Raw genomic sequence first — 57,671 nt, 5'->3', positions numbered from 1 at the left:
GCCGCTCGGGCGCGAACTCGACGAGCGCCCGCGCGAGCGCGACGAGCGTGAAGTAGCCGCTCGCCTGGACCTGCGCGAAGGAGGCGGGGACGTCCGACGTCAGGCTCCAGAGATGCAACACGGTGTCGGGGAGCCTGCCCGCATCCCGCAGCGCACCGAGGAGCGCGCGCAGGTCCGGAAGCGAGCCCGGCGCCACGGTGTAGTCCCACTCTCCCGTTCGACTGAAGCCGGAACCTGGCCGCACGCGGAGCACCATCCGCTCCTCGCCGGGCTCCGGTGTCAGCAGGGCCTCGGTGGGAGAGGACTCGTCCTCGAGCACCAGCCAGACGCGCGGGTGTGTCGCCTTCGCGGTGCGCCCGGGAGCAAGCGGCGTGCGCTTCCACGACGGGGCATGGAACCAGCGCTCCATTGGCGCCTGGGCGAGCGGGACCCCGAGCGTCTCGGTCGTGACGGGCGCGGCCTCGGCGTGCGGCTTCGTGTCGGGCTCCACCCAGAAGCGCTGTCGCTCGAAGGGGTAGGTCGGCAGCGGAAGGCGATGGCGACGCTCCTCGCCGTGGAAGCCTCGCCAATCCACGGTGACGCCGGCCTGCCAGAGTCCGCCCAGCGTCGTGTACGCGAGCGGCGGCGCGTCCGTGGCCACGGTGTCCTGCGGCGTGGGCATGGAGGCGAGCACCGGGCGTCCCGGGGTGGTGTCGGGATACCGCCGCGTGAGCCGGCTGAGCACCTGTCCGGGTCCCACCTCCAGCACGACGCGCTTCGGGTCGGAGAGGAGCGCGTGCAGTCCATCCGCGAAGCGCACCGCGCCACGCAGGTGCTGGGCCCAATACTTCGGGCTCGTCGCCTGCTCCGTGGTGATCCACGTCCCGGTGACATTGGAGACGAAGGGCAGGGTGGGGGGCCGCAGCGTCACAGCCGCCGCGCGCGCGGTGAAGGCCTCCAGGATGGGGTCCATCATCGCCGAGTGGAAGGCATGAGACGTGACGAGCACGTGGCTGCGTACGCCCGCCTCATCCAACTGGCGCTTCAACTTCTCCACGGCCTCCGTCGGCCCGGAGGCGACGCACTGCATGGGTGCGTTCACCGCGGCGAGGCTCAGCTCGGTGCCGAGATAGGGACGGACCTCGTCCTCGCTCAGCGGCACCGCCAGCATGGAGCCGGACGGCAGCGACTGCATCAGCCGGCCGCGTGCGGCGACCAGTTGAAGCGCGTGCTCCAGGGTGAAGACACCCGCGAGGCATGCGGCCACGTACTCGCCAATGCTGTGACCGAGCATCGCCGCGGGCTTCACGCCCCAGGACATCCAGAGCCGCGCGGTGGCGTACTCGAGGGTGAACAACGCGGGCTGTGTGAACTCCGTGCGCGCCAGCGTCTTCTCGTGCTCCGCGGGCTCTCCCGACTTCGGGTACAGCACCTCGCGCAGGTCGCGCCCGGTCAGATGCGCCTTGAGCAGCTCGGCGCAGCGGTCCACTTCGGCGCGGAAGACGGGCTCCGCATCATACAGCGCGCGCCCCATGCCCACGTGCTGCGAGCCCTGGCCCGGGAAGAGGAACGCCACCGGGCGCTCCACCGCGTCCTGCGTCTCCGTGTGGACGCGTGCATCCCCTGTCGTGGAGAGCACCTCCACCGCGTCACCCACGCTTCGCGCGAGGACGAAGCGTCGCTGCGAGAAGCGCTGGCGTCCCGCCTGGAGCGTCCAGGCCACGTCCGCGAGCTTCGCGTCGGGCTGGGACTTCAGGGCCTCGGCCAGTCGCTTCGTGCTGGCCTCCAGCGCGGAGGGCGTGCGCGCGGACAGCGGCAACAACTGCCACGCGCGACGCGAGGCCGCGCTGTCGGGCGACCGAGGCGCCTGCTCCAGCACCACATGCGCGTTGGTGCCACCCACGCCGAACGAACTCACGCCGCCGCGCCGGGGCAGTGCGCCGGCGGGCCAGGGCTTGAGCGTCGCATTGACGTAGAAGGGACTGCCGTCGAAGTCGATGGCCGGGTTGGGCCGCTCGTAGTGGAGGCTGGGCGGCAGCTCTCCGTGCTTCACGGCCAGGGCTGTCTTGATGAGGCCGGTGATGCCGGCGGCGGCGTCCAGGTGGCCGACGTTGCCCTTCACCGAGCCCAGCGCGCAGAAGCGCCGCCGCTGCGTGGAGGAGCGGAATGCGCGCGTAAGGGCCTCCACCTCGATGGGGTCTCCCAGGGGCGTCGCGGTGCCGTGGGCTTCCACATAGCCGATGGAGTCCGCATCCAGTCCGGAGGCCGCGAGCGCCTCCGCCACCACCTGGGACTGCCCTTCGATGCCCGGGGCGGTGTAGCCCGCCTTGAGCGCGCCATCGTTGTTGATGGCCGAGCCCTTGATGACGGCGTGCACCGTGTCGCCATCTCGCACGGCGTTGCGCAGCTTCTTCAGCAGCACGACGCCCGCGCCGCTGCCGAACAGCGTGCCCCGGGCCTTCGCGTCGAAGGGACGGCAGCGGCCATCCGGCGACGCCATTCCACCCTCGGCGTGTCGGTAGCCATGGAGGAAGCTGACGTTGACGGACGCTCCGCCCGCGAGTGCCATGTCGCACTCGCCATTGAGCAGGCTCTGGCAGGCCAGGTGCACGGCCACCAGGGACGTCGAGCACGCGCTCTGCACCGCGTGGCTCGCGCCCCGGAGGTTCAGCTTGTACGAGACGCGGGTGGCCAGGAAGTCGGTGCCGTTGCCGATGTTGACCTGCACCGGCTCGACGGACTCCAGCACGCGGGGATTCCGCGCCAGGTTCATCAGCAGATACGTGTTGAGCGTGGCCCCGCCGTACACGGAGATGGCGCCCGGGTAGTCGCGCGGCGAATAGCCCGCGTGCTCCATCGCCTCCCAGCAGACCTCCAGGAAGACGCGGTGCTGCGGGTCCGTCAGCTCCGCCTCACGCGGTGGCATGTCGAAGAAGGCGGCATCGAACGACTCGGGCTCTGGCAGCACCGCCGCCGCGCGCACGAAGTCGGGGTCCTCCACCAGCTCCGGAGCAACTCCCGCCGCGAGACACTCCTCGGGCGTGAAGAAGCGGATGGACTCCACGCCGCCGCGCACGTTCGCCCAGAACTCCGCCGTGTCGCGGGCGCCAGGAAAGCGCCCGGACATGCCGATGATGGCAAGGTCCGCGTCGTCGATGTCTGCTGGCTGCTTCACGTCCACGTCATCCACTCCTTGACTGCTTCACTCACGGCGACTGCGCCGCTCCCTGCGCTGGGCTCCCCGGTTCTGACTCGTCTCGAAGCTGGGGGACTCCTCCGGGGCGGGCAGTCCTCCCAGTCGCTTCGCCAGCGCGGCCACGGTGGGAGCCTCGAAGACGGAGGTGAGGGGGACTTCGCGCCCCAGCTCCCGCTTCAGGCGGCCGACAATCTTGAGCCACAGCAGCGAGTTGCCACCAAGGTCGAAGAAGTTGTCGTGGATGCCCAGCCGCGCCAGTCCGAGCTGCTCCTGCCACACCTTCGTCAGCGCCAGCTCCACGTCATCCGTGGGCGCCACGTACTCGGTGCCGAGCTGGGGCCGCTCGTGCGTCGCGCCACCCGCCGCGTCCGCGTGCTTCCCCGTGCCCTCGCGCCGCACCCACCGCGCGACGCGCGCGACCAGGTCGCCGGTGGACACCACCACCTGTCCACTCAGGGGAGACTCCACCACGCGGCGGAAGGCCTCCACCGCTTCGGTGGGCGACATGGCGAACACGTCGATGCTCGTGCGGACCTCGCGAGTCACCTCGTCCACGCCGGGCCAGCCGTCCCAGTTGGTGCTCAGCCACCGGGTCAGCCCCTCGCGCGAGCGGGAGATGGCGAAGGCATCCAGGAAGGCGTTCGCCGCGCCGTACGCCGCGAGCCCCAGTCCTCCGAGCACCGCGGCGTTGGAGGACACGAGCAGCACGAAGTCCAGGGGCCGGCCCGTCAGCGCGCGCTCCAGCGCGTAGGTGCCATGGACCTTGGCCCGGAAGTGGGGCGCGCAGGCCGCCGCGTCCAGTCCGGAGAGCAGTGCCACCGCGCCTTCACCCGCGAGTCCCGCCGCGTGAATCACTCCGTCCACCGTGCCGAAGCGAACGTCCGCCTCCGCGAGCGCCATGCGCAGCCGCGACTCGTCCGCCACGTCCGCGCGGACCACCAGCACCTCCGCGCCCGCTGCCTCCAGGTCCTTCACCGCGCGCTGCTTGTGCCCGCCCGGGTCCACTTCCAACCCCGCGCGGCTCACCAGGATGAGCCGGGCCTGATGGGCGCTCGCCAGATGCCGCGCGAGCAGCAGGCCCACGCCACCCAGGCCACCGGTGATGAGGTACACGCCGCGGGCCTTGAAGGGCTGCGCCGCCACGCCATCCTGTTCGAGCCGCAGCGACTCATGCGTCTGCGCCAGCCGGTGTGTCCCTCGCCAGGCGACCACGGGGTCCGGGGTGTCGGAGGTGAGCTCGCGCAGAAGGGCGCTCGAGGTCATCGCCACGCCGCCAGGGCCCAGGTCCACGTAGCGGCAAGCCAGGGTGTCGTGCTCCTGGGGAATCACCTTGCACAGCGCGGGCAGGGTGGCGTGCTCGGGATTGACCGCGTCCGTGCTCTCCACGTCGAACGCTCCGCGCCCCACCACCGTCAGCTCCACGGGGCCGGGAAGGGACCCCTCCGCCAGCGCGCGCGTCAGCCGCAGCAGGGGATGGAACCCGCGCTCCTGAAGTTGGTCGAAGCGGGCCTCGGCCGACTCGTGCTCCGCGCCGTCGAGTCCATCCAGGCTCCACAGGTGGACGATGCGCTCCACCTTGAAGTCCTTCGCCTTCAGGGCCAGCAGAAGGAACGTGGGCTCCTCCGCGTCCATCGGGTCCAGGCTGAAGTGGTGCCCGCCCAGTTCCTGGAGTCGAGCACCGCGTGACACGCGCGCCACGCGGTGACCCGCGCTCTCCAGTCGCGCGGCCAGCGCCTCGCCCACTCCACCCGCATCCACGAACACGACCCAGTCGCGCACCGTGCTGGCGCCCGCACGAGGCAGGGGCAGCGGCGCGCGACGCCACGAGGGCAGGTAGAACCAGCCGCCGACGTCCGACGTCTTGCGCGCCTCGCCTCGCCGCTGAGCGGACGGGGCCTCCGGTGCGAGCCAGTAGTCCTGTCCCTCGAAGGGATAGGTGGGCAGGGGCACGCGCAGGCGCCGCTTGTCGCCGCGCACCGCGTTCCAGTCGACGCCGATTCCCGCCGCCCAGAGCTTGCCGAGCGTGGCGGTGAGCAGTTCCTCGTCGGGCACCGGGTCCTGTGGATGGCGCAGCGAGGGAAGGACAGGCGGCGCCTGGGGTCCCGTGAGCTGGAGGCGCGCGAGCGTGCTCAGCGTGCGGCCGGGGCCGACCTCCAGGTAGACGCGGTGGGGCAGCTCCGCCAGCGTGCGGATGCCATCGCCAAAGCGCACGGTCTGCCGCAGGTGACGCGTCCAGTAGACCGGGTCCGTGGCCTCCTCGGGCGTCATCCATGTGCCGGTGACGTTGGACATCAACGGCAGCGTGGGCGCGTTGCGCTGGAGCGTCCCGATGAACTCCTGGAAGCGTGCGAGAATCGGCCCAACCAGGTGCGAGTGCGCCGCCACGTCGATGGGGATGTGACGGAACTCCACCTCACGTCGCGTCAGCTCGGCCGCCAGGGTCTCCACGGCTTCCACCGTGCCGGCCACCACGCACTGAGAGGGGCCGTTCACCGCCGCCAGGGACAGCGTCTCCCCCAGCAGGGGCCGCACTTCCGACTCGGGCAGCGGCACACTGAGCATTCCGCCACCCGGCAGTTCCTCGAAGAGCTTGCCGCGCAGCACCACCAGCGCCAGCGCGTCCTCCAGCGAGAAGACGCCCGCGAGACAGGCCGCCGTGTACTCGCCCAGGCTGTGGCCGATGACGGCCTCGGGCTTCACGCCCCAGGACTCCCAGAGTCGGGCCAGGGCGTACTCGATGGTGAACAGCGCGGGCAGCGCCAGCGAGGTCCGCTTGAGCCGCTGGCTCGCGCTCGCCGCGGAGTCCGCGTCCGGGTACATGACGGGCTTCAGGTCGAAGCCGAGTCGGGGACGCAGCAGCGTGCAGCACTGGTCCACCGCTTCGCGGAAGGCGGGCTCGGCGGCGTAGAGACCCCGGCCCATGTCCGGGTACTGCGCGCCGCCGCCCGGGAACATGAAGACGGCCGAGGGCGTGGCGGAGCCGGGCGCGAGCGTGAAGAGGCGCTGCGGATCTCTCGTCTCCAGCACACGCACGGCATCGTCCCTGTCGCGGCACACCAGCACGCGACGGAGGTCCAGCGCCTTGCGCCCCGACTGCAGCGTCCACGCCACGTCCGCGAGCTGCTGCTCGGGATGCACCTTCAGGTGCGCCAGCAGGGCGGTGGTTTGTTTCTCCAGCGCCGTCTGCGTCCGGGCGGAGAGCACCAGGAGCTGCCAGTCGCGAGGCGCATCGCCCGGCCGGACGAGCGGGGACTCTTCCAGGATGAGGTGCGCGTTGGTGCCACCGATACCGAACGAGCTCACCCCCGCGCGGCGCGGCGTGGCGCCTTCGGGCCAGGGCGTGAGCGCGGTGTTGACGTAGAAGGGGCTGTTGGCGAAGTCGATGCGCGGATTGGGCGTCTCGTAGTTCAGGCTGGGAGGCAGCTCCGCGTGCTCCAGGGAGAGCACCGTCTTCACCAGTCCGGTGACTCCCGCCGCGGCGTCCAGGTGGCCCACGTTCGTCTTCACCGAGCCCAGCCCGCAGAAGGCGCGCTTGTCGGTGCCGGCGCGGAACACGGTGTCGAGCGCCTGCACCTCGATGGGGTCTCCGAGCGGCGTCGCGGTGCCGTGGGCCTCCACGTAGCTGATGGACTCCGGCGTCACCTCCGCGATGGCCTGGGCCCGGGCGATGACCTCCACCTGGCCCTCCACGCCCGGCGCGGTGAAGCCCACCTTCATCGCGCCGTCGTTGTTGATGGCCGAGGCGCGGATGACGGCGTGGATGGTGTCGCCGTCGTTGAGTGCATCCTCCAGGCGCTTGAGCACCACCACGCCCGCGCCGCTGCCGAAGAGCGTGCCCTGGCCCTTCGCGTCGAACGCGCGGCAGTGGCCATCCGGAGACGTGATGCCGCCCTCCTGATAGTGGTAGCCGGTGCGCTGCGGGACGTGCACGGACACGCCGCCCGCGAGCGCCACGTCGCACTGGTAGCCCAGCAGCGACTGGCAGGCGAGGTGCGTGGCGACGAGCGACGTGGAGCAGCCCGTCTGCACCGTCAGGGCCGGACCCTTGAGGTCCAGGTGATAGGCCACGCGCGTGGCGAGGAAGTCCTTGTCGTTGGCCACCATGGCCGGGAAGGTGTCCTCGGCCTGCTGGAACTCCGCGCGCGAGAGCAGGTTGAAGAGCAGGTAGCTGCTCAGGCTGGAGCCCGCGTAGATGCCCGTCGTCCCCGGGATGCGCCCCGGCGCGTAGCCCGCGTGCTCCAGCGCCGTCCAGACGCACTCCAGGAAGATACGGTGCTGCGGGTCCAGCAGCTCCGCCTCACGCGGGGCGTAGCCGAAGAAGCCCGCGTCGAAGCGGCCCGGCCGCTCCAGCACCGGCGCCGCGCGGACGAAGTGGGGGTTGGCCAGGAAGGCCGGGTCCACACCCAGGGATTTCAGCGCGTCGTCGGAGAAGAAGGTGATGCCCTCTACTCCGTCGCGCAACAGGCGCCAGAAGGCGGCCACGTCCTCCGCGCCGGGCACGCGCACGGCCATGCCAACGATGGCCACCGCCAGCCCCAACTCCCCCTGGTACTCCGTGTGACGCCCCATGAAAGTCCTACCCCTGTTTCCTGGCCCGTTGCTGCTGTCGTTTCAGGCTTTCGAGCTGGCGCTTCGCCCGGTCCTGCGCCGTCTCCACCGATGAGGCACCCGCCGGAGTCCCCTGCCGCAGGAAACGCGCGAGCGCGCTGACGGTGGGGTGCTCCAGCAGCTTGAGCAGCGGCAGCTCGCCCCCGAGCGCCGCCTTGAGTCGTGCGTGCACCTGGACCATGAGCAGCGAGTGCCCACCCAGGTCGAAGAAGTTGTCGTTCACGCCCACCTGCTCGACCTTGAGCACTTCCTTCCAGATTTCGGAGATCTGCTGCTCGAGCTGGCTCTGCGGCGCCACGTAGGCCGCGCGTGAGGAGCGCGCCGCGGTGGGCGCGGGCAGGGCCTTGCGGTCCACCTTGCCGTTGGGCGTGAGGGGCAGCGCCGGCAGGTCCACCACCAGCGACGGCACCATGTGCTCGGGCAGCCGCTGCGCCACTGCGTCGCGCAGCGCCGCCGCGTCGACGGCGTGTCCGTCACGCGCCACCACGTAGGCGACCAGTCGCACGTCGCCCGGGGTGTCCTCGCGGGCCACAACCACCGCCTCGCGGACCTCGGGGCGCGCGCTGAGGACCGCCTCGATTTCACCCGCCTCGATGCGGAAGCCGCGCACCTTGAGCTGGTGGTCCACGCGGCCCAGGAACTCCACCGTGCCGTCCTCGCGCCAGCGAGCCCGGTCTCCGGTGCGGTACAGCCGCGCGCCCGGCTCGCGAGCGAACGGGTCCGGCAGGAAGCGGTCCGCCGTCAGCTCCGGACGTGCCAGGTAGCCGCGCACCACGCCCGCGCCGCCGATGAAGAGCTCTCCGGGAACGCCCACCGGCACCGGGCGCAGCCGCGCGTCAAGCAGGTAGAACTGCGTGCGCAGGAACGGCGTGCCGATGGAGACCACCGGCCCGGCCTCGCTCTTCACGTCGTGCGTGGACGACCAGATGGTCGTCTCCGTGGGGCCGTACATGTTGAGCAGCCCGGAGCCCTCGCCCAGGACCTGGCGCAGCGACGCACCCAGGGAGGAGGGGAGGGCCTCGCCGCCGACCATCAGCCGGCGCAGCCCGCCCACCGCTTCGGAGGACTCGGGCTCGGCCAGCAGTGCGCGCGCCAGTGACGGCGTGCATTGCAGGTGCGTGACGGCGTGCTCGCGCAGGTTGAGTGGGATGGAGCGCGCGGTGCCTGAGCGACGGCCATCGCGGTCCGCCTGGAGCTTCACCTCGAGGAGCAGGGGGAGGCTGGCCAGCACCGTGTCCGCCGGGATTCCGAAGTCGATGAGGCACCCCACCTCGTCCACGCCCAGGGCCCGCAACCGCTCCATCTGCTCGCGCACGGAGCGCGGAGTGCCGAACAGACCGCTCGTCTCGAAGTAACGCTCGAACGCCTGCGCCGCCAGCCGATCCAGATCCGCCTCGGTGGCCGTGTTCAGGTCCACGCCCAGCGTCTGCCCCAGGCCTCGCATCAGGTCCGCGGAGCTGCGCAGGTAGTCGCGGAAGGGCTTCTCCACCACCGAGCGCACCTTGGCGGCGTCCTCGCCGATGAAGGTGTGCAGCATCAGCGTGACGTGGCCGTCACCCGCGTGGCCCGCCGCGCGCCAGGCATCGCGGTAGAGGACCAGCTTCTTCTCCAGGTCCTCCCACGTCTGTCCCAGCAGGTGGGTGAGGACATGGCAGCCCAGTCGTCCCGCCGTGAGGAACGTTTCGGGGTTGCCCGCCGCCGTGAGCCACACCGGCAGCTCCTTCTGCACCGGACGGGGCCGCAGCGTGACGTCCACCTGCGCGCCCGCGCCGCCCGTCATGCGCAGCGTGTCACCGCGCCAGAGACGGCGCACCGTGTCCAGCCCCTCCAGCATCAGCTCGCGCCGCTTCTCGTAGCGCTCGGGCGCGAAGACGAAGTCATTCGCGTGCCAGCCGGAGGCGACGGAGATGCCCACGCGGCCCCGGGACAGGTTGTCGACGAGGGCCCACTCCTCGGCCACGCGGACCGGGTGGTGCAGGGGCAGCACGACGCTGCCGGCGCGGATGGCCACGCGCTCCGTCACGGCGGCGATGGCGGCGCCCGCCACGGAGGGACTGGGGTACAGCCCGCCGAAGGCGTGGAAGTGGCGCTCCGGCGTCCACACCGCCGCGAAGCCATGGCGGTCCGCGAACTTCGCGCCCTCCAGCAGCAGCCGATAGCGGTCTCCCGACGACGCCTCCGCGTCATCCGCGAAGTAGAAGAGGCTCAGCTCCATCGACTTGCGCTTCGCGGCCGAGGCCCGGGCGGGCGCCTTGATGGACGCGCCCTCGCCCTGCACCACGACCTTGAAGCCGCGCGTGAGCGTCCACAGCAGCTCCAGCACGGAGATGTCGAAGGAGATGCTGGTGACGGCCAGCCACGAGCCCACGGGCTGGTGGCCGATGCGCGCGTCCATCGCGGTGAAGAAGTTGGCCACGCCGCCGTGGGGCGCCATCACGCCCTTGGGCCGCCCCGTGGAACCCGACGTGTAGATGACGTACGCCAGGTGGGCCGGGCTCATGCCGAACGGAGGCGGGCTGTCGCGCCGCTCACCGTTGGCCAGGGCCACGCTCTCCAACGTCACGACGCGCGCCTTCCCCGGGGGCACGGTGCCTTCCAGGTGCGTCTCGGTGAGCAGCACGGCCGCGCCGGAGTCCTCCAGCATGTATGCCAGCCGCTCGCGGGGATAGTCCGGGTCCAGGGGCACGTACGCGCCGCCCGCCTTGAGCACCCCCATCATCGCGACAACCATCGCGGCCGAGCGCTCCACGCACAGGCCCACGCGCACCTCGGGCCCGACACCCATCAGCCGCAGGTGCCACGCCAGCGCGTTGGAGCGCGCGTCCAGCTCCGCGTACGTGAGCGTCGCGTCGTCACCCACCACGGCCACCGCGTCGGGCGTCTTCGCCGCCTGGGTGCGGAACTGCGCGTGGATGCACGCGTTGTCGTCCTCCGACTCCGAGGGCGTCAGGTCATTCCAGTCCACCAGCAGCCGCCGCGTCTCCTCGGCGTCGAGCAGGGGCAGGTCCTCCACCCGCGTCTCGGAGGAGTCCACCGCCGCGCGCAGCAGCGTCTCCAGGTGCTTGGCCAGGCGCGCCACGGTGGCGGACGAGAAGAGGTCCGTGCGGTACTCGAGCGCACCCGTCAGGCCGTCCGGCGTCTCCGCGAGCGACAGCTGGAGGTCGAACTTCGACGTGCCCTCTACCGCTCCGTCCGGCACGGGCAGCACCGGCTGCCACTGCATGCCCGGCACCGTCAGGTCCGTGGGAGGCAGCGCCTCCAGCAAGAGCGCCGTCTGGAACAGCGGGTTGTCCGCGCCACCCCGAGGGGCTCGCGCCGCGCCGACGACTTCCTCGAAGGGAAGGTCCGCGTGGGACAGCGCCTCGTGGAAGGTCTGCCGCGTCCGGGACAGCAGCTCGCGGAAGCTCGGCTGGCCCGCGAGGTTCGCGCGCAGCACGAGCGTGTGCGCGAAGAAGCCCACCACGTCACGCAGCTCGGGGCGCTCGCGGTTGGCCACCACGGTGCCCACGGCGAAGTCCTCCTGCCCGCTGTAGCGGTGCAGCAGCGCCGCCCAGGCCGCCGACAGGGTGACGAAGAGCGTGCAGCCCTCGCGACGTCCCAGCGCGCGCAGCGACTCCACCAGCGGACGCTCCAGCGTGAGCCGGTGCAGCGCGCCCTGGAAGCCCGGCTCCCGGGGGCGAGGGAAGTCGGTGGGCAGCTCCAGGCGTGACAGGCCCGCGAGCTGCTTCGCCCAGTACGCGCGCTGTCCGTCCAGCAGCGCGCCCAGACCCTGCTGCCAGCGCGAGAAGTCCGTGTACTGGAAGGCGGGCAGCGGCAGCTCGGCGGTGGCCCCGGAGACCTGGGCCCGGTACAGCGCCGCCAGCTCACGCGCCAGCACGCCGATGGACCAGCCATCCGTGGAGATGTGGTGCTGCGTCATCAGCAGCACGTGCTCGTGCTCACCCAGGGCCACCAGCGACGCGCGCACGGAGGGACCCTCGGCCAGCCGGAAGGGCTCTCGCGACTGCTCCAGCGACAGCCGTCGCAGCTCTCCTTCGCGCACCTCGGGCTCCAGCGTGCGCAGGTCGAACCGGGGGAGCGCCAGCGGGGCGGGGGCTCGAGTCACCAGGCGCGGCTGTCCCTCCACCTCGGGGAAGGCCGCGCTCAGCATGGGGTGCCGCGCCAGCAGCGCGTCCAGGCTTCGGCGCAGGGCCTCCGCGTCCAGGGGGCCCGTGAGCCGCAGCTGGAAGTGGAGGTTGTAGAGCGCGCTGTCCGGGACCAGCCGGTCCAGGAACCACAGCCGCAGCTGGCCCGACGACATGGGCAGCTCACCCTCGCGAGGCCCCGAGGTCAGCGGCGGCGCGACGAGCGAGGCCACGGGCCGGATGCCCTGCCACGCCTCCAACAGCCGCGCGGCGGCCGACTCCAACGTCGGGCTGGTCCAGAGGAAGGCCGCGGGCAGGGCCACGCCCAGCTCGGACTCCAGCAGGCCGTGCAGCTCCAGCACCATCAGCGAGTCCAGGCCCAGGCTCGCCAGCTCCGTGTGGGCCTGGAGCTTCGCGGCGTCCAGGCGCAGCGTGCGCGCCACGGCGTACCGCAGGAAGTCCGCGACATGCGCGGGGCGCTCGGCCTCGGACGCGGAGGCCAGCAGCTCCTTGAGGGGCAGGGACGGCGTCGCGGGTGCTTCGATGACCTCGGGCTCCGTCACGGAGGCCTCGACGATCTCCAGCTCACCCGCGAGGTATGCGGCCTTCGTCGCGCGCCGCTGGATCTTCCCGCTCGACGTCTTCGGGATGCTGCGCGCCTGGAGCAGCACCACGCCATGCGCGTGGACGGAGTGCTGCTCCGCGAGCACGCGGCGCACCGAGGCCACGACGGCCGAGGCATCGAAGCCGTCGCGCACGTCCACCTCCGCCGCGAGCACCAGCCGCTCCTCGCCCTCCACGTCCACGCTGAAGGCCGCGCAGCAACCGGCGCGGATGGCGCGGTGGGCGCGCTCCGCCTCCAGCTCCAGGTCCTGGGGATACAGGTTGCGGCCCCGGATGATGAGCAGGTCCTTGAGCCGTCCGGTGACGAAGAGCTGCCCTTCGGGCGACAGGAACGCCAGGTCACCGGTGCGCAGGAACGGGCCCTCGCCCGAGGCCAGCCGCGCCTCGAAGGCGTGTGCCGTCTCCTCGGGCCTTGCCCAGTAGCCTTGCGCCACGCTCGGACCCGACACCCAGACCTCGCCCACGGCGTTCGCCGCGAGCGGCTCACGCGTCTCCGGATGGACGATGAGAACCCGCTGATCCGGCGCGCTGATTCCCGCGCCCACGAGCGTGCGCACGCGCGCGCCCTCCACATCCGAAGCCGGCGCCTCCGCGCGACCCTGCTCCAGCGACTCCGCGGTGAAGCGTCCGTGGACGAAGGCTTCGCCCTGCGTGCCACCCGTGACGATGAGCGTCGCTTCGGCCAGGCCGTAACAGGGGTAGAAGGACGTGCTGCGGAAACCACAGGGCGCGAAGGTGTCCGCGAAGCGCTCCAGCGTCTCGCGCCGCACCGGCTCCGCGCCGTTGAACGCCAGGTCCCAGCTGCCCAGCTTCAGCTTGGCCCGGTCCTCCTCCGTCGCCTTCCGCACGCACAAGTCGTAGGCGAAGTTGGGGCCGCCGCTGCACGTCGCCTGGAAGTGGGAGATGGCCTCCAGCCACCGCAGCGGGCGCTGCAGGAAGGAGATGGGCGACATCAGCGTGCAGGGGAAGCCGAGATACATCGGCTGAAGCACTTTTCCGATGAGCCCCATGTCGTGGAACATGGGCAGCCAGCCCATCCCCGACGAGCGCGACGCATCCAGCCCGAACCCTCGGGAGATGAGCGCTTCGTTGTGGAGGATGTTGGCATGGCTCACCATCACCCCCTTGGGATTGCCCGTGGAGCCGGACGTGTACTGGAGGAACGCCAGCGTGCCGCCCTCCAATTCCGGGCGCCGCCATTCGGCCGCTTGAGACTCCGGCACCGCGTCGCTGGCCAGCCACGGCAGCTCTGCCAGCTCCGGCGCCTGCGGCTTGAACAGCTCCGACATCTCCAGGATGAAGCTCGTGGTGAGCACGTAGCGCGCGCCGCTGTCCTGGGCGATGGCGCGCAGGCGGGGCAGGGTGCGCTCCAGGCGTGTCGGGTCCGGCGGATAACAAGGCACCGCCACCACGCCGCCGTAGAGACAGCCCATGAAGCCCGCGACGAACTCCATGCCGGGCGGATACAGCAGCAGCGCACGCTGTCCCTGCGCCCCGGAAGCCCGCAAGAGCGCGCCCAGCGCGCGCGCCCGCGTGTCCAGCCGTGCGTAGCTCCACTCCTCGATAGGGCCGTCGACGTCTCCCGATTCGAGAAAGCGATACAGCAGCGAATCACCCTGTGTCTGCGCGCGATGGCACAGCAGATCCACGAGGTGGAGAAAGTCACCCGGTGACGGCTCGTTGCGCTGTTTCATCCCTGCTCCCAGGCGGACGGCTCGCGAAGTTGGTTCCGCGGGCCCGAGGAGTAGGCCGCTCCTGGGACCGCTTCAGTCCAGTTGGCTGCTGGTGAAGACCTCGCCCCTCAACAGCGGGCGGATTCGACAATCCGCCTCGCGGGAGGTACGGCCATGGAGCTCCCCCCGATCTGCCGCGAGAGGCCCGCTACCGCGCGGTGGCACGGCACCGTTGCTGGGAGCCGTGAACGAGGAAAATTAGGTCGGAGGTGAAGCATGCCCTCTGCCTTCATCCCTTGTTTTATCTGGAATGTCTAGTCAGCCTCGAACCGCGCTAACTCCTTGGTTTGTCAGGGGGTCAGGCACTTCTGATAAACTGGTGGGATTCGCTCCCGAGACCGCATGGCTTCGACTCCAGCTTCGCCTTACCCCCCGGGTCCCCGGGGTCTCCCCATCTGGGGCAACCTCCTGAGCCACGAGAAAGACCCGTTGGGTCTCTTCGTCGAGAGTTTCCGAGCGCATGGTGACGTGGTCCGCTTCAAGTTGGACGCCAAGCCCACCTACATGTTGAGTCATCCGGACCACGTCCGGTACTTCCTCACCGAGAACGCCCCCAACTACGCGAAGCCGGAGCTGGTGGACGACCCGTTCCTGGGCAACGGGCTCTTCGTGAGCGAGGGGAACTACTGGCGGCGGCAGCGGCGGCTCGTCCAGCCCGCCTTCCACCGGGAGCGGCTGGCCGGCCTGCTGACGGGCATGGTGGACCTCATCCAGCGCAAGCTGGCGCAGTGGGAGGCCGTGCGGGAGCCGGGGCGGCGGTTCGACATCGCGGAGGAGATGGGGGTGCTCTCGCTGCGGATGACGACGCGGGCGCTGTACTCGGATGAGCCCGACGAGCCGACGGCGGAGGCCATGCGCCGGATGATGTGGATGCTGAACGACCGTGGCTCGTTCCTGTACCGGCTCCTGAAGTTGGAGCGGCTGCCCATCTACAAGAAGAAGTGGGCGGACTTCTTCGCCACGTTGCGGCTGCTCAATGGCAAGGCCAAGGAGGTCATCGTCCAGCGCAAGCAAGGCGGTCCCGAGGACGACATCATGGCCCTGCTGCTGGCGGCGAAGGACCGCGACACCGGCGAGGGCATGACGGACAAGGAGCTGCGCGACGAGTTCATGAACCTCTTCTCCGCGAACGAAGGCGCGGGGGCCGCGCTGGCCTGGGCCTGGCATCTGTTGTCGACCCACCCGGAAATCGCCGACCGGCTGGCAGCCGAGAGCGCGGCGGTGCTCGGTGGCGGGGCGCCGACCCTGGAGTCCCTGCCGCGCCTGCGCTACGCCATGCAGGTGTTCGAGGAGACGCTCCGGCTCTATCCCACGGCCTGGAAGCTGGTGCGCGTGGCCAAGGAGGAGGACACCGTGGGTGGCTACCGCGTGGAGCCGGGCACGGTTGTCGTCGCCATCACCTACGTGCTGCACCGGCACCCGGAGTTCTGGTCGTCACCGGAGACCTTCGATCCGGACCGCTTCGCCCCCGAGTCGCGCGGGGCGCGCCACAAGTTCGCCTACATTCCGTTCGGCGCGGGCCAGCACATCTGCATCGGCAACAACCTGTCGCTGATGTTCGGCGCGCTGGTGCTGGCGATGGTCTCCCAGCGCTTCCGCCTGCGCGCCATTCCCGGGCGGAAGGTGGACATCTATCCGGGCATCTCGCTGCTCCCCCGGGGCGGACTGCCGCTGACGCTGGAGCCCCGGAAGTGATGTGACGTGCGTGGCCGCGGGCTCGTCTCAGCCCGCGGCGCGCGTGGCCTCCTGCTCCTTGGCCGCGTAGAGCGCCTGGATGTTGGCGCCACCGAAGCCTCGGGCCTGCTGCCGCTGGATGACCTCGAAGAAGAGGGTGCGCCGCGCGTGCTGGGAGCGGGTGAAGACCTGCAGCAGCACGCCCCAGGCGTCCCGGTCCATCAGGATGTTGCGCGCCTGGAGCAGCTCCCGGCGGAACGGGCCCAGGGTGCCGAGCCTCGCCTCCAGGTCCTCGTAGTACCCCCGGGGCGCGTCGAGCAGGCCCACGCCCCGCTGGGTCAGCGCATCCACCGCGCGGGTGATGTCGTCCGCGAGGAACGCCAGGTGCTGCACGCCCGAGCCACCATGGGCGTCGACGAAGTCCTCGAGCTGTCCCCTCCGCGCACCGGAGACGGGCTCCTGCAGCGGGAAGCACACCTGTCCCCCCGCGGCCTGCACCACCCGCGAGCTCATCCCGCTGTACTCGGTGCGCACGTCTTCCTGGTGCGTCTGCGCGAAGCCGAGCACGTCCACGTAGAACCCCACCGTGTCCAGCAGCCGGCCCCGCTCCAGGGCGAAGGCGAAGTGGTCCACCCCGGAGAACAGCGTCGCGCCGCCCGAGGGCCCCGCGTCCACCGGCAGGTATGCGCCCGGGAGGTACGCACCCGACGGCGTGTCGCGCTGGATGAACGAATGCACCCAGTTGCCTGGCCCCGCGATGGTGGCCTTCACCACGCGCTGGCCATCGGCTTCGTAGGTGAAGGGCTCGGCCACCGCCCGGGCGCCCCGGCTCACCGCCTCGCGAAAGGCCGTGTGCGCATCCGGCGTCCCCAGCGCGATGTCTCGCACGCCATCGCCGTGGGCCCGCACGTACGCGGCGACTTCACCCTCGGAGCCCAGCGCGGACGTGACGACGAGCCGCGCGGCTCCTTGCTCGAGCACGAAGGAGCGACGGCCGGGCAGCCCCGTCTCCGGTCCACCGCTGGCCACCATCCGGAAGCCGAGCGCGTGGCAGAAGTAATAGGCGGAGAGCGCCGCGTCGCCCACGAACAGCTCGGCATGCTCCACCCGCGTGAGCTCCACTCGGAGAACCTCGATTCAAGTGGGCGAGACCATTCCAGGCCAGCCCGATGGGAGCGCGAGACGGTGATTGCGTTGCAATAAGTCTTATCACGGATTGCCGCCGTAAACCTCTCAGCATGTCATCCGCGAAAGGTGTCGGACGCTGTATCACCCGGTGCTCACGCCGAGACATCACGTGGGGCGATGTATCACCCGCGGCTCACGCCGAGACGGCGGTGGGGGCGGTGTCTGGCATGGAGACGAGCTGTCCTGACTCGAGCTTGAGCAGACGGTCGGCCAGGTGGAAGTAACGGTCGTCGTGGCTGATGACGAAGACGAGCTTCCCCTGGTTCTTCAGCGCGGGGAGCATCTCCCGGTAGAACAGCTCGCGGAAGAGGGGGTCCTGGTCCGCGGCCCACTCGTCGAAGACGTAGATGGGGCGGTCCTCCAGGAACGACGTGAGCAGGGCCAGGCGCTTGCGCTGTCCCTGGGAGAGCGACACCGTGGACAGCTTGCCGTCCTCCACGCGCACCTTGTGCTGCAACTGGAGCCGGGACAGGAAACCTTTCGCCTTCTCCTCGAGCCCGGGTTGGTCCAGGCCGAGCATGCGCTCGAAGAGGTGGAAGTCGAAGAACACGGAGGAGAAGAGCTGGCGGTAGGAGCGGCGGTTGGCGGCGGTGATGGGCACGCCGTCCACTCGCAGCTCCCCCTTCTCCGGCGAGTACAGTCCGGTGAGCAGCTTGGCCAGCGTCGTCTTGCCGCTGCCGTTGCCGCCCACGAGGAAGACCAGCTCGCCCCGGCGCATCATCGTGTTGATGGGGCCCAGGGTGAAGGTCGCGCCGTCCTGCTCGCGGTAGTAGGTGTGGGTGATGTCCACGAGTTCGACTCGCTCGAACTTCGTCGGCACGGCGCCGTCGGCGGGAGGCTCCGGGTCCGCCAGCGACAGGCCCAGTTTCTCCAACTTCTTCATCGCCACGTGGCTGCGAGACAGGGCGGGCCACTGGTTCATCAGGCCGTCGAGCGGCTGTTGCAGGTACAGCACCACCAGCGCGTACGCGGCCAGCGTGGACATCTCCACCGTCTGGAACCGGGGCACGCCGAAGAGGATGACGGCGATGACGGCCATCACCATGAAGCCGCCCCAGCTCCCGGTGATGATGAAGAGGTTGTTGGTCGTCAGCGAGACACGTGAGACCTCCTCGGCCGTCGGCTTGAGCTCCTTGTTGAAGAAGTCCTCGCTGCGCGCGTGGTGGAGCTGCAGCTCCTTGGCGCCGTCGATGAGCGTCCTGAAGTTGGAGTACAGGGCGTCCTGGCTCTCGCGCCGCTTGTAGAACTGCGAATACGCGTAGCGGTTGGGGATGGCCACGCTCGCCATCACCACGGCGATGACCGCGAGGATCATCATCAGGAGCGGCCCGGACAGCCACGCCAGGTAGACGAGGCAGCCCGCGAGCGTCGCCAGGCAGATGATGACGCCGGGGATGACGGAGATGGTGCTGTTGATGACGGCGATGTCCTCCGTCAGCGCGGCCAACAGCTTGTGCGGCCCGGCGCTCTCCAGCTTGCTCAGCGGGGCCTCCAGCATGCGCCGACACAGCGACAGCCGGAGGTCCAGCAGGGCCACCTGCTGCATGGAGCTGAGCTGCATCTGAGACACGATGCGCAGCACCAGCACCGCCACCGCGAAGCCGAGGAACGCGGGCATCAGCGTCAGCGCGTCCGCCACCGTCCGGGACGTCAGCGCCTGGTTCATCACCGCGACGAGCGCCGCGCTGCATGCACCCGTGAGGATGCCCAGGAGCGCCGCGAGAATGATGGGGAGTTTGGACTTCTGGAAGAGCAGGGCGAGCAATGACACGACGGCTCCCGGAGACCCGGAGGGACCTGAGAATCGGGCCCTCGCCGCTCTCATACGTCATTGCCGCGCGAAGTGATACCCGGGGACAGGCTGCTTATCGGGTTATCATGGTGCCAGGCGGGACGGGGTTGCGCCGCCCTTGGCGAGCGGCCCGGGGGCGCGGAATACTGGGCGGATATGCGACTGCCCGCCCTCGTCCCCAACGTCCTGACCGCCCTGGTGCTTTTCGGGGGGACCGCCTGGGTCGGGCTCGCGCTCGCCTTGACAGGGGCGGGGCCCGAAGGGGCGCACCTCCTCAGGGCATTGGGTGCCCTGGTCGTGGCGGGCCTGGCCCTCGTCGTGTGGCGGCGGTTCGGCTCGCGGTCGGGCGCGGTGGCGGTGGTTCTCGCGGCGTGTGGGGGGCTTCACGTCTGGGCCTGGTCCCAGGCGCCGTCGACCGAGCGCGACTGGGCGCCGGACCTGGCACGGATGGCTCGCGCGGACGTGGAGGGCTCGCGGGTGACGATTCACGACGTGCGCGACTTCCGCTACCGGAGCACGACGGACTGGGATGCGTCCTGGTACTCGGCCACGTATGACGCGCGCGAGCTGACGGGGGCGTGGTTCATCGTGGAGCCGTTCTCCGGCTTCTTCGGCGCCGCGCACACCATGGTGAGCTTCGGCTTCTCGGATGGGCGCTACCTCGTCTTCTCCGTGGAGATTCGTCGCGAGAAGGGGGAGACGTTCTCCGCCGTGGGAGGGCTGTTCCGCCAGTTCGAGCTCGTCTACGTCGTGGGGGACGAGCGGGACCTGGTGCAACTGCGCTCCAACCACCGGCATGACGACGTGTACCTCTACCCGGTGAACGCGTCGAAGGAGCGCATCTCCGACTTCTTCCTGGACATGGTGGCCCGGATGAACGCGCTGCACGCGAAGCCGGAGTTCTACAACTCGCTCTCCAACAACTGCACCACCAACCTGGTGCACCACTTCGAGAAGGTGAGCGCGGTGAAGGTGCCCTATGACCACCGCACGCTGCTGCCGGCCTTCTCCGACGCGCTGGCGTACGAGCTGGGGCTCATCGAGACGGACGCGCCGCTGGAAGTGGTGCGCGCGCGGCACCTCATCAACCCGCGCGCGCTGGCGGCGGCGAACCAGCCGGACTTCTCGCGGCGCATCCGTGAGACGCAAGCGCGCGCGGCCGACTCAGCTCCCTGACGTCGCGCTCAAGACGGGGGCCGGCCCGGCCTCCAGGTGGCGGACGTAGTGCGCCTCCAGCGTGGAGAAGTAGCCGCGCTCCTCCCACAGCAGGGCGAGCAGGCGGTCCGCCAGCGACTTCACCTCCGCGCTCTCGCCCGGCTCGGGCGCGCGGGGGCCCACGTTCCTGGGGTTGAGGAACACGCGCGTGGCCTCCGCCACCAGCAGCCGGCTGCTCGCGAAGAGGCGCCGCAGGGCCTGATTGACGGGCCTGGCATCCACCTCCGCGCAGGCCGCGACGATGGCCGCGTGGATGGCTTGAGGCTTGTCGCCCTGCAGGCTCAGCGCGTCCAGGTCTCCGCGCTCCAGCGCGTGGTGGAGCAGGTAGCCGTGGTGCAGGGACACGGAGGCCACGTCCACGCAGTCCTTCACCCACAGGACGAAGAAGACCTTCCGGAAGAGCTTCTTCACCGGAAGCAGCATCATCCCCTTGAGGTAGCTGGCCAACCGCCCGCCCAGCGTGCGGCCCAAACTGGAGCCCGCGAGCGCCTCCACGGCCTGGTTCGGCGCGCGCAGCCCGCGCTCCTCCAACAGCGAGCGGACCAGCTGCTCGCGCACCTGGAAGAGGGCGTAGTCATCCAGGAAGGGGACGGGGATGAGGGGCGTCAGCCCGGAGGCGACGGCATGGAGCGCCACGCGCCCCAGGGGCGGAGACGACGGAGGGCTCGGCGTGGGGCGGGGGCTCGGCTCGCTCATCACTCATCTCTATGCGAAATCCGGCGGACGATTGCGTCAGGCCATCGGCCCGCTCGGTAGGTGGACGGACAGGCTCAGCCCTGACGCGCGCCGCGCACGTGGGGCATCAGCACGGAGTACAGGGTGCTCATGACGGGCGTGGGGACGCCGAGCGCATGGCCGCGCCGGGCCACCGTGCCCTGGAGGTATTCGACCTCCAGCGGCTTGCCCGCGTCGAAGTCCACCATCATCGACGGGCGGATCTCCGGGGCCATCGCCTCCATGAAGCGCATCACGTCGTCGGGACGCGTGGTGGTGGAGACGCCCTCCGCGGCGGCGACGCGGAGCACCTCGGCGGCGGCCTCGCGGAACATCTCCCGGAAGAAGGGGACCTCTCTCAAGGGGCCAATCGAGGAGCGCGCGGCGGTACAGAAGCCGGACATCGCGGCGAGGAAGGCGAGCTTCTCCCAGAGGGGCGCGCGGATGTCGGCCACCGCCTCCGCGTTGAGGCCCGCCTGGGCGAGCACGTCCCGCAGCGCCTGGACGCGCGGGGAGACGCGCGAGATGTCACCGAACGCCTCGCCCAGCACCACCCGGTGCAGCGTGCCCGCCTGACGGATGACGCCCGGCTCGGTGATGGCGGTGGAGATGTACGTCGTCCCTCCGATGACCGCGGCCTCGCCCACGGCGGCGGCCACCTCGGAGGGGCTGTCCACGCCGTTCTGGAGCGTGACGACCACCGTGCCGGGAGCGCCGTGCGAGGGCTGCTCCTTCGAGGCGAGCAGCGTCTTCACCTGGGCGAGCACGCTGGCGACGTCGTAGTTCTTCACCGCGAGCACCACCACGTCCACCGGCCCCAGCCGCGCGGCGTCCTCTTCGGCGCGGACGGGGACGGTGAAGTCCCCCTCCTGACTGAGGATGGTGAGGCCCCGCTCCCGCATGGCGCGCAGATGCGAGCCTCGGGCAAGGAAGCCCACGTCGTGCCCCGCGCGCACCAACCTCGCGCCGTAATAGCCGCCCACTCCACCCGAACCGACGATGCCAAATCGCATGGCTCGCGAGGATAGCGAAGCGCCGCCGCTCCCGCAGGAGCGTTTCGACGGCGCCTCGCCCGGACTTCGAGTCTCAGCCGGCGAGAGGCCGGATTCTGGCTCCGGTGTCCCAGCCCATGGCTCCGGACGCGGCCAGCACGTCCGCGCTCGGCGTTCCCGCGTGGGCGATGAACTCCGCGGAGGCCTCGGGCGAGGCACAGGCGGAGAGGATGCGCTCGGGAATCATGAAGGCGCTGACGATGGCGTCGGCCACCCGGTTGTCCCGGCTGCCGGCGACCAGCAGGTCGACGACGTGCGGCGGAGGCGGTTGGAGCAGCGCGTTCGTCCAGTCGGTCGCCGGGGCGACGGCGGTCCACATCCGCGCCTCCGTGTCGCGGCAGAACGTCTCGTCGAAGGGGCGCTCGGACAGGAGCGCGTCCTGGATGGCGATGGCCAGCGTGAAGGCGGAGGCCGACGCGGCGTTGGCGCCCTGGCCCGCGACGGGGTCGTTCGTCACGTGGGTGTCGCCCACCGCCATGACGAAGCGGCCCTCGCCCACCTGGGCCCAGGCGCGGCGCACCACGGGCGTGAAGCCTCCCTGGAGGAAGTCCAGCGGACCTCGGACGCCGAACTCCGTCGGGTCGATGCGCTCGTAGGTGGCGGGCGCGTGGCGGCGCATGAGGTCCAGCAGCATCGCGTCGAAGGCGGCCGGGTCGTCGTCGCGCTTGAGGGAAATCATCGACGCCAGCTCGCTTCCGGGCACCGCCTCGATGAGCGTGCTGGGGACGCGGCCGTGGCGGGTGATCATCTGCGATTCGAAGACCTCACCCTGGCCCGGCACCAGGTTGACGTGCATGCCGAAGGGCTCCGGCATCCGCAGGCCCTTGAGGATCGCCGCGAACAGCACGCGAGGAGGCCGGGTATGCGGCGACAGCTCCGGCACGCGCGGAAACAGCGCGTTGAGCCCATTGCGCCCGGAGGCCACCACCACCAGCGCATGGCGCCGCGTCAGGCCCTCCAGCGCGACGTTGTCCACCGGCGCGACCTCCAGCCGCCCTCCGCGCTCCACGAAGGCCTCCGCGAGCCGGGGCTGATAGAGGCGATAGTCCACGCAGAGGCTCGGCTCGAGGACGCGCCCCTTCACGCTGAACGGATGCGGCCCGTGGACGTGGATGGCGCAGCGGTTCATCGCCAGCTCCGGCGCGCCCCAGAAGTCCACCCACAGCTCCCGCTCCCGTGCGCGAGTGGGCGCATGGTGAGTCACCGTGTTCAGAAGTCGGCCTGCGCGAAGGGCGTCTGGCTCCTGCTCCGCGTAGAGCGTGACGGGAATGCCCTGCGAGAGAAGCTTCAGACCCAGGTGCAGTCCGGCAGTGCCGGCGCCGACGATACCGATGCTCGCCATCTGTCTCTCCTTCACTTTTCCCGACTTGAAAGACTTTGCGTCGGGACGGCCCCTCAGGGGATGTGGGGTTCCCCGGGTGTTCCGGGGTGCGCAGGGCTCCATATCACAATGTGAATGGAGTTCTTTAGACTGGTCATACCCCGAGTCTCAGGAACATGGGGGTCCCCGGGCACCCGTTCGCGAGTGGACCGTTGGGTTCCAGGTTGGGGCCAGACAGTCAGCGGCCCTACAGTCGAGGGATGAGCGCGGCCCTCGACGTGGTGCTGGAAGTGGGCGACGTCACCGAGATGACGGCGGATGTCGCCTTGTTCAAATATGCACAAAAGCTGTACGGCGCGGCTGGCGAGGCGTCACGGCGGCTGGAGGCCGTGGGCGTGCCGCCGGTGCAGGTCGCGGTGCAGCCGGGCGAATTCCGCTTCGTGGAGACGCTGGGCGCGCTGGCCGCGCCGCTGGCGCTCTTCATGGGCACGGTGCGGCTGGGCGAGTTCGGCTACCACGAGATTCGCCAGTTCGCGTTGCGCGCGCTGAAGGCGCTGGAGGCGCACGCCTCGGTGAAACACGTGGCGGGCACGGTGCACGGCCCCAACTACGGGCTCGACGAGGATGAGGCGGTGCTGGCCTTCGTGGGCGGACTCATCGAGGCCTTCCAGCGCGGCACGGGCCCCAAGGGGTTGGAGCGCTTCACGGTGGTGGAGCTGGACATGCGCCGTGCCCTGCGGCTGCGCAAGGCCCTGGAGCGGGGCCTGGGTGGAACGCCGGGCGTGGAGACGCTGCCAGGGGGAGGTTTCCGGGTGCGGCGCAGCAGCGCGTTCGTGCAGGCGCCGTCCATGGCCAGCGCGGGCACGGTGTCCATGGGAAAGCCTCACGCCTTCGTGGCGATGCCCTTCACGCCCGAGTTGGAGGACACGTACCACTACGGCATCCAGGGGCCCGTGAAGGCGGCGGGTCTGCTGTGCGAGCGCGTGGACCAGGCCGTGTTCGACGGGCCCATCATCCAGCGAATCAAGGAGCGCATCGACACGGCGAAGGTCGTCATCGCCGACCTGTCGCTGGCCAACCCCAACGTGTACCTGGAGGTCGGCTACGCGTGGGGCAAGGGGCGGCCCACGCTGCTCCTGGTCCGCGACGTGAAGGAGCTGCGCTTCGACGTCGCGTCCTACCGGTGCATCGTCTATCGCAACATCCGCGAGCTGGAGTCGGTGCTCTCGCGCGAGCTGGAGCGGCTCGACAAGCTGGTGTGAGCGGGAGCTACCAGCCGCGCGCGGCGACGGCCCACGTGGCCGTCACGGTGTCGCCGCGCAGCACGTGGAGCCGCTCGTGCAGGTTGACGGCGGCGCAGACGTGGTTGGGGACGACGCGCAGGCGGTCCCCCACGCGGGGGCGCCAGGACGTGCCCGAGACGTCGAGCAGGCCGTGTTCCTCGGAGACGCTCCGGACGACGAGCTCGGGCCTGTCCAGCAGCGCGCCATAGCCACCCGTCGGGGCGAGCCCTTCCTCCTTGGCCAGGGCCTTGGAGCCCGCGTCGACCACCACCTGGCCGGGGACGGCGGTGCTCACCACGGTGGTCAGGACGGAGAACGCGCACTCGTTCCAGGCACAGGCGTTGAGCGCGGCGGTGTTGCGGTCATTCAGCACGTTGATGCCGGGGCGAATCTCCGTCAGGCCTTCCACTTCGTGCGAGCGCCACAGCATGGGCGTGGAGCCTCCGCTGACGACGTCGGGGCGGAGTCCCTCGGAGGCGAGCGCGTCCACGAATTCGCGCACGCGTGCTCCCTGGTTCTTCAACGCGGCCTCCTGCTGCTCCACCGGCACGCGCACGTGGCCTGGATAGAAGATGATGCCTCGGTACGTCGCGCCGGACGTGGCGGCGACCTCGCGGGCCAGGGCCACGGCATCGGCCGGGGTCTGCACGCCCACGCGGCGCATGCCCAGGTCCAGCTCCACCAGCACCCCGACGGTTCGCCCCGCGTCCCGGGCCGCGTGGCCCAGTCCCTCCAGCGCCTCCACCGAGTCGAGCGCCACCGTGAGCCGCGTGCGCCGGGGCAGGGCCATCAGTTGCGCGAGTCGGCTCGGGCCCACGGGTGGGTAGGCCAGCAGCACGTCGTCGCAGACGGTGGCCATGACCGCGGCCTCGCGCGGCGTGGCGACGGTGGCGCCCATGGCCCCGGCGGCGAGCTGGAGCGCGGTGAGCTCCGCGGTCTTATGCGTCTTCGTGTGGGGGCGCCAGTGCAGGCGGTGCTCCCGCGTGTACGCGGCCACGCGCGCGAGGTTGGCTTCCACGCGGTCCAGGTCCACGAGGGCGGCGGGGGTCGTGAGCGCTTCGAGCGGGAGCAGGTCCATGCGGCGCAATCTGGCACCGCGCGCGCTGGCGCTCCAGGTGTCCGTGGCCAGCGCGTGCCCTTCACCTGACACGACGAGGCCCACCTCGGGCCCGGAGCGTTTCCTCCAGGTCCAGGGCGGGCCTCGCCAACGTCAGCGTGTTACTGCGGATTGGGGGCCGCGACCTTCTTCGCCGGCGGCAGGTACTTCACGCCGAGCTGGCTGAAGATGAACGAGTACGCGTCCACCTCCTCCTCGATGCGGGCGTTGAGCGGGGTGCCGGAGCCGTGGCCCGTCTCGGCGTCGGCGCGCAGCAGGATGGGGCTCTTGGCCGCCGTGGCCGTCTGCATCCGGGCCACCATCTTCCGCGAGTGGAACGGGTCCACGCGCGGGTCATTGGCGCCGGAGGTGAACAGCACGGGCGGGTACTTCGTGCCGTCCTTCACGTTGTGGACGGGCGAGTAGGCCAGCAGCGACTTGAACTGCTCGGGGTCCTTCACCGTGCCGTACTCGGTGACGTTGAACTGGCCGTTGGACGTGCGCTCCGAGCGCAGCATGTCGTAGAGGCCCACGCGGGCCACCACGGCGCCGTACGCCTCCGGGTGCTGGGTGACGACGGCGCCCATCAGCAGGCCGCCGTTGCTGCCGCCCTGGATGGCCAGCTTCTTGGGCTGCGTGTACTTCTGGTCCACCAGCAGCTTCGCGCAGGCATAGAAGTCGTCGAAGACGTTCTGCTTCTTCGTCAGCGAGCCCTCGGCGTGCCACTTCTCGCCGAACTCCGAGCCGCCGCGCAGGTTGGCGATGGCGTAGACGCCGCCCTGCTCCAGCCACAGGCCCGCCAGCGGGCTGAAGCCCGGGCTGATGGAGATGTTGAAGCCGCCGTAGCCGGTGAGCAGCGTCGGGTTGGTGCCGTTGAGCTTCGTGCCCTTCTTCTTGAGGATGGTGAGCGGAACCTTGGTGCCGTCCTTCGACGTGGCCTCGGTGCGCACCACCTCCACGTCGCTCACGTCCATGGGCGAGGTCTTGGCCAGGGCCGTCTTGGTCACCTTGCCGTCCGCGGGCGTGAAGCGGTACCAGGCCTGCGGCTGCACGAAGCTGGAGTTGCTGAAGTAGATGTCCTCGCCGCCCGCGCTCACCAGTCCGCCCACCGACGATACCGGCGGGGTGGGGACCAGGCCCAGGTCCTTGCCCTTCAGGTCCACCATGCGCAGCTGCGACGGGCCGCCGAGCTGCTCGCTCACGTACAGGCGCGACTTCGTCGGGAAGAAGCCCTGGACGCTGGCATCGCCCTCGGGCAGCAGCACCGTGGCCTTGTCCAGCGTCGGGGTGGCCAGGGCCAGGCGCAGCACCTTGCCGCGCGGCGCGTCCTGCCGGCTGAGCAGGTAGAGGGCGCCGTCATGGCCAAAGCGGGCGCGGATGACCTTGTCCGCGAACTTCGTCACCTGCGTCCACTTCCCGTCGGGGCCGTGGAGGTACAGCATGAACTCGCCGCCGTCGCCGTTGGCGACCATCGCAGTGATGTACTTGCCGTCGGGCGACGTCTCCAGCTCCGTCATGGCGATGCGTGGGAAGTCCTTGCCCAGCGCGTACGTGTCCTTCTCCGTGGGCGTGCCCAGCTTGTGGAAGTACACCTGCTGGAAGAAGTCCCGGTCCTCCGCCGGGCGCTCCTCGCCGCGCGGATAACGCGTGTAGAAGTAGCCCGTTCCGTCCGCGTTCCACGCGAGGCCACCGCCCGCCGTGCCGCCGTTCACGCGAGGGACGACCTCGTTCGGCAGCGGCTTGCCCGTGGCCACGTCATAGACGGACACGTCGCCGCTCTCCGTGCCGTTCTTCGACAGCGACACCGCCAGCTTCTTGCCGTCCAGCGTGGGCTCGATGAAGTCGATGGTGGTGTGGCCCGACGGGTCGATGACCATGGGGTCCAGCAGCGAGCGCTCCTTCGACGTGTCGTCAGCGGAGCCAATCACCACCACGTACGGCTGTTGCCGGGGCGGCTGATACTTGACGCCGATGAGGGTGCCGTTGGCCTCCGTCAAACCCGCGTAGCCCGGGGACTTCCAGGACAGCAGCTCGGCGACGCGCTGACGGATGCCCTCGCGGCCGGGCAGCCTGTCCAGGATGGCCCGCGTGTGGGCGTTCTGGGCGTCGTTCCACTGCTTCACCTTCGCGTCATCGGTGGCCTCCAGCCACTGGTAGGCGTCCTTCACCTCCGTGCCGTGGTAGGTGTCGACGACCTCCTTCTTCTCCGTGACGGGCGGCTTGGACGCGCCCTTGCCTGCGGCCGGGGACGTGAGTGGCAGCAGCAGTGCCGCCGCGGCCAGTGCGGTTGTCAGCTTCATGTTCACCTCGGGGATAGGGAAAGGCGGACGCAGCCTGCCACGTCCTATCCTCTGGGGCGTCGGTTCCCGACAGGGGAATGTCGCCGCGGGGCCCGTGTTCCCTCGGGTTGCTTCCAGGCGTGCGCTGCGTCAAAGCCGCTGGGGAATTCGAGGACGCCCGTCGTCACGGGGCGCGCAGGGGAAGCTCGACCAGGGCGGCGGCGAAGCGGTCGAAGGCCTCGTTGGCGGGGAGGGCGGTGGTTTCGTCCATGTTGCCGAGCATCAGCGCGAAGACGACGCGGGGGTGCTCGGCGTCACCGGGCCGGTCCACCACGCCCGCGAAGCACTTCTGTCCGGAGAGCGTGCCCGTCTTGGCGCGGATGCGGCCCGCGGTGATGGCGGTGACGGGGCGGGTGGCCAGCGTGCCGTCCACGCCGGCCACGGGCAGGCTGTCCACCAGCGCGGCGCCGTAGGGCTCTCGCAGGCTGGTGAAGAGCACGCGCGCCAGGCCTCGCGCGGTGGCCAGGTTGTAGCGGGACAGGCCGCTGCCATCGACGGGGCGCAGGTCTCGGGCGGGGATGCCGCGACGGGTGAGCTCCTCGGCCAACGCGGTGCGCAGCGTGGCGTAGCCCTCCGTGCCGCTGCGCTCGCGCGCGAAGCGCAGGCCCAGTCGCTCCGCGTAGAGGTTGAGGGACTCCTTGTTGGTGGCCTTCACCAGCTCCGACAGGGGCGGGCTGACCAGGGTGACGAGCGGCTCCGGCACGGGCGGGCGCAGGGGGCCGGGAGCCTCCAGGGTGGCGGGCAGGCGGGGCACGCCGCGCTTGAGCAGGGCTTCCTCCACGCAGGCGGAGAAGAGGACCTGGGGCTCGTCCACGGAGAGCTTCACCGCGGCGGAGCGGGGGCACTGGTTGACGGGGGAGCGCCACACGCAGCGCACGCCCGGGGCACCGCGCTGGCGCGTGCAGGAGAGGTTCGCGCGCTCCGCGTTCGGGTCCACGCGGACGATGGCGGAGAGCGTGGCGAAGGCCGGGGTGAGCTGCACGGTGGGAGGCAGCGTGCAGTCGGCGCCGTCCGCGCGGGACAGCGCGAGGTCCACGACGTTCTCCCGGAAGACGAAGGGCGTGGGGGCGGCGCTATAGGCATAGGCGGCGTCATCCCAGGCCCAGCCCGGGCCGAAGGCGGCCTCCACGTCGTCGGTGCCTCGCACGCGCACCTGTCCGCGCCACTGCTGGACGCCGCGCGCCTGGAGCGCGTCCGCGACCTGCTCGCAGGCGAGCGCCGTCTCCGGAAAACGCCACGAGCCCAGCGACGGGTCCCCCGATGGGTCCACCACGAGGTCGCCAAGGTACAGCCCGTTCGTCAGCGTGCCCTCCAGCGTCACCGGCGTGTGGAAGCGGAAGTCCGGCCCGAGCGCGGAGAGCACCGACGCGGTGGAGACGACCTTCATCGTGGACGCGGGCAGCAACCGGACGTGCTCCCGGTGCGCGAACAGTGGCTCGCCGGTTCGCGCGTCCAGCACGAAGGCGCTCGCGAGCGCGCCCTCGTCCTCCAGGGTGGCGAAGAGGCTGCTCGCCACCGAGCCCACGGTGCGAGCTTCGGGGCGCCGCGCATGGTGGCAGCCGGCGAGCATCGAGGTGGCCAGCAGCAGGGAGAGGGGCAGGGCTTGGCTCATCACGCGCGCCACGCTAACCCTGACGGCAGTGGGTGTCATGCGGCGAGGTGCGGGGGAGGGTGAGCCGTACCAACCCGGCCGTCCGGTATGCGACCCGGCTGTCCTCCCTTCGTGTGACTCGGCTCATCGTGTCACCGGGGCCGCATGAGAGGAATTGGGTGCGGGGCCTTGCTTCGGGGGGAGGGGGTGTTGGAGAAAGGGCGCGGGTTGTTCCCACCAGGGATGGTTCCGCATGTTTCCCGGCTTGTGGCTGTCGTTGCTCCTGACGCAGACGTCCGCGCCCTCGCTCCACTTCAGCGCCGAAAAGGTGAAGGAGGGGCAGCAGCGCACGCCGGAGCAATTCGCCTTCACGACCTGGGAGCCGTCCTGCGAGCTGGAGACATTGTTCGTGGGGGTGGATGAGGCGAACCTCCGGAAGGAGCCCTCGACGGAGGCGGCGGTGGTCGCCGTGTTGCCCCTGGGCGCGGCCGTGCGAGTGCAGGAGCGTGGCACGGCGCGTCTGAAGGTGGGGGAGTACGTCAACCACTGGTACTCGGTGGAGCATGTGGACACGAAGGGCACCGCGGAGAAGGCGGACGACGCGGTCTTGCGGGGCTGGCTCTTCGGCAACACGCTGACGCCCTTCCGGTTCGAGGAGGACTTCGACGGGGACGGAGAGAAGGAGGTCGCCACGGTGGTGATGAGTGGGGACTTCAAGATTCGCGTCCGGGTCCTGGAGCCGAAGCTGAAGCCTCCCTTCCGAGTCAGCAGCGTGGACGCCAAACCCGCGGGGGAGAACTGGCGCCAGGTCAGTGGCGGACCGGCGGCGGTGGCACTCGTTCCCTCGAAGACCGCGGGAGTCGTCCTGCTGCGGGTGGACTCCACCCCCGAGGAGTGTGGCGACTACAGCACCACGTACGTGAGCTACACCGTGCCAGGGAACAAGAAGGGTGTCCTGGGCACGGCGAAGCTGGCGCTGTCGCTGGAGGGCGTGTCGGAGGCTCCCGGTGTCTCCCGATACGAGGTCTCCTTCCAGGCGCGGAAGAAGGAACTCACGATGGTGAGGACCGATGAGCAGGAGGATGAGTCCGGTAATGTGCTGACGACGAAGGCCCAGACGCGCTACCAGCTCAAGGACGGCGTCTACTCAGAACTGACGCCGGCGGACTCCTCCGTGGCGGAGTCGAAGCCCTGACGGACGACGAGTCCCCGTCACGAAGGGACTCGTCGCCGAGCGTCAGTGCGTCGCGGGGACTGGACTCAGGGGCGTGAAGCCCAGCTCGTAGCCGATGTCCACGTTGGAGATAACCAACGGACACCAGAAATTCGGGTGGGTGAGCCGGGCCTTCCAGCAGAGCTGAGAACCTCCGGACGGCGGAAGGCTCATCACGGCTTCGTTCTGTCCGGGCTCGAAGGGCACGTTCAACCAGGTGGGCGCGGGATTCGTCTGGCAGCTCCCATTCGCGCACACGTTGCAGTCCGAGGCGACGGCGTACGCGATGCCGAAGTTGCTCGCTGATTGCTGGCACTCCAGGGGAGCCCAGTCGGTCTTGCGAACGCGCAGGCGGGAGATGGCGCACTGGCCATCCAGGACGGGGCTGATGACGTTGGAGCGGACGTTGCCTGGCACGCGGGTGGCCTGAAGGAGGAGCACCACGTTCGTGAAGTCCCGCTCGCCTCCTCCGTTGAGGTCCTCGATGCCGAGGATCCAGCTGCCCGGGCTCGTGGTCACCGCTTGCACCTGGAAGTGCGGCATGTTGCCGTTGCTGACCCTGGGCACCCAGCTTCGCGCCTTCGGCAGGACGATGTTTCCATAGGCGGGCGTCCCGAGCAGGTCGTGGGAGGTATACTGGAGCCAACCACAGAGCGGCTGGCTGGTGGAGGCATCGGGGCAGGTGTAGTCCATGGGCCTGATGGGATTGCAGCGCGGGTCACGCGCACAACCCAGGTTGTACTGGGCCACCGGAGAGGTTCCGCGGGCATCCTGATCCAGGTTCCAACCCGGCTTCGAGAAGAAGACGGACGTGGAGGTCTTCAGGTGCAGGCTGCACCGGCCATCTATCGCCTTCATCAGGCAGGGATACACCGTGCCGTCACCGTTCGGGTCGTGGGTGGCGTCGTAATAGGTGACGAGGAAGAAGACGATCTCCCGTCCCGCCTGGATGCGCCCCAGCTTCACGGTGCGGTCGGCCGGAGTGATGCCAGGGTCCGGGTTGATGGTCCGAAGCACTCCGTCCGGCGTGTACGCGGAGGTGTCGTAGTCGGGAAGGCCGTCCTCGAAGGACTCGCTCCGGTCTTGGACCGGGCCCAGTTGCTTGAAGGTGGTCGTGTTGGGGTCGTCGTCAGTCAACAGGAAGGCCAGATGCCCGAGTCCCATGTTGCCATTCGCGGGTGCCGCGGGCTCGAGCAGATTGGGGATGCGCGCAAAGAGGCCTCCGTCCGAGAAACCGGTGGCTGGAGACTGCGCGACAGCGAGTGCGCCGACGACATCCACGGGGATGAGGTTGTTTGTCTGTCCCGGTCGGGCGTCCGCGAGCAGGACATCGGGCGAGAAGACCGGGTTGCAGGTTCTGTCCATCGCCAGTTCCGGCTGGCTGAGGAAGCCATTGACCGAGAGGAAGGGCCGGGAGCAGCGGCGAGTCGTGCCGATGTAGGGCCGCCATGCCTGGAAGCCGGACGGAGGCGCGAGGTTGTAGATGTCCTCGTGGAGGTCGGTGATGCCGTTGTTGTTGGCGTCGCTCAGGAAGTCGTCGCCGGAGTATTCGGGGGTCCCGCGGGTGTCGACATAGCCGCGCGCGATGAGGTCGTCGTAATACATCCAGCCCAGTGAATGGGATGCCACGGCGTCGGTGCTCAGGAAGGACAGGGACAGCTCGACGTCCGAGGCGAACATCATTCTTTCGCCGCCGAAGACGGAGAGGAGCGGCTCCGGATAATTCAGCGCCGAGTTCGATAGGAGGGACACGTTGTCGAGAGACTGGAACTGGCCTTCCGCGAAAGGGGGCTGGTGGTCGTCGTTGAGGGTGGGGCCCACATGGAAGGAGAAGTCCACTTCGGAGGAGAGGCCCTGTGCGTTGGTGACGGTGACCTTCACGGGGGCGCTGCCGGGGATGATGCAGTCCGGGGCGGTCCAGGTGATTTCGCTGCTGTCCTCGCCGTTCAGCTGGGTGCTCAGCTCTCCCAGGGTGGCGGTCCAGGTGAAGTTGATTCGACCGCCCTGGGGATCACGTGCCCTCACCACCAACCGCGCGGTGCCGCGCGAGGGCACGACGGACTGGGACTGGCTGCTACCGAGAATCAGGGGCGGTGGCGGGGTCCTCGCGGCGGCTGCCCGGGTGCCCGTGGCCAGCAGTGCCAGCATGACGACGAAAGCCAGGCTTCGTGGAACTGGAGTTGGAATCAATGACAAGACAATCCCCCTCGGATTGACGGTTGATGGATGCTGCCCCCGTGCTGAATCCAGCCTTCCGAGGGCGCGCTCATGGACGCCGGAGCGTGCACCGACTGACGGTGCGCGCTCACGCCGCGATGCCACGCTTTCTCCAGGGGGTATGGGTCGAATCAGAACCGGCCGACGAGCCCCGCGAAGCCGCCATCCCTCGACGCGCCCACGGTGGGGGCGACCAGGAGCCCCTCGTCTCGCCGCGGACTTCGCGCGGAGAGCCCACCTCCGCTGAATCGGTGCGACAGCTCGTTGAGCAGGAGCGCGCCCACGGTGGGAATCAGCAGGCTGAGCACGATGTGCGTGCCTCCCTCCGTCACAAGCGGTTCGCCCGGCGCGTTGTCCCCCGTCATCAGGGCCACGACCACCGTGCCGAGCCCGCCGCCCAGCACGCTGAGCGCGAAGTCGCCGTTGCTCCCGAGGGCCCGGCCCGTGGCGAAGACCCCGATGCCCGAGCCGCCAGCCATGCCGATGAAGATGGGAACCAGGCTTTGTCCGCAGTGGATGGTGGCGGGGAAGGAGCCGCAGCTCGTGAGCCTGCCCATGGAGAAGAGCCCGCCAATGGTTCCTCCAGCGGCGGTGCCCGCGGCGCCGCCCAGAAGCGTCCCCGCGAGTCGGACGCGGGTATCGATGGGCGTGGAGGCGCCTCGCACGCCGCTCGGGTTGTCTTCATTCGCCGAGGTGAGGGGAGGGGGACTGAGGCCTTCCTGGGCGAAGGACGTGAAGGACAGCAACGCGACGACGAACAGTGTTGGGAGACGAGCGGTCATGACAGACACCCAAAGCTCGTGCGCCCGGCCGGGCACTTCACTTCAGGGTGGGGTGTGGGAATGGCCAGGAATGACATGCGCGAGTGGCCCGAGTCCGCGCATGACTGGCGGACCCACGATAGCCGAACGCCAGCTGGCCGACGCAAGTGACCGGTGGTCTCAGCCTCGCTAGAACCTGCCAGCGACTCCACCCATCAGCCCGCCGTGAGGCGTCACCCGGAAGGTGAACGTGGGCAGCGGCGCTCCCTGGCTGCGTGTCTGGGAAAAGCGAGACACCGCGGGCGGCTCTGAGCGGGAGAGCTCATAACCCAGCATGGCGCCGATGGGAGGAAGGGCCAGGAGGGTGATGATTCCGAAGGCGTCTGCCCCTTCGTTGGCGAAGAACCCCAGCGCGCCCGCGCCAGTGCCCGCCAGCCCGCCCACCACGGTCGCCAGGAGCGACCCGCGCCCCCTCATCACGCTTCCGGCCGCGTAGGTCCCCATCGCCGAGCCCAGCGCCATGCCCGCGAAGCCCGCGACGATGGGGAGGGCGCAATCCTCGTCGATGAACGCGCAGTCCCCCACGAGGGTTCCTCCGAGCAGTGCCAGGACGCCGCCTCCCACCATCCCCAGCCCGCCCGCCACCGTCTCGATCATGACGCGCGGCACGGTGGACACCCCTGCCTTCTCGGGGGCCTCGGCCAACGGGGGCCGCTGAGGCACGAAGGGCGCGGGCTCCACGTCGTCCGGCGCGGAGATCAACGGTGGTGCCTGGACCGTCGTGGGCGCATGGGCGTCCTCCTGCGCGAGCACTTCCCGGGGGAGGGTGGCACCCAGCAAGAGCACGGCGATCAGGCACGACAGAGGGGCGAGCTTCATGGGCGGTACATTCCTCCAACCGCGAGGTAGGCACCAGCGCACCCGTGTCCCGGTCGGGAGGGGGACAGCACCAAGAGTGCCTTGACGTCGTAGCTCGCGCCCCCCATCCTGCCGCGCCCCATGCCTGTCCTTCGTGGTGCCGTCACCTTCTCGCGCTTCCGGGTCGAACCCGCCAAGGAAGCGCCTTCCGACATCAAGCGCTGGCTGACCCGCGGTCTCAAGGCGCACGCGTTCGAGCCCATCGACCGTCGCTCCGAGGATGACCGCGCGGCCGGCTTCGTCGAACTGGAGAACGCGGACGCCGTCGAGTTCTCCGTCGGCCGCGTCTTTTACGGAGAGTACGTCCTCTTCTCCTTCCGCATCGACTCGTTGAAGGTCCCCGCGTCCGCGATGAAGGAGGAGATGGCGAAGTGGTCCGCCAACTTCGAGGCGGAGAATGACCGCCCGCCCAGCCGTGGCGAGAAGACGCAGGCGAAGGCGCAGGTCAAGCAGATGCTCCGCACCCGCGCCACGCCGCGCACCAACGTGCTGGACGTGAGCTGGAACCAGAAGACGCAGCAGCTGCAGATCTGGGCCGCGTCCCGCAAGGTGGTGGAGGAGATCATCATCGCGCTGGAGAACGCGCTGGGCCTGAAGCTCGTGGGGCTGACGCCGGCCGCCATCGCCCAGACGTCGGGAATCGACGAGAACGCGCTCGGGCCCACGGCGGAGCTGATTGGCATGGACCTGCCGGTGACGTCGGCGGAGGTGGCACATGGCGAAGCGTGAGCAGGCGCGGGCGGAAGCCGCCTTCGCGCGAGGAGATGTCGGCGTCGACGGCGCCGCCACCGAGGAGACGAAGGACGTCGCCGAGGTGGAGCGTGGTCAGGCGCGAGAGCAGCTCCTGCGGGGCCGGGCCTACCTGGGCCGCGAGCTGCTGACGTGGATGCTGTGGCGCTCGGAGACGGGTGACGCGCTGGTGGAGCTGGAGGGCACGGGCGTCAACGTGCTCTTCATGGGACGCATCACCCTGCGCGGCGTGGCGGGCGACGTCACGGAGCTGAGCGCGAAGGGCACGCTGGCGCCGTACTCGGAGCAGGTGAAGCACGCGCTGGACAAGGGCCTGCTGGTGGCCCAGGCGCGCATCCGCTTCACGCATGGCGAGAAGGAGTATGAGGCCACGCTCGACTCGGAGTTCCTCGACGTTCGCGCCGCGAAGCTGCCCGCGCTGATGAGCGAGGAAGAGGATGACCAGCTCAACGAGCGGTTGTTCCTCACCGAGCAGCTGTCCGCGATGATCGACGCGCTGGTGGGGGACTTCCTCAAGATTCGCGTGGGGAAGACCTGGAGCAAGCAGGTGGTGCCGGCGATGAAGGAGTGGATGCGCGGCGACGAGCAGGGCGCCAACGCGCTCTCCAAGGCCGCGCGCGCCCGGGGCCGCGACGCCCGCGCAGCCCGGCACTGAGCATTGGGGCCGCTGACAGGGGCGTGTTCCCCTGTCAGCGCCTCGCGAAGCGTGGAACGGAAGCCGCGCGCCCGTTGTCGGCTCTCCACGATTCACGGACTCAACGCCATACGGACAGACGCCCGCTTCAAGCGAGCCGTCAATGATTCCTCCCGGTCGGGAGAGGCATTCCGTCAGGAATGTCAGACATTGACGAAAGAGGCGGCGCGGACCCGTCAGTGCCGGGGGGCCAAAACCGCACACATGTCAGTCCATGGGCGGAAAGGGAGTGGATGCGCGGCCGCGAACAACAGGCTTGGCGAATCCGCGAATCCAGGGTAACTGTTCCAGCCGCAGGGGCCGCAGCCACGGGATGGATCATCGATTCATCCCTTGATGGGACGTATATCCATGCAAGCAGCCCCCTTGTTCCGCTCTCCGGCGGTGAAGCTCCGTACAAGTCCCTGGATTCGTGCCCTGTCCCTGCTCGTGGTCCTGGGTGGGGGGCTGGCGCACGCCGCCAGTTCTCAGGCCGTGTCCCGCTCAAGTCCCTCGAGCCTGGCGTCCCTGCTTCCAACCATGTGCGCCCGCGTCCATGGGACCGCTGGCTTCCAGCGCGCTTTCTGCGCGGCCGGCAATGTCGGCGCCACCTGCGTCGGCGACGTCACCCGGACCTGCACCGATGATGGCAGCACCCTCCATCCGCGCTGGTATCAGGCCGCCATCGACTGGGCGAAGGCCAACGGTCACTCGAGGGTGGTGTTGGATCCAGGCACCATCACCATCTCCGAAGCCACGAAGCTCGCGTGGAGCTGGCCCTGGGGCAATGGCTTTGGCCTCCACGTCCCGACGGGAATCCACCTGGAGGGCACGTCGCTGTCCCCGCCCACCATCATCAACGTCGACCACGACACCACGAAGCTCAACGGGTTGATCATCGTCGCGGGCACGGGCACCGAGGAGGGCCTGCTCAACGACGCCAGCGTCTCCAACCTGACCCTGGTGGGCACCACGAACGTTGGCTACAGCCAGGGACAGGAGTGCCCGGCGCGCGCCCACTCACTCAACTCCATCCTGGAGCTGGATGGCCACGAGCCGCCCTCACCCGACGCCACGGTCTTCAACACGGGGACGATGCCGCGCCGGTGGACCGTCGGAGTCCAGGTCAACCACGCCGAGGCCATGAACGGCCCGGCGGTGAACGTCCACCACCTGCGCATCGTCCACCTCGGGGCGGGTATCGCGTATGGCTGGAACACGGCCCACGTGAAGGAGAACCCCACGTGCGAGACCACGCCCGGAATCAAGATCTCCATCCAGCCCGCCAGCGCGACGTGGAACGGGCCCACCAACCCCGTGACCTATACCTGCCCCAGCGGGTGGGATCTCAAGGCGCTGAGCCGCCGGCCCGGCACCGCCGAGTGCCGCCCCACGTCCTGCAACGCGGACGGCAGCATCCCCTCTGGACAGTGCCCGGCGCTGCCCCCGCTTGGCGAGGGTGAGACCGTGCCGAACACGATGTACTGCATGCGAGTCGACCCCACCACGGAGTTCGGAACGCGGCGGTATTGCACGAACCAGCCCTTCGAGTTCCGAGGCAACGCCAATGCCCGCTCCCAGGTCCACCACAACTCCATCTGTGATGTGAATGTGGGCATCAACATCGTGGGCGGTAACGTCGACGTCTCCAAGAACGTCGTCCTGCGGGCGCCCCACAACGTGCCCCTCACCAGCAACTTCGGCCTGAGCACCGACGGGCACATGCCGTACACCAGCTCGACGACCCACACCGAAAACTTCGTCTCGGGTTTCTCGCTGGGCTTCCTCACCGATGGCAGCCAGTACACCGTCGCGCCCCCGTGCGCGTTTCGCCAGTTGACCGGCTTTGATGTCGGGGACTTCGGCGACTACAACCACGTGCTCGAGCTGCAGCAGCACCTGCTCGATGACGCGCAGAAGTACTACGCGTTGACCGAACCGATGCGCGGCTTCATCGACCATGTGTATGTGCGCGACAACCGCTTCTACAAGAACCCGATTGGCCTCACCTTCTACCGGGTCAACTGGGGCTTCGTCGGCTTCAACACCATCGACTCCCAGCTCACCGGCGTGAAGGGGCAGGTCGGCGTCCTCGTCGACAACACGCTCAACAGCTGGGTTTACGGAAACACCATCCGAGACTTCAGCACCAGCCTCGAGTTCCGCGGGTCGCCGGGCCATCAGTCGACGCTGGGCTCCTGCTACAACGGCAACCACGTGGTCTGTGATGCGCCGGGCTGCCCCAACTGGGCCAGCTACCCCAACGTGTTCTCGGGCAGCGATGTCGTGGGTGGCACGGCGTGCAACGTCGCGTACTCGGCGAACTACTGCGCCGACCCGACGTCGCTGCCCTCGCCCTCGTTCCCCGTGGGCGTCACGAGGCAGTGCTACTCATACTGAGGTAACGGTGGCGTCAGGGATGCGCGGCGTGGAATGGACCGCGCATCCTTGCCGCGAGTCAGCGGAGCGCTTCACGCATCGCCAGGCAGGGAGGGAGGGAGGGAGTCAGAGCTGCAGCTTGCCGTTGACGCAGGTCATCTTCGGGCTGCGGAACCCCATCGCGATCCACGCGCCCAGGAGCTTGGCGAAGAATGAGACCGATTGCCGCTTCCCGTTCGGGATATCGTCGGGAAGCGTCGAGCCGGGCGGAAGGTCCTCGGTCATCGTCCGCAGCTGGAGCGGGGGCAGCGCTCCCGCGGGCCAAAGGCAGCCATAGAGGCTGAGCCAGTGGCCGCCCTGGAACTCGAGGAAGACGGGCGTGTTGCAACAGGTGGCAACGACCCGGCGGGTCTTCGCCTCGGGCGTGAGGCGGAACTCCTTGAAGTGGTCGGTGCCCGCGAGGAAGCGGACGCGGTCCTTGCGGTAGAGCACGAAGCGCGTCGCGCCGATTGTTTCCAGGATGCGCGGGGCCGAGGGAAGGGTCTGCATCCGGGCGCCGGCGGCACGGCAGCTATTGCAGCAGCATTCGGTGCTGACGATGGGCGCGCCCTCCACCTCGAGATGGACCTGTCCGCACGCGCAGCCGAGTCGAGTGGTCTGTGTCATGTCCGTGCTTTCTACATGCTGGAGTCTCCGACGCGCAGGTGATTGTAGGGGCGCGTCGCGGGCTCACGGAGCGGGTGGGGCGAGCGCCCGGAAACCCTCCGCGAGCGCGAGACCGATGTTGCCCATCAAGTCCTGCCGCGCGTTGACCACGTAGAGGTGGGGCGTGAGCGCCCAGACCTCGCGGACGATGCGACGGGGAGGCGGGGCGGGCTGGGTGCTCAGCTCCGCCTGGAGCAGGGGCAGCACCTTGTCGGACAGGCGCAGCGCGGTGTCCATGACGAAGACGGACACGTGCGGACGCAGCGCGCGCACGCGCCGGAAGAAGGCGCCCACCTCGTCCGCTGCCAGGTGCTTGGGCGGCGAGGACTTCATCTCCAGATAGACGAGTCGTCCTTCCGCCGCGCCCACGACGTCCAGGTCTCCGCCGACGTCGGGCGCATGGAACTTCACGCCCGCGGCCACGTCGAAGCCGAAGCGGCCTCGCAGCTCGTGCGCGACGTACCACTCCAGCGTGCCTCCGAAGCTGGCGGTGGGGTGGCGCAGCAGGTAACGCCCGTCGGCCTCGCGCGTGGCCAGGTCCAGTGACACCAGGTCCTCGGCGAAGGCCGTGGCGCCGGCTTCCTCCAGGTAGCGCGTGGCCTCCATCGGCGTGAAGCTCCCGTGTCGCAGAATGGCGCCGCGCAGGAACAGTCGGAACGCGTAGTGGCCCAGGCGCTCCACGAGTCGCTCCGCCCGCGCGCCGCTCACGTCGGCGGGGAAGGGCAGGTCCAGTGGTGCGACGGTGGCCTGGAATCCACGGCGCGCCAGCATGGCCAGGGGCTCGTTGCCCGGTGGCACCAACAGGCGCGGCGCGGGGGAAACACCGGCCTCGCCCAGCTCCAGCTCACGCGCCGTGGGGAGGTCTTCCTCGGGGGGCGGCTGCTCCGTCATGGCCGCACCCTAGCCCGCTTCCGGACGAGAGGTGGGGCCGCGGCTCACTGCACGTAGACGGGGCAGTAGCGCAGGAACTCCGTCACCGGTGGCTGGCAGAGCTGGAGGATGCGGGAGTCGTCGCCGAAGCTCTTGCTGCGCGCCTGGAGATAGCAGGAGGCCGGGTCATCGTCGGTCGTGGCGAACTGGCAGAGCTGGAGTGCCTGCGCCTGCGTCAGCGAGCCCTCGTTCTGGACACGCAGGAAGCATTTCGCGGGAGCGTTGGAGCGTGCGCCGCGACAGAGCTGCGTGGCCGCGTAGTCATCGGTGAGCCCACCCTGGCTCGCGGCCGTGTAGCAGGAGACCTGGGGAGCGACCGCCTCCCCATCGTCGTCATCATCCTGCGCGAGCCCACTTGCCGGGGCCACGAGCAGGAGCACCACGCCCAACCCTCCCGAGCTGGTGTGCCGCAGAAAGGACCGGAACCTGGGGCTGTCTGATTTCATCGCGGGCCTCGTGCCGAGAATCTAGGGAGCACTCCGCGAGGGATGAGCAGGCGAGGCACGAGGCCGGCCCCCGACAGGGCGAGCGATGGGGCGCCACCCGGGCCCCGCGCCCCCAGGACTCGGGGAAGAAATCCCGGGCCCGAGGCGGGGACGCCTGCCTGGTGGGCTTGCCCTGGAGGACCGAGCGCCTTGTACAGTGCCCACCGCGATTGTCAGCGGAGGCGGCATGGCCGACGTGGCATCCAGCCTGGGCTCGGAGTGGCGGGCGTGGCTGGCGGAGAACGTGGTGCGAGGCGTGGCCTCGGAGCGACTTGTCGACACGCTGGTGTCGGCGGGCGTGCCGCTCGCGAGGGCTTGCGCGGAAATCGAAGCCACGCGTGCGCATCCGGCCGTGGCGGCGGGTCTGCGACGCATGGCCCCTCACGAGGACGTGCTCTGCCTGCTCGACACCCGCGTCGCGTTGCACCGTCACTCCGGACGGCACCAACGCCTGGCGCGGCGCACGGACGTGTCGGTGCACGAACTGATGGCGCGCTACTACCTGGCGCACGAACCCGTGCTCCTCGCGGGCTTCATGCGCGACTGGCCCCTGATGGCGAACTGGCGGCCGGAGGCGCTCTCCCGGCGCCATGGCCATGTGGAGGTGGAGGTCATGGCCGGCCGTGAGGCGCGCGCGGACCACGACGTGGAGCCTGATGCCTGTCGCGCGGTGATGCGCCTGGGCGAGTTCCTCCGCAGGCTGGAGGAGGGCGGCCCCAGCAACGACCTCTACCTCACGGCTCGCAACTTCGCCCTGGAGCGAGAGGAGCTGCGCGGGTTGCTCGACGACGTGCGCTATCCGCCGGGCCTGCTGCGCGAGTCAGCGCGGGCCGGTGCGGTGAAGCTCTGGGTGGGGCCCTCGGGCACTCGGACGGAGCTGCACCACGACCTGGGCACCGTCCTCTTCGGCCAGGTCTTTGGCCGCAAGCGCTTCCGCCTCATTCCCTCGTTCCACACGCACCACGTCTACAGCCACCTCGAGGTGTGGAGTCAGGTCGACGCGGACCGCCCCGACCTCACGCGCTTCCCCTCATATCGCGAGGCCGACGTCCTCGAAGTCGTCGTCGAGCCCGGCGACATGCTGCTGATTCCCGCGGGGTGGTGGCACTGGGTACACGCGCTGGACGTCAGCGTGTCCGTCACCTTCCAGGAGTTCGACGTCCCGGACGGCAATACGTGGTGGAAGCTGGGATGAACCGCTTCCGCCGTGCCGCTACTTCTCCAGTGGCGGTGTGGTGGGGGGCTCGGTGGGGCGCGTGCGCTCCTGCGGAGGCGCGGAATGACCTCCCGGATTGGGGACGATTCGCGGCGCCTGGCGCGTGGCCGGGTTGGGCGGCGGGTTCGGGACGATGGTTGGAGCAGGATCCTTTGACGTGGTCATGCGGTCCCCAATGCAACGTGGTTGCCTACCCGGGTGGTATATCGCACCCCGCGAACCATGACTCCTGACGAGCGCGAGAGCCTGCCGCCCCCGGTGCGTTCCTGGCTCGCTGAGAACTTGACCTCGGGCGTGGACCCCTCCCGGCTCGTCCAGGCCCTCCAGGCCCAGGGTCTGTCCGAAGCGCGGGCCCGGGAGGCGGTGGACGTCGTCTCGGCCCACCCCGCGGTGCGTCACGGTCAGCAGGCCGTCTCCCGGCGCCGGGAGCTGGAGTCGCTGCTCGAAGTCCGGGCCGCGCTCCATGCCCAGTGTCACCCGGGCCCGTCGCCCGTGGCCGTGGATCGACTGCGCCACCTGGCCCCCGATGCGTTCTTCGAGCGCTACTACATTCCCAACCGCCCCGTCGTCATCGAGGGACTGCTGGACGACTGGCCGGCGCTGACACGCTGGTCTCCGGAGTGGATGGCCGAGCGCTTCGGCGAGGAGGAGGTGGAGGTCATGGCGGGCCGCGACGCGGAGCCGGACCCGGACTTCCATGCGGAGCGCCTGCGCCGGACGCTGCCGCTGCGCGAGCTGGTGGCGCGCTTTCGTGACACCCGAGCCTCGGACGATGTGTACCTCGTGGCTCGCAACAGCCTGCTGCTGCGCGCCGCGTTCCGCCCGTTGCTCGACGACCTGCGTCCGCCCCGGGGCTACATCCATCCGGACCTGAGCGCCCCGGACAGCGTGCACCTGTGGTTCGGTCCCGCGGGGACCTTGTCGAAACTGCACCACGACCACCTCAACGTCCTCTTCTGCCAGGTGCTGGGGCGCAAGCGCTTCTGGCTGTCTCCGTCCTGCGAGACGCCTCGGCTCTACAACGACCGGGGCCTCTACAGCGCGGTGGACATCCTGGCGCCGGACGTGAGCCGCTTCCCGGACTTCGCGCGGGCCACGCTGCACTCGTGCGTGGTGGGGCCCGGTGACGCGCTCCTGATTCCGGTGGGGTGGTGGCACGCGGTGCAGGCGCTCGACTTGAGCGTGTCGGTGACGTTCGTCAGCTTCGACAGGCCGGAGCGCAACGTGGAGTGGCGCGACTATTGGATTGGCCCCAGGCCAGAGAAGGTCCAGCGATGACGGATGCGGACAAGCACGTTCCCGCGGCGCGCGGGACGAACACGCTGGCGCAGGAGTGGCGGCGCTGGGTGGTGGAGAACCTGCTGCGCGGCGCGGAGGTCGACGACCTGGTGTCCGTGCTGGAGCGCTCGGGAGTTGACTCGGCGCTCGCGCGCGCGGCGGTGCATGCCGAGGCGGAAGACCCCTGCTACCAGGGCGCGGCGCGAGCCGTGGCCATGCAGCGCAAGCTGGAGGGACTGCTCGACCTCTACGGCGACCTCCATCGCCAGTCGCCGGGCCACACCCATGTCCCCCGGCATGACGCCCTGACGCCCGAGGACTTCTTCGAGCGCTACTACTTCCAGAACCTCCCCGTGGTGGCGCGCGCCACGGTGCTCGCGGACGCAGGCTCGAAGGACACGCTGGGGCAGCTGGGCGCACTGGCGCGCGTCGCCGAGGCCGCGAGCGTGTCGCCCGGCGCCTTCGTCGTGCCCGCGAGCGCGAACGTGACGTCGAGCCTGCCGGTGCGTGTGCCCCAGGGGCTGGTGCTGGAGAGTGCGCCCGTGGGCCTGTGGTGGGAGGAGCCGGGCGCGGACGTTCCCTTGACTCCCTCGCGCCGCAACATGCTGCTGGGGCAGGTGCACGGGCGCAGGCTGCTCCAACTGGTGCCCGCGTACGCGCTGCATCGCGTCCTGGGCTCGGCCTCGGTGCCCGAGGGTGTACCGCGAATGGAAGTGGAGCTGTCGCCCGGGGAGCTGCTGCTGTTGCCCGTGGGGTGGTGGTTCGCGCATCGCTCACCGGAGGGCGGCGCCGCTATCGTCTTCGAGTCCTTCGCCGCGCCCGAGCCCAACGTGTCGTGGACGCCCCGGCCGGAGTCCCGCGAGCCTACGCCTCCTCCTCGCTCTCGAGTCGACTGAGGAGCTGTCGGGCGAAATCTCGCAGCGCGGGAGCCGAGGGCTCGCGGTCCAGTCGCTCCAGCGAGTCACGGATGGTGGCGAGTCGTCCGGCCTGCGCGAGAATCTTCAGGGCTCGCAACTGCACCAGCTCCTCGGGAGGCATGGAGTGGGGGACGGGAGGTTGTCCTCGCAAGGGGACACGGCCTCGCTGCGCAAGCAGGTCCACCAGCACACCCACGTCCTCATCCTCCAGCGTGCTGACGGCCGAGTCCCTGGTGGCGGCTTCCATCTGTTCCAGGGCGTCCATCAGTTCGCTCCAGGCGAAGCCGCGGTGCGGGGGTTTTCGCTCCGCCACCATCCGCCTGAGCTGTTCGCGTGTCGTCGGCATGACAACTCCTAGCGTGTCCACATGATGTCTATCTCCGGGACTTGCGCCGTCCCGACGGTGATGCCGAGCTCATTGCGCCCCAGGTCCACCTCCCAGAGTCTTCCGTTCGCGCGCAGCGTCCCCATGAGGAAGGGCAGCGTCGGGTGCAGGTATCGACGCCGGAACGATGACTCCTGGCCCAGTCTGACGGGCCGGCCATCCGCCGGGGGCAGCGGCGTGTCCAGCTCCACCGCCTCTGTCCGGAAGCAGGCGTCGTAGAGATACAGCCGCCCCGAGTCCTCCAGGAAGTTGAGGCAGTGGCCGTCATCCCAGCCGGCCATGAAGACATACCGGGACGCGACATGGCTCAGCAGCTCCACCGGCTCGTCCGGCGCGAAGGGATAGCGCGCGCAGTCGAGGAAGCGTCCATACAGACGCGTCATGCGACTGGGCTCGAGCTGGTTGATGCCCGGCGCCACCGCCACCATCGCCTCCCAGCGCGCCTCGTCCGTGCGTGGGTCGTCCTTGGGCACCAGGTGCAGCGTGCGCCCTTCCAGCGTCACGCCCTGACAGTTGGCGAGCTGTTGGAAGAGTTGATACCAGCCGCCACACATGCCGCCGCCGACGGCCAGCATGTGGCGCACCGTCCAGGCGGGCACGCCGTAGCGCAGGCCCGTCTCCGGCAGTCCCCGCAGCAGCGCGTCGCAGATGTCCTTGCGCGACTCCAGCCCCGCGCACCAGCGCGAGGACCAGCGCACCAGGGGCACGTAGGCGCCGGACGGGGGCGCGCCCTGCTCGCCGTGGCGCATGGGCGCGCCCGTGGTGAAGAACTCATGTCTGCTGTTGCCGAGGAAGAGCTTGCGCGTGCTTCCGTCCGCGTCCGTCCACTCCGCGACCCACTGGAGCTCCAGCGCGTGCGTGCCGATGTGATTGGGCAGCGACCGATTGAAGGACACGGGCTCCGCGAGCGTGCTCCAGCCCGCCGTGCGCTCCAGGCTCACCGGATGTGGCCCGAGCCAGCGGACGGGCGTTTCCAGACCATTCGCCGAGGACAGCGAAGGTCCGAAGGCGCTCAGTTCGAACGAGGCGGGGACGAAGTGGTTCGCCAGCAGCGCGATTCGGACGGAGGGACGTGTCCCTCGGACGTAGGCCACGGGCTCCGCGCGGTGGCCTCGAATCCACTCGGGCTGTTCGCCCAGGCGGGTGTCCGTGACGGGACTCCACAATGCAACCGCGCCGCACTCCGCGTCTCCCCGGTCGAAGTGCAGGCTGTAGATGGCCAGCGGTTCCGCGTCGTGCATGTCCACCCCCCCCTTGTCCGTGCCGGAGGGGCACGGTCACTGCTTCACGCCTTCCGGAGACGCCCCCACGGGCCTCCGGTGGGCCTATTCATACAACAACACGCGCGTCACCCACGGCGCGCCCTTCACGTCGCGCAACCAGCGCAGCCGCTCCGCGCGCAGCGCCACCGCGGGCGTCGCACCCGCGTGGATGCGCTCGCGCACGCCCTGGAAGAACCGGCCCGCTGAGTCCGGAATGTCCACCGTCGCCGCGAACACCGCGCGAGCCCCCGCGCCCACGAATGCCTGGGGCAGCGAGGACGTCTGGTGAAGGAAGGGCGGCAGCCGCGCCGCGCTGCACGCGCCCAGCAGCACCACCGGCGAGCCCTCCAGGCGCACCTGCTTCAACGCCTCCGAGGTGAGCGCATAGCGTCCGTCATACTCGGGAGCCAGGGCGATGACCGGTGCTTCGGACAGGCTGCGGTCCACCACGCCGTGCGCGTGGAACTCGATGTCGGTGGCTCGCGACATCGCCTCCAGCACGCGCGAGGGCGTGGCCTGGGCGCCAGACAGCTCCATCGACTGGCCGATGGGCGCGGGTGTGGACTCCCACGAGGACAGCCGCGCGAGCCCCAGGCCCGAGGGCGTCTCCACGTTGGCCACCACCACATGCAGCGGAGGAGGTGGCTTCCTCTTCGGCTCTGGCGAGGCGTCCATGGCCACGCGGTAGCTCCACGCCATCTCCGGCGGGAGCAGTCCGGAGCGGCTGTCCAGGGGCGGCGCCGCGAGCACCTCCACCCGAGGACACGAGCGCAGCAATGTCAGCAGCTTCTCCGGCACCAGCCCGGAGAGGTCGTCCCCCAGGGGCTCCTTGCGTGAGGCGTCGTGGTGCCCGAGCACCTGTCCCCGGGGACCGAGCGCCACCACCACCGTGCGCTCGGCTTCCGCCGCGGCGATGAGCGCACACTGCTTCGGGCTGGCGACGCCCAGATGGTCGGCCACGACGCCTGGCACCTCGGAGAAGGCGCCGGCCTCTCCGGCGGTGACGGCCATCGTCTGATAGGCCACCGCCACCGTGTCGCGTGCGTCCGCGTCCGTGTTCAGGTACGGCGCGGCCTGTCGGATGACGGCGGCGAGCCGCGCGTTGCCCTGCTTCCGGTCCTTCAGCAGCTCGAAGCGCGCCTGGACCAACTGGGCGAGCATGCGACGGCCGGGAGTCTCCCGCGTGGCGTGGGCTCGCGTCAGCTCCGCGCTGATCTGCTCCGCGTCCTCGGGCCGAGGGTCCAACCGCATGAGGTCGGTGAGTGTCCACGCGCCGATGAGACCCACGGACGGATTGCATTCCTGCGCGCGCGACAAGGCGCGGCGAGCCTCCTTGGGCCGCAGCCGCATCAACTCCAGGGCCGCGATGTTGCGGTGGACGTAGTTCTTCACGTCGCAGGTGTCCGGGGCGCGCGCCAGGTACTCGGACAGGTACGCGCGCGCGGAGGCGACGCGGAACTGGAAGCGCGCGGCCTGGGCGAGTGCGCGCAGGGCCGCCGACTCCAGCTCCCACTCGCCCATCGCCTGGGCTTCGCGCCAGCTCGCGCGGCCCGTGTCCTCGGCCTCCGACAGCCGGTTGGCGGACGTGGCCCGGTGGCTCACCTTGCGCAGCAGGTCCGCGCAGCGCGGGCGAAGCCGCTTCTCCCGGCACAGCGTCAGCGCGGCCTTGAGTCGCTGGTCCGCCTGCCAGGCTTCACCCGCGAGGCCCTCCTGCCGCGCGAGTTCGTCCTGGACCAGCAGGTGGATCCACGGGTCGTTCCACTGGCGCGCCACGCGCTCCAGCTCCTCGGGGGGACTCTGGGCCTCCGGCGTCAGCAGCCTCGCGCCGAGCAGCAGGTCATGTTCGCCCGCACCGCGCAGACGGGTGAGGTAGTCCGGGGACGCGGGTTGGCGCTCTCGCAAGAGGCGGGCGTACTCGGCGGCCAGGGGCGCGCGTCGCGTGAAGTCCCGCGTGGCGATGTTCCGCGTGTGGTCCGCCAGGGCCGTGCCGCCGTGGATGCGGTCCAGCAGCTCCGCCAGCGGGAGCAACGCCTGCACCCGGGCCGACGTGGGCGCGGTGCGCACGACGTCGTAGAAGAGGCCGCGAGAGATGCCGGGATGTCGGCGCGCCTCCTCCAAGGGGATGGGGAGGTTCGCGTCCTGGGCCAGCTGGGTGAGCGCGGTCCTCGTGCCGTTCCAGGACTCGGCCCGCTGGCTCACGGAGGCGCGCAGCCAGGACGCGTGCTCACGGGCCTCCGCGCTCCAGCCGGGCTCGCCCAGGGCGGCCACCTCGTCGAAGACGGACGCCGCGAGCAGGTGCAGCCCCATTTCGCGCAGCACGAGCGCCCGGTTCCACAGGGCCTGCGGATGACGGGGCGAGGTCTCCAGCAGGCCGTCGAGCCAGGTCAGGGCCTCGTCGTTGCGCTTCAGCAGGAAGGCGGCGACGGCCTGGTCGTTGTCGCGATTCAGCGATGGAGGCGCATGCGCCAGGTGCGCGAGGCCCTGCTGGGGATCTCCATGGAGCAGATAGGAGGCGGCGATGCCCGCCCGGTCTCCGCTCTCTTCCAGCCGGGCCAGCTCCCTCAGGGGAACGGCGATGGAGGGGCGCTCCTCGCGAGGCCGGACGTAGGGACGATGGACGTCCGCGGCCGGGACGCTGAGGCGCGGCTCCAGGGGGCGGGTGCGTGTGTCGGTGAGCCAAAGCAGCTCGTCACGACGGCCGGGCAGCGGGCCCGAGCGCGCGATGAGGATGGCCGGGAACACGAGCAGGGGGATGAGATGCCAGGCACGCAGGCGCGGCGCGCGTCGCCCGCGAGTAGACTTCCCTGGTGCATCCAGCTCGGCAGCCATTCGCTGGACCCTCCCCGTCGCTCCGCGTCCCATGGCGCGAAGCCATCACTCAGGCCCCGAGTCTTAAGCCAAGAAGCCTGACTGAGACAAATGGTGTTGGTGAAAGTCACGATGGGTTGGGGATGACGGCCTGAGTCATGACGACCCGGGCGGTGCGTCCGGGCGGCGGGTGGGTGCTCTCCGGCGCTAGGGTTGCGCCATGTTCATCGTCATCCTCGGCGGTGGTGTGTCGGGCCTGTCATGCGCCATCCGGTTGCAGGAGGCCGGGCACACGGTGGAGGTGTGGGCGCGAGAGCTGTCGCCTCACACGACGTCGGATGTCGCCGCGGCCGTCTGGTACCCCTATCGCGCGTGGCCGCAGGAGCGCGTCAGTGCCTGGGCGAAGCGGACGTACACGGTGCTGGCGTCACTGGCCCAGGAGCGCCCCGAGGCGGGCATCGTGATGGTCCCCGGCGTGGAGGTGTTTCGTCGTCACGTCGAGGATCCGTGGTGGCGCGACAGCGTGCCGGACTTCCGTCGGGCGCGGGCGGACGAGCTGCCTCCGGGACTGTTGGAGGGTTATCACTTCACCGCGCCCGTCATCGAGATGCCGCGCTATCTGCCGTTCCTCATGGCGCGCCTGCGCGAGCTGGGCGGCCACATCATCCAGCGAGAGGTGCGCTCCCTGGACGAGGCGTGGGCGAGCGCGTCCCTCGTCGTCAACTGCACGGGTCTGGGGGCTCGGGACGTCGTGGGAGACGAGACGCTCTTCCCCGTGCGCGGTGAGGTGCTCCGGGTGAGTCCTCCCCCCACGGACCGCTTCATCTTCGACGACGAGTGCGAGAGTGGCATGGCCTACGTCATTCCCCGCTCGCGGGACTGCATCCTCGGCGGCACGGCGGAGGAGGGGAACGCGTCGCTCGTCCCCGACGCGTTGAAGGCCCGGGCCATCCTGGAGCGCAACGCGCCGTTGCTTCCCGACGGCGCGAAGCTGGACGTGGTGGAGCACAAGGTCGGGCTGCGCCCTGGACGCCCCACCGTGCGACTGGAGGTGGAGGTCCTCGGGGAGCGCGTCGTGGTGCATGACTACGGCCACGGGGGCGCGGGCGTCACGCTCTCATGGGGCTGCGCGGAGGAGGTCGTCCAACTCGTCGCGGCCCACTCCCGCTGAGTCAGGCCCCCGCGCGGAGCACGCGTCCGAAGCCGCGCTCCTGGCCCAGGGCCGGGGACACCGTGCCGGCGCTCACCGCCTCGCGTCCGGCGATGAGCACCGCCTTCACCGCGGCATCATTGCGGCGCACCAGCCGCACGAAGCCTCCGAAGTTCTCCATCGGTGCCTCGGCGATTTCATCGAGCTTCTCGTCCAGGCCGTCGGGATTGATGACGACCAGGTCGGCGCGTCGGCCCTCGGCGAGCACGCCCGCGTCCATGCCGAACCAATCGCCAATCTCCCCGGTGAGCCGATGCACCGCGCGCTCTATGGTCATGAAGGGCTCGCCGCGCTTCTGTGCCTCGCGCACCAGCCGCAGGAGCCGCAGTGGGAAGTTGTAGTGCGCCATGTTGCGCAGGTGGGCGCCCGCGTCGGAGAAGCCGACCAGGATGTCGGGGTGCTGGCAGATGAACTCCAGCTCCTTGAGCCTGTCATTGGCCATGACGGTGTACCAGCGCAGCGCGTCCCCGTGCGTGGCCACCAGGTCCAGGAACACGTCCACCGCGTCGCGGCCCTGCTCCTGGGCCACCTGCGCGAAGGACTTGTTCACCAGGCTTTTGTCCGGGCACTCGAGGATTCGCGACTGGTTGAAGTCGCGGTGGAAGGCGCGCGGCAGGAAGCGGTTGGTCCACTGGCTGCGGAAGCGGGCGCGGTACTCCGGGTCCTTCAGCAGCCCCGCGCGGGAGGCCGCGTCCTGGAGGTGCAGGGCCGCCGCGCCCGCGCCGAACTCCTCGAAGACCACCAGGTCGATGCCGTCCGCCCACAAGTCGAACACCTCCGGCAGCGCCTGCCAGCGGAAGTTCGCGCCGAACAGCGTGTTGGCCGCGCGCGACAGGACGCCGATGAGCCGGTGGATGCCTCGGCTCGCGCGCGGGTCCATCATCGAAATGACCGTCGTCTTCAGCGTCTTGCGCCACAGGCCCATGCTCTCGAGCAGGAACAGCACCACGTTCACCTTGGTGCTGATGTTGGGCACGCCCTGGAACACGCGGCCCCGTGCGCGCAGGAGCTTCGTCAGCCGGCGGTACTCGCTCCAGCGGGCATAGGTGGAGGGCAGGGGACGGCTGCGGATGTCGCGCGAGCCGCCCATCTTGTCCCACTTGAGCGTCATGATGGACATGCCCAGGTAGCCCAGGTCCAAGCCCTCGGTGACCATCGCCTCCATGCGCCGCAGCTCGTCCTCGCTGGGGCGCAGCCCCGGCTCCAGGCTGCGATGCAGACCCATGGCGTGGGCGCGCAGCGCGGAGTGCCCCAGCATGGACGCGACATTGGGGCCCAGCGGAAGCGTCTCCAAGTGCTCCAGGTAGCCGCCCAGCGAGTCCCACGTCTTGCGCTGCTCCAGCAGCGAGCGGACGGTGTCGTAGGGGATGGCCTCCACGCGGCAGAACATGTCCGCCAGGTCCTCGGGCTTGCCCACCGCGAGGCTGAGCGAGCAGCTTCCCACCACCACCGTGGTGACGCCGTGGCGCACGGACTCGGAGAGCGACGGGGCCAGCTCCACCTCCGCGTCGTAGTGGGTGTGCAGGTCGATGAAGCCCGGAGTCACCCAGTGGCCGGCCGCGTCGATGACGCGCGTGTGCGGCGCGCGCTCAATCGGTCCTTCCGTGAGGGCGGCGACCGTGTCTCCTCGGATGCCCACGTTCAGCTTGCGGGGTGGGTTGCCTAGACCATCGAATACGAGTCCGTTCTCGACGATGAGGTCCATGGGCCGAGCCTAGGCCCGCCGTTCTGTCCACTTCCACCCGGAAGCCACCGACAGGAGGGCGGCAAACAGTCGGGCGCGGTGCGTCAGAGTGGATGTACGCCCCTGGAACGAGGAGCGGGGCGCTTGCTCGCAGGCCCGCTCTGGCGTGCTCCCATGCCTACCTTGCCGTCCGGACGACACGAACGCGACCTGCGCGCGGGAGGCGAGAGATGGCACGGACACGGTGGAAGTGGCTCACGCTGGTGGGCTTGGGCGCGTCGCTCGCGGCCTTCACGGGATGCGAGGACGATGAGGTTCGCGACAACTCACGCAATGTCGGCCGCGAGATGGGCAAGGCGGCGAGGGAGGTGCGTGACGGCACGCGCGAGGCGGCGAAGGACATGAAGACCGCCGCGGAGGAGGCCTCGCAGGGTTTCAAGGAAGGCGTTGGCGGCTCGGGTGCGCCGGGCGATGCGGCCACACCCGTGCCGAACCAGTCAGAGGAGGACCGGGAACGTTCGGTGGAAGACCGCGACGTGCCAGGTGAAGCACCTCCGCGTTGAGGTCACATGGGCCCTCCTGGCGCCGTGACTCGGCGCGGTGCCAGGATGACGCTCACGGCCATGCAGCGGCTGGCGGGGGCCCCATGAGCGAGCTGGAGCTGGACAAGGTGTATCGCCGGGGCGAGGAGTCCCCTGGCGTGCGGCGCATCCAGGAGTGGCTGACCCTGAATGGCTTCGCGGTCGCCATCGACGGGGACTTCGGCCCCGCCACGGAAGCGGCGCTCAAGCGGTTTCAGGCCAGGTCGAACGTGCCTGTCTCCGGGGTCGCGGACGCGGTGACCTTCGAGCGGCTGGTGGCGCCGCTGCGCTCGGCGCTCTCCCTGGCTTCTCCGGCGGGCCGCTCCCTGGGCTCGCTGACGGTGGCGTATGCGGCGCAGCACCTGCGCCAGCTTCCGCGCGAGGTGGGTGGGAGGAATCGCGGCCCCTGGGTGCGGATGTATCTGGATGGCAACGAGGGCGCGTCCTGGTGCTGGTCCGCTGGCTTCGCGACCTTCTGTCTGCATCAGGCGGCGAGGACGCTGGGCGTGCCCATGCCCGTGGAGCGGACCTTCTCCAGTGACTTGCTCGCGGCGCAGGGGCGCGCGCGGGAGAGCTTCCTCTCCACGCAGAGCGCGCCGCCGGACCGCACGCGCATCCGTCCGGGCAGCCTCTTCCTGCGGCGCCGCACGCCCGGAGACTGGGCCCACGCGGGCATCGTCACCGAGGTGGATGAGGAGACCTTCCAGACCATCGAGGCCAACACCAACGACGAGGGCGCGCACGAAGGCTACGAGGTCTGTGCACGCACCCGGGGCTTCAAGAACGTGGACTTCGTCCTCGTGTGACGAGCGCTGCCTTGGCTCACGTGGGCTTGCCCGGTGTCGGCTTGCCGTCGCGAGGCTTCGCCGGGCGCGGCGTGTAGTGCGCCAGGACGGGCTGGTGGTCCGACGACTCGGTGCTCCGGTCCACCTCGAAGAGGACAGGCTCCAGCTCCGGGCTGGCGTAGAAGTTGTCGAAGCGCTTGCCTGTGGCGGGCACGATGCCCGACTCGTCCGGCAGCGAGGTGAGGGTGGCGCTGTCGGCGATGTCCTGGAGCCGCAGCCAGTGCTCGCTGCCTCGCGGAACCTTCCCGGAGCGCAGCTCCGAGCACGCCTGCTTCGGCGTCATCATCTCTCCGTCTGGCATGCGGACCCTTGCGACGGCGGCGTGGGCGATGGTCTCCGGCAGGCCCTGCTCCAGCACATGCAGCTCGTGCCGCAGCCGAGGGTCCGCGATGTTGCCCACGCCCGTGTCGCCCACGCTCGTGTGCGGCACGCCGTAGCGCACGGCGTACTCCTCCACCGTGTCCGTGTCGTCGTAGGTGATCAGGTGGGCCATCAACCAGGAGCCGCCGCGCTTGATGGCGGTGTTGGCGTTGAAGTCACCCAGCGCCACAGCGTGAGGGACCTCCCGGTGGCGCAGCAGCGTGTTGAGCTGCCTCAGGTTGTGCGCGTTGATGCCGGAGTCTCCCAGCGTGTGGTGCACGTTGTAGAGGACGACGGGCACACCCTCCACGTCCAGCCGGACGTACAGCGCGCCCCGGTCCTCCGGTAGCTCGCACGGGTCTCCGCCCCGGCGATGGATGGCGGCGGCGCGCTCGGCGTCGGAGAGGGAGTAGGTGAAGTGGGCCGCGTCCACCAGCGGATGCCGCGTGAGGAACGCCTTGCCGTTGATGAGCCTCGCGCCGTTGCCACCGTCATGACCGAAGTACGCCAGGTGGAAGCCGTACCGCGCCGACAGCAGCACGGCGATGGGGACGTTGGCCTCCTGAAGCCCGATGACGTCCGGCATGCGGCCCTCCGCCTCCAGCCCGTCGAAATACGCCAGCAGGGCTTCGCGGCGCTGTCCTCCGAGCAGGATGTTGAAGCTCATCACGGAGAGCCCGGGGCCCGTGGGCGGCCGGGACTCCGGGTGTCGGACGAGCAGCGTGCGCCCATCGCCGAGCTTGCGCTCCGTTGCCGGCAACTTGAAGGCGTCGAGGCTCGGCAGGGTGAGGGTGGGGTCCCTGCGAGGACGAGGCTCCTCGGCGCTGGTCGCCATGCGGCCAAGAAGGGGCCCCACGCCCGGCAGGTGCTCGAGGACCTCGGGCACCTTCATACGGGCTCCTGGGGCAGGCCCCTCCCACGAGGGGCGCGAAGCAGCGAGTCGTGCTGGCGAGCGACGGTGTCCACCAATCCTCCTGGGTGTCCTCAAGTTCGGTGCGGATCCTCCGACTCGCCAGGGGGCAGGCTTCTTGGAACGCGTGGTTCGGCCATTCTCGCCGGGACGGAAAGCGGGCGGGCGGCGAGGCCATGGCCTCCTCTGCGGCAGACCGAGAGGCAGAGCGGGGGCACCTCGTGGTTGAATGCTGAACATGATGCGGGTGTTGCTGCTGGTGATGTGTGCTGTGGGAGTGACGGCGTGCGCGACCACGACGTCCCGGGCCGAATGGGCGCCGCCTTCGTGTGAGCCGGGCGCGCTGCTTCCCTGTGCGGAGTGGGGCGCCAAGCTGCTGCGCGAGGGAGACCGTCCCCGGGCCATCGAGGCCTACGGCAAGGCCTGCGAGGAAGGCGACCTGTCGAGCTGCATGACGGAGGGCAAGCTGCGCAAGGAGTCCGGCGACCTGTCCGGCGCGGAGCGTCCGCTCACCAAGGTCTACGAGACGGGCGACGTGGCTGCCGCCCTGGCGCTGGCGGAGGTGCACGAGGCGAAGGGCCAGGCCGTGGACCAGCAGGCCGCGGCCCGGCTGCGCCACCAGGCCCCCGCGATGGACAAGCCCGCCACGGAGGTGCTCTTCGCCATGCGGACGGGCAGCGAGATGGGCACGGGCCTCGAGCTGTCCTTCAACCTCCAGCCGATGGCCTTCATGGATCGCCGACTGGGCTTTGGCGCGAACATGGTGTTCGGTGGGGAAGACGGGCTGGTGGAGACCAACGGCTTCGCCGCGTATCAGCACTACGTCTCGCCCTATGTGGTCCCCTATGCGCGGGCGATGGTGGGAGGCATGACGTCGGGGCAGGACACCTTGCTGAACCTGGGCGGTGAGACAGGGGTGAAGCTGTGCCTGGAGGACATTGGCCACCTGAACGTGGCCGCTGGTGTCTCACGCGCCAGCGGGGGCTACTTCTCGGTGGGCCTGGGGCTCAATGGCATCATTGTCCTCGCCATCCTGTTGCAATACCGCTAGCGCCCGCGTCAGGAGTGGGGAGTCCGAGCACGTAGGAGATGGCCGCCTTCGCGAGCCGGCTTGGGCTGCCCGTGGAAGAGTCCCTGCTCCGTGAGTTGTCTGGGACCTACCTGCGGCGGCGGATGTCCATCGCGGAGGTCTCCTTTCTCCTGGGCTATGCCGAGCCGGCCGCCTTCCATCGCGCCTTCACGCGCTGGTGGGGCATAAGCCCGGAGCGCTTCCTCCGAGAGCACCTTCCGGCTTCACCGTGATGCCGCCGTGGTCCTCCGCGCGTCTGGGTCTTTGGAGACCGACCATGCGTGCGTTTTGACTGCCGTGACGGTTCGCGGAGGGCGTCCGCGCGGTGGATTGCGGCGGTGACAAGGACTGTTTGACTCGCTTGGCGACGCGTTCCTAGCATCACGCGACATCAAGGCGGGGGACTCACCACTCACATGCCGGCATTGACTGAGTCACCTGGGTATCTCTCCCAGGGCGAGGACTCGCTTTACTACGTTCATCACCGGGCGCTGACGGAGCGTCGGGCGGCGGTGTTGCTGGCGGGGCCGTTGGGGCTGGAGCGGGCGCATGGCTATGTCGTGTGGGTGAGATGGGCGCGCTTCCTCGCGGCTCGGGGCGTGGAGGTGCTGCGTCTGGATTATCGAGGCTCTGGCGAGAGCACGGGGCGCTTCGATGAGATGACTTTCCCGCGCTGGGAAGAAGATTTGCGCACGGGGCTGGAGCACTTGCGGCGCGTGAGTCCCGGTGTGCCGTTGACGGTGCATGGACTTCGACTCGGTGCGTTGCTCGCGGCGCGAGTGTTCCGGACGGAGCCGGTGGAAGGGCTCTTGATGTGGGAGCCGCCGGAGTCGGGGCGGGCGCATCTGATGGAAGTGCTTCGCCGGAAGGTGGCGGCGGACAACCTGGAGGGGACGGGAGGGGAGGCTCGCTCGCGTGAGGACTACGTGACGGAGCTGGAGGCGGGGCGGCACGTGGAGGTGGAGGGGTTGCCCTGGTCTCGCGGTCTGTGGCGCAGTTCGGACGGCTACGGGCTGGCGGTCCCTGAGAAGGACGAGGCGCGGCCGTGGCGGGTGGTGCACCTGGATGGCCGTCCCGCGGAGCGCTTCCTGGCGCCGGGACGGAGCCGCTCGGTGAGGGCACCTCGGCCCTTCTTCTGGACGACGAGCAACCGGCTCTTGCCGGAGCTGGCGGAACTCTATGAGGACAGTCTGCGGTTCATCGCCGGGACTGGGGCGCGCCACGAGGTGCGGTCATGAGGGAGTTGATCCAGCTCGACGTGAAGGGCCACAGGTTGTGGGGGACGTTTCATCCTCCGGCGACGGGGACTCGACGCTCGGTGGGCGTGCTCTTCCTGAACCCCGGGCATGTGCCGCGCTCCGGGCATGGGGGGCTGTCGGTGCTCGCGGCGGAGAGGCTCGCGGCGCGAGGGTTCCCGTGCTTCCGAGTGGACCTGCCGGGGTTGGGGGACTCGGACGGTCCGTTGCCGGAGATGACGTCGGAGCTGTACCAGCTCGTGTGCAAGGGCGGCTTCGTCGAGGTGGCGAGCGCGGTGCGGGAGGAACTCCAGCGGCGATATGGGCTGGAGGGGATGTTGATGGGGGGGCTGTGTGGGGCGGCGACGACGGCGCTGTATCTGGCGGACCGTGAGCCGGAGGGTGTCCGCGGCCTGTTCATGTTCGAGCCGGAGTTCTACCTGTCGGAGCAGGAAGCGGCGGCGGTGGGAGGGGAAGGGGCCGAGGTGGAGGTTGAGTCCTCGCGGCTGTCATTGAAGCGGGTGACGTCGAAGCTCTTTTCGTATTGGGGCTGGATGCGGATGCTGACGCGGGAGAACGAGTATGCGCGCTTGTTCAAGTACGTGCCGTTCCCGCGACAGAAGCTGCTCGACTTGTTGATGGATTGGGATTCGTTGCCGGCGGTGACGAACGTGCCGTTGGTGCGGGCGTGGCAGCGCGTGGTGGAGCGCGGGCAGCCGGTGCTGGTGTTGACGGCGGAGGGCAAGCTGCGAGAAGTGTTCTTCGACCGCATCCATCGCTCGGCACTGGCGGACCTTCCGCATCCGAACCTGTCGCGGATTCGCCTCAAGGGCACCAATCACATCTTCACGACGGGTGGCGCGATTGAAGCGTGTGTGGACCACCTGTGTCAGTGGGCCTCGGAGCGCTTCCCGGGTTCCAACACCACGCATCTGCCCATCCCGCCCGAAGCTGTGCGTCCGGGTATCGAGCGGGTGGTGGGCTGAAACTGAGCGCCTACCCCATCGTTAGTACGCGTACGGGTGGACGAAGGTCTTCTTCATCAGAGCGGTGGGACCGCTGTTGAGGATGCACTCTCTGGAGTGTGGCGAGAGTGCAGGAGGTGAAGCGCATCGGGTAAGTTGCCTCACGAGACAGCTACCTTTACCGCTGGGTGGTGGAACCCCCCTGTGTCAGGGAAGATGTCGCCTCGGCTGCCGTGCCGAGCTGACCACCCGATGGGGCCGAGCGCAGGCGGTTGAAGTGCCGTACACAGACGCATTCAAGGCGCAGATGGTGAAGCGGATGATGGGCCCGAGCGCGGTGAATGCCTCGACGCTGGCCCGGCAGGTAGGAGTGTCCCAACCGACGT

39 protein-coding genes (1 of these 39 running past the window's edge) are annotated in these 57,671 nt (G+C 69.7%); 17 read left to right on the top strand and 22 right to left on the bottom strand.

Features of this window, described 5'->3' with window-relative positions; all coding sequences use genetic code 11:
* The 3 genes in view from HUA74_RS46250 to HUA74_RS43115 are tightly spaced (at most 27 nt apart) and all read right to left on the bottom strand, a layout consistent with a single transcriptional unit that may run on beyond the window.
* A protein-coding gene (locus HUA74_RS46250; RefSeq protein WP_371817402.1) for a beta-ketoacyl synthase N-terminal-like domain-containing protein crosses the window boundary here: on the bottom strand, window positions 1–3,154 show its 5' portion. The gene continues 1,532 nt to the left of window position 1, outside the view; only the first 3,154 of its 4,686 coding nucleotides appear in the window; it begins with the start codon at window positions 3,152–3,154; the stop codon falls past the left edge of the window.
* 27 nt (window positions 3,155–3,181) lie between these two features.
* Window positions 3,182–7,744, bottom strand: a complete 4,563-nt coding sequence (locus tag HUA74_RS43120; protein ID WP_174459234.1) for a type I polyketide synthase — start codon at window positions 7,742–7,744, stop codon at window positions 3,182–3,184.
* 7 nt (window positions 7,745–7,751) lie between these two features.
* Window positions 7,752–14,225 carry a MupA/Atu3671 family FMN-dependent luciferase-like monooxygenase gene (locus HUA74_RS43115; protein WP_174459233.1) on the bottom strand — a complete coding sequence of 2,158 codons (6,474 nt, stop codon included), beginning with the start codon at window positions 14,223–14,225 and terminating at the stop codon, window positions 7,752–7,754.
* Between the two features lie 381 nt (window positions 14,226–14,606).
* On the opposite strand from HUA74_RS43115, the gene HUA74_RS43110 reads away from it, so the two are divergent.
* On the top strand, window positions 14,607–15,959 hold the full coding sequence (locus HUA74_RS43110; protein WP_174459232.1) for a cytochrome P450: 1,353 nt from the start codon (window positions 14,607–14,609) through the stop codon (window positions 15,957–15,959).
* Between the two features lie 27 nt (window positions 15,960–15,986).
* On the opposite strand, the gene hppD is transcribed toward HUA74_RS43110, so the two are convergent.
* Window positions 15,987–17,060 carry a 4-hydroxyphenylpyruvate dioxygenase gene (gene hppD, locus HUA74_RS43105; protein WP_174459231.1) on the bottom strand — a complete coding sequence of 358 codons (1,074 nt, stop codon included), beginning with the start codon at window positions 17,058–17,060 and terminating at the stop codon, window positions 15,987–15,989.
* 199 nt (window positions 17,061–17,259) lie between these two features.
* The gene (locus HUA74_RS43100) at window positions 17,260–18,897 is read right to left on the bottom strand and encodes a cyclic peptide export ABC transporter (RefSeq protein ID WP_141644144.1); all 1,638 of its coding nucleotides are present in this window, start codon (window positions 18,895–18,897) and stop codon (window positions 17,260–17,262) included.
* Between the two features lie 177 nt (window positions 18,898–19,074).
* Between HUA74_RS43100 and HUA74_RS43095 the strand changes: the two genes are divergently transcribed.
* Window positions 19,075–20,094, top strand: coding sequence for a DUF4105 domain-containing protein (locus HUA74_RS43095; protein WP_174459230.1), 1,020 nt, complete (start codon window positions 19,075–19,077; stop codon window positions 20,092–20,094).
* On the opposite strand, the gene HUA74_RS43090 is transcribed toward HUA74_RS43095, so the two are convergent.
* From HUA74_RS43090 to HUA74_RS43080, 3 genes are all read right to left on the bottom strand, one after another.
* A complete protein-coding gene (locus HUA74_RS43090) occupies window positions 20,083–20,829 on the bottom strand; it encodes a hypothetical protein (RefSeq protein WP_174459229.1) in 747 nt (248 codons plus the stop codon). The genes HUA74_RS43095 and HUA74_RS43090 overlap by 12 nt on opposite strands.
* A 74-nt stretch (window positions 20,830–20,903) precedes the next feature.
* On the bottom strand, window positions 20,904–21,860 hold the full coding sequence (locus HUA74_RS43085; RefSeq protein WP_141644141.1) for a ketopantoate reductase family protein: 957 nt from the start codon (window positions 21,858–21,860) through the stop codon (window positions 20,904–20,906).
* Window positions 21,861–21,933: 73 nt separating this feature from the next.
* Window positions 21,934–23,241: a styrene monooxygenase/indole monooxygenase family protein gene (locus HUA74_RS43080; RefSeq protein WP_174459228.1), complete on the bottom strand. Its 1,308-nt coding sequence runs from the start codon at window positions 23,239–23,241 to the stop codon at window positions 21,934–21,936.
* A gap of 239 nt (window positions 23,242–23,480) precedes the next feature.
* On the opposite strand from HUA74_RS43080, the gene HUA74_RS43075 reads away from it, so the two are divergent.
* On the top strand, window positions 23,481–24,482 hold the full coding sequence (locus tag HUA74_RS43075; RefSeq protein WP_174459227.1) for a hypothetical protein: 1,002 nt from the start codon (window positions 23,481–23,483) through the stop codon (window positions 24,480–24,482).
* Window positions 24,483–24,489: 7 nt separating this feature from the next.
* On the opposite strand, the gene HUA74_RS43070 is transcribed toward HUA74_RS43075, so the two are convergent.
* The 3 genes from HUA74_RS43070 to dacB form a co-directional block, all read right to left on the bottom strand.
* Entirely contained in the window at window positions 24,490–25,653 is a 1,164-nt protein-coding gene (locus HUA74_RS43070) for a D-TA family PLP-dependent enzyme (protein WP_371817401.1), read from the bottom strand.
* Between the two features lie 68 nt (window positions 25,654–25,721).
* On the bottom strand, window positions 25,722–27,899 hold the full coding sequence (locus HUA74_RS43065; RefSeq protein ID WP_174459226.1) for a prolyl oligopeptidase family protein: 2,178 nt from the start codon (window positions 27,897–27,899) through the stop codon (window positions 25,722–25,724).
* A 163-nt stretch (window positions 27,900–28,062) separates the two neighbouring features.
* Window positions 28,063–29,550, bottom strand: a complete 1,488-nt coding sequence (gene dacB, locus HUA74_RS43060; protein WP_174459225.1) for a D-alanyl-D-alanine carboxypeptidase/D-alanyl-D-alanine-endopeptidase — start codon at window positions 29,548–29,550, stop codon at window positions 28,063–28,065.
* 232 nt (window positions 29,551–29,782) lie between these two features.
* On the opposite strand from dacB, the gene HUA74_RS43055 reads away from it, so the two are divergent.
* Window positions 29,783–30,724, top strand: coding sequence for an SH3 domain-containing protein (locus HUA74_RS43055; protein WP_174459224.1), 942 nt, complete (start codon window positions 29,783–29,785; stop codon window positions 30,722–30,724).
* A 42-nt stretch (window positions 30,725–30,766) separates the two neighbouring features.
* On the opposite strand, the gene HUA74_RS43050 is transcribed toward HUA74_RS43055, so the two are convergent.
* The 3 genes from HUA74_RS43050 to HUA74_RS43040 all read right to left on the bottom strand — a co-directional run bounded on the left by HUA74_RS43050 (window position 30,767) and on the right by HUA74_RS43040 (window position 34,599).
* Window positions 30,767–32,890 carry a hypothetical protein gene (locus HUA74_RS43050; RefSeq protein ID WP_174459223.1) on the bottom strand — a complete coding sequence of 708 codons (2,124 nt, stop codon included), beginning with the start codon at window positions 32,888–32,890 and terminating at the stop codon, window positions 30,767–30,769.
* A 200-nt stretch (window positions 32,891–33,090) separates the two neighbouring features.
* Complete coding sequence (locus tag HUA74_RS43045; RefSeq protein WP_174459222.1) at window positions 33,091–33,741, bottom strand: hypothetical protein; 651 nt, start codon at window positions 33,739–33,741, stop codon at window positions 33,091–33,093.
* Between the two features lie 168 nt (window positions 33,742–33,909).
* On the bottom strand, window positions 33,910–34,599 hold the full coding sequence (locus HUA74_RS43040; protein ID WP_174459221.1) for a hypothetical protein: 690 nt from the start codon (window positions 34,597–34,599) through the stop codon (window positions 33,910–33,912).
* 120 nt (window positions 34,600–34,719) lie between these two features.
* On the opposite strand from HUA74_RS43040, the gene rdgC reads away from it, so the two are divergent.
* The 3 genes from rdgC to HUA74_RS43025 all read left to right on the top strand — a co-directional run bounded on the left by rdgC (window position 34,720) and on the right by HUA74_RS43025 (window position 38,461).
* Complete coding sequence (gene rdgC / locus HUA74_RS43035) at window positions 34,720–35,367, top strand: recombination-associated protein RdgC (protein ID WP_174459220.1); 648 nt, start codon at window positions 34,720–34,722, stop codon at window positions 35,365–35,367.
* Window positions 35,354–36,043, top strand: coding sequence for a hypothetical protein (locus tag HUA74_RS43030; RefSeq protein WP_141646853.1), 690 nt, complete (start codon window positions 35,354–35,356; stop codon window positions 36,041–36,043). Before rdgC ends, HUA74_RS43030 begins: the two co-directional genes overlap by 14 nt.
* A 558-nt stretch (window positions 36,044–36,601) precedes the next feature.
* Window positions 36,602–38,461 (top strand): hypothetical protein, encoded by a 1,860-nt coding sequence (locus HUA74_RS43025; RefSeq protein ID WP_174459219.1) that lies wholly within the window; start codon window positions 36,602–36,604, stop codon window positions 38,459–38,461.
* 105 nt (window positions 38,462–38,566) lie between these two features.
* On the opposite strand, the gene HUA74_RS43020 is transcribed toward HUA74_RS43025, so the two are convergent.
* From HUA74_RS43020 to HUA74_RS43010, 3 genes are all read right to left on the bottom strand, one after another.
* Window positions 38,567–39,106 (bottom strand): GFA family protein, encoded by a 540-nt coding sequence (locus HUA74_RS43020; protein ID WP_174459218.1) that lies wholly within the window; start codon window positions 39,104–39,106, stop codon window positions 38,567–38,569.
* A gap of 63 nt (window positions 39,107–39,169) precedes the next feature.
* Window positions 39,170–40,036, bottom strand: coding sequence for a hypothetical protein (locus tag HUA74_RS43015; RefSeq protein WP_174459217.1), 867 nt, complete (start codon window positions 40,034–40,036; stop codon window positions 39,170–39,172).
* Between the two features lie 44 nt (window positions 40,037–40,080).
* Window positions 40,081–40,521 (bottom strand): hypothetical protein, encoded by a 441-nt coding sequence (locus HUA74_RS43010; RefSeq protein WP_174459216.1) that lies wholly within the window; start codon window positions 40,519–40,521, stop codon window positions 40,081–40,083.
* Window positions 40,522–40,747: 226 nt separating this feature from the next.
* Between HUA74_RS43010 and HUA74_RS43005 the strand changes: the two genes are divergently transcribed.
* From HUA74_RS43005 to HUA74_RS42995, 3 genes are all read left to right on the top strand, one after another.
* A complete protein-coding gene (locus tag HUA74_RS43005; protein ID WP_174459215.1) occupies window positions 40,748–41,755 on the top strand; it encodes a cupin-like domain-containing protein in 1,008 nt (335 codons plus the stop codon).
* Window positions 41,756–41,998: 243 nt separating this feature from the next.
* A complete protein-coding gene (locus HUA74_RS43000) occupies window positions 41,999–43,054 on the top strand; it encodes a cupin-like domain-containing protein (protein WP_174459214.1) in 1,056 nt (351 codons plus the stop codon).
* The gene (locus HUA74_RS42995) at window positions 43,051–43,950 is read left to right on the top strand and encodes a hypothetical protein (RefSeq protein WP_174459213.1); all 900 of its coding nucleotides are present in this window, start codon (window positions 43,051–43,053) and stop codon (window positions 43,948–43,950) included. Before HUA74_RS43000 ends, HUA74_RS42995 begins: the two co-directional genes overlap by 4 nt.
* Here the strand turns inward: HUA74_RS42995 and HUA74_RS42990 are convergent.
* From HUA74_RS42990 to HUA74_RS42980, 3 genes are all read right to left on the bottom strand, one after another.
* Window positions 43,919–44,317, bottom strand: a complete 399-nt coding sequence (locus HUA74_RS42990) for a hypothetical protein (RefSeq protein ID WP_141646845.1) — start codon at window positions 44,315–44,317, stop codon at window positions 43,919–43,921. The two genes, HUA74_RS42995 and HUA74_RS42990, sit on opposite strands and share 32 nt — an antisense overlap.
* Before the next feature lie 8 nt (window positions 44,318–44,325).
* Window positions 44,326–45,597, bottom strand: coding sequence for a hypothetical protein (locus HUA74_RS42985; protein ID WP_174459212.1), 1,272 nt, complete (start codon window positions 45,595–45,597; stop codon window positions 44,326–44,328).
* An 84-nt stretch (window positions 45,598–45,681) separates the two neighbouring features.
* The gene (locus HUA74_RS42980) at window positions 45,682–48,447 is read right to left on the bottom strand and encodes a CHAT domain-containing protein (protein ID WP_174459211.1); all 2,766 of its coding nucleotides are present in this window, start codon (window positions 48,445–48,447) and stop codon (window positions 45,682–45,684) included.
* A gap of 199 nt (window positions 48,448–48,646) precedes the next feature.
* Between HUA74_RS42980 and HUA74_RS42975 the strand changes: the two genes are divergently transcribed.
* Entirely contained in the window at window positions 48,647–49,597 is a 951-nt protein-coding gene (locus tag HUA74_RS42975; RefSeq protein WP_174459210.1) for an FAD-dependent oxidoreductase, read from the top strand.
* Between the two features lies 1 nt (window position 49,598).
* Here HUA74_RS42975 and HUA74_RS42970 read toward each other — a convergent pair whose 3' ends face one another.
* Window positions 49,599–51,341 carry an amidohydrolase family protein gene (locus tag HUA74_RS42970; protein WP_174459209.1) on the bottom strand — a complete coding sequence of 581 codons (1,743 nt, stop codon included), beginning with the start codon at window positions 51,339–51,341 and terminating at the stop codon, window positions 49,599–49,601.
* Between the two features lie 209 nt (window positions 51,342–51,550).
* Between HUA74_RS42970 and HUA74_RS42965 the strand changes: the two genes are divergently transcribed.
* Window positions 51,551–51,883, top strand: a complete 333-nt coding sequence (locus HUA74_RS42965) for a hypothetical protein (protein WP_246137600.1) — start codon at window positions 51,551–51,553, stop codon at window positions 51,881–51,883.
* Between the two features lie 83 nt (window positions 51,884–51,966).
* Window positions 51,967–52,707: a peptidoglycan-binding protein gene (locus HUA74_RS42960; RefSeq protein WP_174459208.1), complete on the top strand. Its 741-nt coding sequence runs from the start codon at window positions 51,967–51,969 to the stop codon at window positions 52,705–52,707.
* 16 nt (window positions 52,708–52,723) lie between these two features.
* On the opposite strand, the gene HUA74_RS42955 is transcribed toward HUA74_RS42960, so the two are convergent.
* Window positions 52,724–53,998, bottom strand: a complete 1,275-nt coding sequence (locus HUA74_RS42955; protein WP_174459207.1) for an endonuclease/exonuclease/phosphatase family protein — start codon at window positions 53,996–53,998, stop codon at window positions 52,724–52,726.
* Between the two features lie 247 nt (window positions 53,999–54,245).
* Between HUA74_RS42955 and HUA74_RS42950 the strand changes: the two genes are divergently transcribed.
* The 4 genes from HUA74_RS42950 (at window position 54,246) to HUA74_RS42935 (ending at window position 57,306) form a co-directional block, all read left to right on the top strand.
* Window positions 54,246–55,067, top strand: a complete 822-nt coding sequence (locus tag HUA74_RS42950; protein WP_174459206.1) for a hypothetical protein — start codon at window positions 54,246–54,248, stop codon at window positions 55,065–55,067.
* 38 nt (window positions 55,068–55,105) lie between these two features.
* Window positions 55,106–55,318, top strand: a complete 213-nt coding sequence (locus tag HUA74_RS42945) for a helix-turn-helix domain-containing protein (protein ID WP_305794251.1) — start codon at window positions 55,106–55,108, stop codon at window positions 55,316–55,318.
* Between the two features lie 183 nt (window positions 55,319–55,501).
* Complete coding sequence (locus HUA74_RS42940; protein ID WP_174459205.1) at window positions 55,502–56,323, top strand: serine aminopeptidase domain-containing protein; 822 nt, start codon at window positions 55,502–55,504, stop codon at window positions 56,321–56,323.
* Window positions 56,320–57,306: a hypothetical protein gene (locus HUA74_RS42935; RefSeq protein ID WP_174459204.1), complete on the top strand. Its 987-nt coding sequence runs from the start codon at window positions 56,320–56,322 to the stop codon at window positions 57,304–57,306. The genes HUA74_RS42940 and HUA74_RS42935 overlap by 4 nt, the downstream gene beginning before the upstream one ends.
* Window positions 57,307–57,671 lie beyond the last annotated feature (365 nt).

Origin of the sequence: Myxococcus sp. CA051A (assembly GCF_013336705.1) — a bacterium.
GTDB lineage: Bacteria > Myxococcota > Myxococcia > Myxococcales > Myxococcaceae > Myxococcus > Myxococcus llanfairpwllgwyngyllgogerychwyrndrobwllllantysiliogogogochensis.
This window is presented reverse-complemented; position numbering and strand designations above follow the sequence as displayed.

Coding starts and splice junctions, on each gene's coding strand:
- HUA74_RS42960 (WP_174459208.1), top strand. CDS start 51,967: ATGAGCGAGCTGGAGCTGGACAAGGTGTATCGCCGGGGCGAGGAGTCC.
- HUA74_RS42965 (WP_246137600.1), top strand. CDS start 51,551: ATGGCACGGACACGGTGGAAGTGGCTCACGCTGGTGGGCTTGGGCGCG.
- dacB (WP_174459225.1), bottom strand. CDS start 29,550: ATGAGCCAAGCCCTGCCCCTCTCCCTGCTGCTGGCCACCTCGATGCTC.
- HUA74_RS43005 (WP_174459215.1), top strand. CDS start 40,748: ATGGCCGACGTGGCATCCAGCCTGGGCTCGGAGTGGCGGGCGTGGCTG.
- HUA74_RS43080 (WP_174459228.1), bottom strand. CDS start 23,241: ATGGCGAGCATCGGTATCGTCGGCGCCGGCACTGCCGGACTGCACCTG.
- HUA74_RS43090 (WP_174459229.1), bottom strand. CDS start 20,829: ATGAGCGAGCCGAGCCCCCGCCCCACGCCGAGCCCTCCGTCGTCTCCG.
- HUA74_RS43040 (WP_174459221.1), bottom strand. CDS start 34,599: ATGAAGCTCGCCCCTCTGTCGTGCCTGATCGCCGTGCTCTTGCTGGGT.
- HUA74_RS43115 (WP_174459233.1), bottom strand. CDS start 14,225: ATGAAACAGCGCAACGAGCCGTCACCGGGTGACTTTCTCCACCTCGTG.
- HUA74_RS43025 (WP_174459219.1), top strand. CDS start 36,602: ATGTGCGCCCGCGTCCATGGGACCGCTGGCTTCCAGCGCGCTTTCTGC.
- HUA74_RS43110 (WP_174459232.1), top strand. CDS start 14,607: ATGGCTTCGACTCCAGCTTCGCCTTACCCCCCGGGTCCCCGGGGTCTC.
- HUA74_RS43120 (WP_174459234.1), bottom strand. CDS start 7,744: ATGGGGCGTCACACGGAGTACCAGGGGGAGTTGGGGCTGGCGGTGGCC.
- HUA74_RS43055 (WP_174459224.1), top strand. CDS start 29,783: ATGTTTCCCGGCTTGTGGCTGTCGTTGCTCCTGACGCAGACGTCCGCG.
- HUA74_RS43000 (WP_174459214.1), top strand. CDS start 41,999: ATGACTCCTGACGAGCGCGAGAGCCTGCCGCCCCCGGTGCGTTCCTGG.
- HUA74_RS43085 (WP_141644141.1), bottom strand. CDS start 21,860: ATGCGATTTGGCATCGTCGGTTCGGGTGGAGTGGGCGGCTATTACGGC.
- HUA74_RS42950 (WP_174459206.1), top strand. CDS start 54,246: ATGCTGAACATGATGCGGGTGTTGCTGCTGGTGATGTGTGCTGTGGGA.
- HUA74_RS43065 (WP_174459226.1), bottom strand. CDS start 27,899: ATGAAGCTGACAACCGCACTGGCCGCGGCGGCACTGCTGCTGCCACTC.
- HUA74_RS42940 (WP_174459205.1), top strand. CDS start 55,502: ATGCCGGCATTGACTGAGTCACCTGGGTATCTCTCCCAGGGCGAGGAC.
- HUA74_RS42995 (WP_174459213.1), top strand. CDS start 43,051: ATGACGGATGCGGACAAGCACGTTCCCGCGGCGCGCGGGACGAACACG.
- HUA74_RS42980 (WP_174459211.1), bottom strand. CDS start 48,447: ATGGCTGCCGAGCTGGATGCACCAGGGAAGTCTACTCGCGGGCGACGC.
- rdgC (WP_174459220.1), top strand. CDS start 34,720: ATGCCTGTCCTTCGTGGTGCCGTCACCTTCTCGCGCTTCCGGGTCGAA.
- HUA74_RS42970 (WP_174459209.1), bottom strand. CDS start 51,341: ATGGACCTCATCGTCGAGAACGGACTCGTATTCGATGGTCTAGGCAAC.
- HUA74_RS42945 (WP_305794251.1), top strand. CDS start 55,106: ATGGCCGCCTTCGCGAGCCGGCTTGGGCTGCCCGTGGAAGAGTCCCTG.
- HUA74_RS42975 (WP_174459210.1), top strand. CDS start 48,647: ATGTTCATCGTCATCCTCGGCGGTGGTGTGTCGGGCCTGTCATGCGCC.
- HUA74_RS43050 (WP_174459223.1), bottom strand. CDS start 32,890: ATGCTGGCACTGCTGGCCACGGGCACCCGGGCAGCCGCCGCGAGGACC.
- HUA74_RS43020 (WP_174459218.1), bottom strand. CDS start 39,106: ATGACACAGACCACTCGACTCGGCTGCGCGTGCGGACAGGTCCATCTC.
- HUA74_RS43045 (WP_174459222.1), bottom strand. CDS start 33,741: ATGACCGCTCGTCTCCCAACACTGTTCGTCGTCGCGTTGCTGTCCTTC.
- HUA74_RS43075 (WP_174459227.1), top strand. CDS start 23,481: ATGAGCGCGGCCCTCGACGTGGTGCTGGAAGTGGGCGACGTCACCGAG.
- HUA74_RS43010 (WP_174459216.1), bottom strand. CDS start 40,521: ATGAAATCAGACAGCCCCAGGTTCCGGTCCTTTCTGCGGCACACCAGC.
- HUA74_RS42990 (WP_141646845.1), bottom strand. CDS start 44,317: ATGCCGACGACACGCGAACAGCTCAGGCGGATGGTGGCGGAGCGAAAA.
- HUA74_RS43030 (WP_141646853.1), top strand. CDS start 35,354: ATGGCGAAGCGTGAGCAGGCGCGGGCGGAAGCCGCCTTCGCGCGAGGA.
- HUA74_RS42985 (WP_174459212.1), bottom strand. CDS start 45,597: ATGCACGACGCGGAACCGCTGGCCATCTACAGCCTGCACTTCGACCGG.
- HUA74_RS43015 (WP_174459217.1), bottom strand. CDS start 40,036: ATGACGGAGCAGCCGCCCCCCGAGGAAGACCTCCCCACGGCGCGTGAG.
- HUA74_RS43095 (WP_174459230.1), top strand. CDS start 19,075: ATGCGACTGCCCGCCCTCGTCCCCAACGTCCTGACCGCCCTGGTGCTT.
- HUA74_RS42935 (WP_174459204.1), top strand. CDS start 56,320: ATGAGGGAGTTGATCCAGCTCGACGTGAAGGGCCACAGGTTGTGGGGG.
- HUA74_RS42955 (WP_174459207.1), bottom strand. CDS start 53,998: ATGAAGGTGCCCGAGGTCCTCGAGCACCTGCCGGGCGTGGGGCCCCTT.